Annotated in this window: 53 protein-coding genes and 1 riboswitch (1 of these 54 running past the window's edge); of the genes, 7 read left to right on the top strand and 46 right to left on the bottom strand. The window is 45.0% G+C overall.

The annotated features are described in order from the left end of the window. From KQI39_RS12235 to KQI39_RS12190, 10 genes are all read right to left on the bottom strand, one after another. Positions 1–614: the 5' end (the start) of a hypothetical protein gene (locus tag KQI39_RS12235; protein ID WP_216418686.1), read on the bottom strand. Its footprint begins 808 nt before the window's first position; only the first 614 of its 1,422 coding nucleotides appear in the window; the start codon lies at positions 612–614; the stop codon falls past the left edge of the window. Between the two features lie 4 nt (positions 615–618). Further along, positions 619–1,470 carry a sensor histidine kinase gene (locus KQI39_RS12230; protein ID WP_216418684.1) on the bottom strand — a complete coding sequence of 284 codons (852 nt, stop codon included), beginning with the start codon at positions 1,468–1,470 and terminating at the stop codon, positions 619–621. 21 nt (positions 1,471–1,491) lie between these two features. Then, entirely contained in the window at positions 1,492–3,099 is a 1,608-nt protein-coding gene (locus tag KQI39_RS12225; protein ID WP_216418683.1) for a response regulator, read from the bottom strand. Positions 3,100–3,268: 169 nt separating this feature from the next. Continuing rightward, positions 3,269–4,225: a transcriptional regulator gene (locus tag KQI39_RS12220; RefSeq protein ID WP_253293167.1), complete on the bottom strand. Its 957-nt coding sequence runs from the start codon at positions 4,223–4,225 to the stop codon at positions 3,269–3,271. 75 nt (positions 4,226–4,300) lie between these two features. After that, positions 4,301–5,086, bottom strand: coding sequence for a Spy0128 family protein (locus KQI39_RS12215; RefSeq protein WP_216418681.1), 786 nt, complete (start codon positions 5,084–5,086; stop codon positions 4,301–4,303). A gap of 7 nt (positions 5,087–5,093) precedes the next feature. Beyond that, a complete protein-coding gene (gene srtB, locus KQI39_RS12210) occupies positions 5,094–5,867 on the bottom strand; it encodes a class B sortase (RefSeq protein WP_059086595.1) in 774 nt (257 codons plus the stop codon). Positions 5,868–5,897: 30 nt separating this feature from the next. Continuing rightward, entirely contained in the window at positions 5,898–6,911 is a 1,014-nt protein-coding gene (locus tag KQI39_RS12205; protein WP_216418679.1) for a DUF7601 domain-containing protein, read from the bottom strand. Between the two features lie 106 nt (positions 6,912–7,017). Further along, a complete protein-coding gene (lepB, locus tag KQI39_RS12200) occupies positions 7,018–7,563 on the bottom strand; it encodes a signal peptidase I (RefSeq protein ID WP_216418677.1) in 546 nt (181 codons plus the stop codon). Beyond that, a complete protein-coding gene (locus tag KQI39_RS12195; RefSeq protein ID WP_216418675.1) occupies positions 7,563–7,934 on the bottom strand; it encodes a hypothetical protein in 372 nt (123 codons plus the stop codon). The genes lepB and KQI39_RS12195 overlap by 1 nt, the downstream gene beginning before the upstream one ends. Before the next feature lie 13 nt (positions 7,935–7,947). Further along, the gene (locus KQI39_RS12190) at positions 7,948–9,663 is read right to left on the bottom strand and encodes a DUF7601 domain-containing protein (protein ID WP_216418673.1); all 1,716 of its coding nucleotides are present in this window, start codon (positions 9,661–9,663) and stop codon (positions 7,948–7,950) included. Positions 9,664–10,009: 346 nt separating this feature from the next. Between KQI39_RS12190 and KQI39_RS12185 the strand changes: the two genes are divergently transcribed. Further along, complete coding sequence (locus KQI39_RS12185) at positions 10,010–11,152, top strand: tyrosine-type recombinase/integrase (protein ID WP_216418671.1); 1,143 nt, start codon at positions 10,010–10,012, stop codon at positions 11,150–11,152. Between the two features lie 219 nt (positions 11,153–11,371). Here KQI39_RS12185 and KQI39_RS12180 read toward each other — a convergent pair whose 3' ends face one another. From KQI39_RS12180 to KQI39_RS12135, 10 genes are all read right to left on the bottom strand, one after another. Then, entirely contained in the window at positions 11,372–11,893 is a 522-nt protein-coding gene (locus tag KQI39_RS12180) for a cysteine hydrolase family protein (RefSeq protein ID WP_148445555.1), read from the bottom strand. Between the two features lie 156 nt (positions 11,894–12,049). Next, complete coding sequence (locus KQI39_RS12175) at positions 12,050–12,928, bottom strand: HipA domain-containing protein (RefSeq protein WP_330596894.1); 879 nt, start codon at positions 12,926–12,928, stop codon at positions 12,050–12,052. Positions 12,929–13,005: 77 nt separating this feature from the next. Beyond that, positions 13,006–13,338: a HipA N-terminal domain-containing protein gene (locus tag KQI39_RS12170; protein WP_118608985.1), complete on the bottom strand. Its 333-nt coding sequence runs from the start codon at positions 13,336–13,338 to the stop codon at positions 13,006–13,008. 3 nt (positions 13,339–13,341) lie between these two features. Further along, on the bottom strand, positions 13,342–13,542 hold the full coding sequence (locus KQI39_RS12165) for a helix-turn-helix transcriptional regulator (RefSeq protein ID WP_118609019.1): 201 nt from the start codon (positions 13,540–13,542) through the stop codon (positions 13,342–13,344). 169 nt (positions 13,543–13,711) lie between these two features. After that, positions 13,712–15,706, bottom strand: a complete 1,995-nt coding sequence (locus KQI39_RS12160) for a beta-galactosidase (protein ID WP_148445557.1) — start codon at positions 15,704–15,706, stop codon at positions 13,712–13,714. Between the two features lie 191 nt (positions 15,707–15,897). Next, positions 15,898–17,193 carry an aminotransferase class V-fold PLP-dependent enzyme gene (locus KQI39_RS12155; RefSeq protein WP_216418669.1) on the bottom strand — a complete coding sequence of 432 codons (1,296 nt, stop codon included), beginning with the start codon at positions 17,191–17,193 and terminating at the stop codon, positions 15,898–15,900. Between the two features lie 622 nt (positions 17,194–17,815). Further along, positions 17,816–18,457, bottom strand: coding sequence for a YczE/YyaS/YitT family protein (locus KQI39_RS12150; protein WP_216418667.1), 642 nt, complete (start codon positions 18,455–18,457; stop codon positions 17,816–17,818). A gap of 278 nt (positions 18,458–18,735) precedes the next feature. Continuing rightward, positions 18,736–19,368, bottom strand: coding sequence for a L(+)-tartrate dehydratase subunit beta (ttdB, locus tag KQI39_RS12145; protein ID WP_021977663.1), 633 nt, complete (start codon positions 19,366–19,368; stop codon positions 18,736–18,738). A 20-nt stretch (positions 19,369–19,388) separates the two neighbouring features. Continuing rightward, positions 19,389–20,294, bottom strand: a complete 906-nt coding sequence (gene ttdA, locus KQI39_RS12140) for a L(+)-tartrate dehydratase subunit alpha (RefSeq protein ID WP_021977662.1) — start codon at positions 20,292–20,294, stop codon at positions 19,389–19,391. Positions 20,295–20,426: 132 nt separating this feature from the next. Next, positions 20,427–21,692 carry an SLC13 family permease gene (locus KQI39_RS12135; RefSeq protein ID WP_216418665.1) on the bottom strand — a complete coding sequence of 422 codons (1,266 nt, stop codon included), beginning with the start codon at positions 21,690–21,692 and terminating at the stop codon, positions 20,427–20,429. A 359-nt stretch (positions 21,693–22,051) separates the two neighbouring features. Here KQI39_RS12135 and KQI39_RS12130 point away from each other — a divergent pair, with 359 nt between their 5' ends. Both KQI39_RS12130 and KQI39_RS12125 read left to right on the top strand, forming a co-directional pair. After that, positions 22,052–22,951, top strand: coding sequence for a LysR family transcriptional regulator (locus KQI39_RS12130; RefSeq protein ID WP_118071498.1), 900 nt, complete (start codon positions 22,052–22,054; stop codon positions 22,949–22,951). A 177-nt stretch (positions 22,952–23,128) separates the two neighbouring features. Continuing rightward, positions 23,129–23,236, top strand: a riboswitch (glycine riboswitch). 1 nt (position 23,237) lies between these two features. Beyond that, positions 23,238–24,647 (top strand): alanine/glycine:cation symporter family protein, encoded by a 1,410-nt coding sequence (locus KQI39_RS12125; protein ID WP_182431227.1) that lies wholly within the window; start codon positions 23,238–23,240, stop codon positions 24,645–24,647. A gap of 112 nt (positions 24,648–24,759) precedes the next feature. Here the strand turns inward: KQI39_RS12125 and KQI39_RS12120 are convergent, their stop codons facing one another. The 8 genes from KQI39_RS12120 to KQI39_RS12085 all read right to left on the bottom strand — a co-directional run bounded on the left by KQI39_RS12120 (position 24,760) and on the right by KQI39_RS12085 (position 33,951). Next, complete coding sequence (locus tag KQI39_RS12120) at positions 24,760–27,273, bottom strand: beta-mannosidase (protein ID WP_216418663.1); 2,514 nt, start codon at positions 27,271–27,273, stop codon at positions 24,760–24,762. Positions 27,274–27,376: 103 nt separating this feature from the next. After that, positions 27,377–27,934 carry a TIGR00730 family Rossman fold protein gene (locus tag KQI39_RS12115; protein WP_216418660.1) on the bottom strand — a complete coding sequence of 186 codons (558 nt, stop codon included), beginning with the start codon at positions 27,932–27,934 and terminating at the stop codon, positions 27,377–27,379. Beyond that, on the bottom strand, positions 27,931–28,695 hold the full coding sequence (locus KQI39_RS12110; protein WP_216418659.1) for a gamma-glutamyl-gamma-aminobutyrate hydrolase family protein: 765 nt from the start codon (positions 28,693–28,695) through the stop codon (positions 27,931–27,933). Before KQI39_RS12110 ends, KQI39_RS12115 begins: the two co-directional genes overlap by 4 nt. 140 nt (positions 28,696–28,835) lie before the next feature. Continuing rightward, a complete protein-coding gene (locus KQI39_RS17595; RefSeq protein ID WP_256443748.1) occupies positions 28,836–28,967 on the bottom strand; it encodes a hypothetical protein in 132 nt (43 codons plus the stop codon). 189 nt (positions 28,968–29,156) lie between these two features. Beyond that, positions 29,157–30,677: an FGGY-family carbohydrate kinase gene (locus tag KQI39_RS12100; RefSeq protein ID WP_216418656.1), complete on the bottom strand. Its 1,521-nt coding sequence runs from the start codon at positions 30,675–30,677 to the stop codon at positions 29,157–29,159. A gap of 10 nt (positions 30,678–30,687) precedes the next feature. Further along, positions 30,688–31,620 (bottom strand): transketolase family protein, encoded by a 933-nt coding sequence (locus KQI39_RS12095; protein WP_195567506.1) that lies wholly within the window; start codon positions 31,618–31,620, stop codon positions 30,688–30,690. 2 nt (positions 31,621–31,622) lie between these two features. Then, positions 31,623–32,453 (bottom strand): transketolase, encoded by an 831-nt coding sequence (locus tag KQI39_RS12090; RefSeq protein ID WP_148448956.1) that lies wholly within the window; start codon positions 32,451–32,453, stop codon positions 31,623–31,625. 97 nt (positions 32,454–32,550) lie between these two features. Further along, entirely contained in the window at positions 32,551–33,951 is a 1,401-nt protein-coding gene (locus KQI39_RS12085) for an L-fucose/L-arabinose isomerase family protein (protein WP_148448958.1), read from the bottom strand. Positions 33,952–34,212: 261 nt separating this feature from the next. Between KQI39_RS12085 and KQI39_RS12080 the strand changes: the two genes are divergently transcribed. Further along, positions 34,213–35,220 carry a LacI family DNA-binding transcriptional regulator gene (locus KQI39_RS12080; RefSeq protein WP_216418654.1) on the top strand — a complete coding sequence of 336 codons (1,008 nt, stop codon included), beginning with the start codon at positions 34,213–34,215 and terminating at the stop codon, positions 35,218–35,220. Between the two features lie 714 nt (positions 35,221–35,934). On the opposite strand, the gene KQI39_RS12075 is transcribed toward KQI39_RS12080, so the two are convergent. From KQI39_RS12075 to KQI39_RS12050, 6 genes are all read right to left on the bottom strand, one after another. After that, positions 35,935–37,047 (bottom strand): 4-hydroxybutyrate dehydrogenase, encoded by a 1,113-nt coding sequence (locus KQI39_RS12075; protein ID WP_216418652.1) that lies wholly within the window; start codon positions 37,045–37,047, stop codon positions 35,935–35,937. Between the two features lie 230 nt (positions 37,048–37,277). Then, complete coding sequence (gene aguB, locus KQI39_RS12070) at positions 37,278–38,138, bottom strand: N-carbamoylputrescine amidase (protein ID WP_216418649.1); 861 nt, start codon at positions 38,136–38,138, stop codon at positions 37,278–37,280. Between the two features lie 29 nt (positions 38,139–38,167). Next, positions 38,168–38,782 carry a cytidylate kinase-like family protein gene (locus tag KQI39_RS12065; protein ID WP_216418647.1) on the bottom strand — a complete coding sequence of 205 codons (615 nt, stop codon included), beginning with the start codon at positions 38,780–38,782 and terminating at the stop codon, positions 38,168–38,170. A 44-nt stretch (positions 38,783–38,826) separates the two neighbouring features. Continuing rightward, complete coding sequence (locus KQI39_RS12060) at positions 38,827–40,308, bottom strand: aldehyde dehydrogenase family protein (RefSeq protein WP_216418645.1); 1,482 nt, start codon at positions 40,306–40,308, stop codon at positions 38,827–38,829. A 156-nt stretch (positions 40,309–40,464) separates the two neighbouring features. Next, positions 40,465–42,081, bottom strand: coding sequence for an amidohydrolase (locus tag KQI39_RS12055; protein WP_216418643.1), 1,617 nt, complete (start codon positions 42,079–42,081; stop codon positions 40,465–40,467). A 12-nt stretch (positions 42,082–42,093) separates the two neighbouring features. Continuing rightward, positions 42,094–43,449: a Na+/H+ antiporter NhaC family protein gene (locus KQI39_RS12050; protein WP_216418640.1), complete on the bottom strand. Its 1,356-nt coding sequence runs from the start codon at positions 43,447–43,449 to the stop codon at positions 42,094–42,096. A 311-nt stretch (positions 43,450–43,760) separates the two neighbouring features. On the opposite strand from KQI39_RS12050, the gene KQI39_RS12045 reads away from it, so the two are divergent. Continuing rightward, a complete protein-coding gene (locus tag KQI39_RS12045) occupies positions 43,761–44,519 on the top strand; it encodes a LuxR C-terminal-related transcriptional regulator (protein WP_216418638.1) in 759 nt (252 codons plus the stop codon). Between the two features lie 510 nt (positions 44,520–45,029). Here the strand turns inward: KQI39_RS12045 and KQI39_RS12040 are convergent. From KQI39_RS12040 to KQI39_RS12020, 5 genes are all read right to left on the bottom strand, one after another. Beyond that, a complete protein-coding gene (locus KQI39_RS12040; protein WP_216418637.1) occupies positions 45,030–46,490 on the bottom strand; it encodes a S1C family serine protease in 1,461 nt (486 codons plus the stop codon). Positions 46,491–46,586: 96 nt separating this feature from the next. Beyond that, positions 46,587–47,384 carry a metal ABC transporter permease gene (locus KQI39_RS12035; protein ID WP_148445579.1) on the bottom strand — a complete coding sequence of 266 codons (798 nt, stop codon included), beginning with the start codon at positions 47,382–47,384 and terminating at the stop codon, positions 46,587–46,589. Continuing rightward, on the bottom strand, positions 47,381–48,043 hold the full coding sequence (locus KQI39_RS12030; protein WP_173762483.1) for a metal ABC transporter ATP-binding protein: 663 nt from the start codon (positions 48,041–48,043) through the stop codon (positions 47,381–47,383). Before KQI39_RS12030 ends, KQI39_RS12035 begins: the two co-directional genes overlap by 4 nt. An 87-nt stretch (positions 48,044–48,130) precedes the next feature. Next, on the bottom strand, positions 48,131–49,081 hold the full coding sequence (locus KQI39_RS12025; RefSeq protein WP_216418635.1) for a metal ABC transporter substrate-binding protein: 951 nt from the start codon (positions 49,079–49,081) through the stop codon (positions 48,131–48,133). Next, the gene (locus tag KQI39_RS12020; protein WP_148445585.1) at positions 49,078–49,494 is read right to left on the bottom strand and encodes a Fur family transcriptional regulator; all 417 of its coding nucleotides are present in this window, start codon (positions 49,492–49,494) and stop codon (positions 49,078–49,080) included. Before KQI39_RS12020 ends, KQI39_RS12025 begins: the two co-directional genes overlap by 4 nt. A 252-nt stretch (positions 49,495–49,746) precedes the next feature. Here KQI39_RS12020 and hcp point away from each other — a divergent pair, with 252 nt between their 5' ends. Both hcp and KQI39_RS12010 read left to right on the top strand, forming a co-directional pair. After that, on the top strand, positions 49,747–51,387 hold the full coding sequence (gene hcp / locus KQI39_RS12015; RefSeq protein WP_216418633.1) for a hydroxylamine reductase: 1,641 nt from the start codon (positions 49,747–49,749) through the stop codon (positions 51,385–51,387). A gap of 94 nt (positions 51,388–51,481) precedes the next feature. Next, positions 51,482–52,246, top strand: coding sequence for a DeoR/GlpR family DNA-binding transcription regulator (locus KQI39_RS12010; RefSeq protein ID WP_144092680.1), 765 nt, complete (start codon positions 51,482–51,484; stop codon positions 52,244–52,246). A 223-nt stretch (positions 52,247–52,469) separates the two neighbouring features. Here the strand turns inward: KQI39_RS12010 and KQI39_RS12005 are convergent, their stop codons facing one another. From KQI39_RS12005 to KQI39_RS11975, 7 genes are all read right to left on the bottom strand, one after another. Beyond that, complete coding sequence (locus KQI39_RS12005; RefSeq protein WP_216418631.1) at positions 52,470–53,987, bottom strand: CoA-acylating methylmalonate-semialdehyde dehydrogenase; 1,518 nt, start codon at positions 53,985–53,987, stop codon at positions 52,470–52,472. Positions 53,988–54,635: 648 nt separating this feature from the next. Then, on the bottom strand, positions 54,636–54,962 hold the full coding sequence (locus KQI39_RS12000; RefSeq protein ID WP_305840099.1) for a branched-chain amino acid transporter permease: 327 nt from the start codon (positions 54,960–54,962) through the stop codon (positions 54,636–54,638). A 9-nt stretch (positions 54,963–54,971) separates the two neighbouring features. Then, a complete protein-coding gene (locus KQI39_RS11995) occupies positions 54,972–55,679 on the bottom strand; it encodes an AzlC family ABC transporter permease (RefSeq protein ID WP_216418627.1) in 708 nt (235 codons plus the stop codon). A gap of 98 nt (positions 55,680–55,777) precedes the next feature. Next, positions 55,778–55,996, bottom strand: a complete 219-nt coding sequence (locus KQI39_RS11990; protein WP_216418625.1) for a hypothetical protein — start codon at positions 55,994–55,996, stop codon at positions 55,778–55,780. Positions 55,997–56,013: 17 nt separating this feature from the next. Continuing rightward, positions 56,014–56,235, bottom strand: coding sequence for a hypothetical protein (locus KQI39_RS11985; protein ID WP_148445595.1), 222 nt, complete (start codon positions 56,233–56,235; stop codon positions 56,014–56,016). Positions 56,236–56,392: 157 nt separating this feature from the next. Further along, the gene (locus tag KQI39_RS11980; protein WP_216418623.1) at positions 56,393–56,971 is read right to left on the bottom strand and encodes an ATP-binding protein; all 579 of its coding nucleotides are present in this window, start codon (positions 56,969–56,971) and stop codon (positions 56,393–56,395) included. Positions 56,972–57,033: 62 nt separating this feature from the next. After that, positions 57,034–57,258 (bottom strand): hypothetical protein, encoded by a 225-nt coding sequence (locus KQI39_RS11975; protein ID WP_216418620.1) that lies wholly within the window; start codon positions 57,256–57,258, stop codon positions 57,034–57,036. Positions 57,259–57,671 lie beyond the last annotated feature (413 nt).

Genomic DNA, 57,671 nt, shown 5'->3' with positions numbered 1-57,671 from the left:
AGAAATTCATAACTCTGATCCTGAATATAAACAGCCTTTCCTCTCTGGAGAAGAAGTTCGCTGTATTCCATAAAACGTTCAATATCATCAGGCCGGAGATACTCTGTCAGGAAACTGAAAACCAGGATATCCACATCATACAGCCAGGACTGGAACAAAAATACCCTTCCATAATCAATGGGGCTTAGATCCCGGATACGGTCCTTCCAGTCAATTTCCCCACACAGCAGCTCCTTCATTTCCAAAGCCTCCTGGCTTTTGAACCTTTTCTTCATTTCCCTGCGGTCCCTGATCCCAAGATTTCCTTTCAGGGAAAAAAGATAATCTCCTACTGTCAGTTCCGACGAATAATTGGTTTTTCTCTCCAGAACCGCAACCCGGTTGGAAATCTCCCTGTGTATGGACATACTGTCCGCCTGTTCCTCACAGATAAATGTTTTTCCCGTTTTCAGATCCATAGTCCCGCGAAAAAAATTCAGAATCATATCCGAATCTGAAATACTGTCCGGAAAAATTCCCACGCATTCTCCTCTGGAAATTTCCAGATCCAGAATGATCTTTTTATTTTTTACAGGCAGAAGGCCATTTTCAATTCTAAGCAATTCCTCTTTCATCCGCTTACCTCAGATTGATTTCTCCGTCGTCATAGAGCAGTGGAAGGACCATACGGATCTCCGTTCCCATTCCTTCAGAACTGAACACATGCAGTCCGTAATCTTCTCCAAACAGCAGCTTGATCCTGCTGTTTACATTGGGAAGCGCTATGCCACCCTTCCGATTTTTTCCATCTCCAAACCGTTTCCTGGTACGGTTCTGGGCGGAAAAAATCTCGTTGAGTTTCTCCATCTGTTCCGTATCCATGCCTACACCATCGTCCTTTACATAAACATACAGAACATTCCGGCTACTTTCCACCACGACTTTTACGATTCCTTCCCCGGTCTTTTCCTCCAGGCCGTGAACAACCGCATTTTCCACAAGGGGCTGCAGCACAAGTCTTGGCATTCTGGCGCTTAAGAGTTCCTCATCGTTCAGTTCCAGCTCCAGATCCATCCGATCACCGAAACGGAATTTCTGAATGGTAAAATAATCCTCCACATTTTCCAGCTCATCAGACAAAGTCACAAGCCGTTCCACATCCGTGATAGTATAACGGAAAAAGGTAGCCAGAGCTTCTGTGGTATCTGCAATCTGATCCACACCTGCGATCAGGGCATCTGCACGTATGGCTTCCAGGGTATTATAAAGAAAATGAGGATTGATCTGGTTCTGCAGTGCCAGATACTCCGCCTGCTTCTGTTGAAAACGCATTTCCGGTCCTGCCTCCGTGATACTTGTGATATCCCTGCAGAATTCTTCCAGCTCTCTGCATGACGACCAGTCCTCCCGAAGCACATTTTCCAGATTTCGGTCTTTATGAAACTGCTTCAGTTTTTTAATAAAACGAATGTATGTCATAAAACGGCTCATTGCACTCTCACAGGCCTCCTCCTATTGATACATTTTCTTATAATCGGACGGGCTGATCCCGGCATTCTTTTTGAACAATCTGGAAAAATATTTCAGGTCCTGATAGCCTACAGCCTCTGCCACATCATTCACAGACATCTCACCACTGCAGAGGAGCTGTTTTGCCTTGTTCATGCGAAGCTCTGTCACATAATCCAGAAAGTTCTTCCCTGTTTCCTTCTTGAAAACCGAAGAAAAATATGTAGCGTTAAATCCGATGTGTTTACTTACATCTTCCAGCTTCAGAGGCTCCAGGTAATGCTCCTGGATATATTTTCTGGCTTCTGTGATGGGTTTCTGCTCTTTTGTTTCTTTTTTCTTCTCAAAGTTTTCGATCAGATCGGAAATATATTCTCTCAGGAAACCAAACGCCTCGGAGGTTGTGGTACACCTGTAAAATCCATAGATCAGATCTTTTCGGATTTTGTCGATATCCAGTTTTTCATTCTGACGGATTCCTGTGAGGACTGCATCGGAAATTTCCATATAGCAGTCATAGATCTGACTTCCGGATGCCCTGCGAGCTGTCATGATCCCTTCTGTTCTGGCAACCTCCATGGAGATTTTTTTGCTGTCCAGATATTCTCCGATCTCCTGGAAATATTTCCGTTCCTCCGGAAGCATCTCATAATCTTCCCTTGTCTCATTGTCGCCGGCATCCCAGGAAAGCCAGCCGCCTTTTCCGCCGGTGATGCGATTTTTGCAGAGCTGTACTGCTTCTTTCATGGACTGAGGAAGTTCCTGCATCCGATGTTTCTCTCCACCCATAGCCATGGTAACAATAATCCCCCAGAAAAGATCTCTCTGGTTTTCGATCTCCCTACGAACTCTTGTAAGAAACTGGCGCAGCTGTACCGGATCGTATTCTTTCTTATAAATTACTACCATAATTCCTTCCGCATGGACTGCCGCCGCAGATTCATCTGCAAACTGTTCCAGTGCTTTCTGAACCATGGACAGGGATCGCTTCATCATGATCCTGTATGCATCTGCATGTTCCTGTGCTGAAGGAATATCCGGTTTTATGACGATCACCTGATATGTACCTTCGTGAAAATCGCAGCCGTATTCCTGGTTCAACCGCTCCGGATCATTGAGCTCTCTGTTTTCCTGCGCGTATTCCTTCAAATTATCTACCAGCTGTTCCCGTTTCTTCCATTCATTTTCGCGAAGCTGCCGGTCCACAGAAGCTGTCCAGTTATCCAGACGTCTCTTCTTCTCCTCTTCCTCACGGATTCGGATGAGAAGCTGCGTCAGTTCCTCCGCATTGACCGGTTTCAGAAGATAATCGGTCACTCCGTATTTCAGCGCAGTCTGTGCGTACTCAAACTGCCGGTACCCGCTTACTACAATAAAAACCAGATCCGGCCGCAGTTCCTTTGCCCGCCGGATGAGCTCCATTCCATCCACTCCCGGCATCCGGATATCTGTCATCAGAACATCCGGCTTCTCCTCCTCAATAAGCTGAAGTGCTCTTTCCCCGTCATTGGCAGTTCCCGCGATCTGGTACCCCAGTTTTTCCCAGTCCACAATCTTCTGCAACAAAAGATTTACCTTCGGCTCATCATCTGCAATGATTACTTTCAGCATAATTTCCCCCGTTGTTTCTGTTACGATTTTTGTCGGCATTTTTTACCTGTATTTTACAGATTATACCACGCATGTAGATTTTTTTCATTCTGTTTATGTCCGACAACACTACATTACATAAAAAATCCCGCATATCAGTTTCATCTGATATACAGGATTCTCTGCTGAATCATTTTCTGATTTCTTTTTTCATATTCGTTGTCACCTGAAACTCTCCGTTGATCCGTTGGATCTCGTATACCAGGGGATTATTTCTGGCCCAGCCGGGATCTTTTTCTGCCTGCCGGTTCCAGCTGTACCAGGCGCGGACAAAGCCCTCATGGATGGTATTTTCCGCTTCCCGGCGGGCCTGGACCGCATCCTGATAATCCACAAAAGTCCCAATATAAAATCGTTTTCCCTTGAATCCGATGGTAGCACGGTATTTTCCATTTCGCAGCTGATAGACGCCTCGGAATCCGCTGGTATTATCACTGCGGTGTTTTCTTTTTTCCAGCATCTCCACACAGGTTCCATCTACCATATGCAGCTGCCCGGGAAGCTCCTTCCATATTTCCTGTCTCAGACAGCCACAGCTTCTGTAATTACCATGAAGGAGGCCATCTTCTGTCACATCCACCTCATTTCCGCAGTCACACCGACAATGCCAGAACACAGAGCCCTTTTTGCTCCTTTTATCTGTATGATAGAGCGCAGTCAACCGCCCGAAACGCTGTCCGCTGATGTCGGTGATCCCGCGTCCCCTGACATAATGGCCACAGCCGCAGCTGGTACATTTTCCGGCTTTCAGGCTGTGTGCAGTGGAAATATGCATATTCCCGCAGTCACAGCGGCATTCCCACCTGGTCCTGCCGTTTTTACTTTCCAGTTTTTTTACTGCCACAAGTTTCCCGAAACGCCGGCCTGTAAGGTCTTCTGCCACCGGTCCTCTCCTGGAACTTTTTTCCGGAATACATCCACAGTCCTTTACAGTTCCACGCATCAGATGTCTGGTATTTACTTTTATCTCATTTCCACAATCACATCTGCACAGCCATACAACATACCTGTTTTCCCGCTCATCCAGTTTTTTCAGTACCGTCAGATGACCAAATCTCTGACCTTCCAGTTTAAGTCCGTTTGCCATCCTCTGTCCCTCACATTTCGTCAAAAAAAGCGATGCGGTAGAAATTTTTCCTGCCGCACCGCTGTCCGGATTCTGTTATTTATCCGTTTTCTTTTTTCTTCTGACAAATACTGCTGCCAGTAATACCACGCATCCTGAAACGCAGATCACTGCGATCCATTTTGCAATGTTTGTGTTATCTCCTGTTTTTGGCATAGCTTTTACATGACTGGAACCTGTATTTCCTGTATAGGAAGAAGTTCCCGTATAGGAAGAAGTTCCGGAAGCAGGCGGATTGCTGTCAGGTTTTACCGGCGTGTTCGTTATGGTCGCTGCCGGAGTTCTGGTCGGCACTGCAGTCGGAGTTTTTTCCGGAAGTGGTGTCGGTGTATTTTCCGGTACAGGTGTCGGCGTATCCACAGGATCGTAGGAATTCACAAAGCCGATATCCTGTTTCTCGCTGTTCATCTGTGCATCGGTATGTGCAGCCACAACTGCTTCCAGATCACCGGACTCTCCGTTCGTTACTGTTACTTTCACATAATAAACGGTATTGTCATAATGTCCGTTTTCCAGCTTTCCAGGCTGCTGGGAAACGCTGTAAGTGTATACGCCAGGAACAGCATATTCCACTGCAGGAAATTCTGCTTTCCCCGCACCTGTAATCGTGATCGTATTTTCTTCCGGCATGGGGGCTTCGTCCTCACTCTGAAGAATGATCGTATAAGTTTCGTCCGGAGATGGCTTCTCACCTGACAATTCCACGCTGACAGGAATCTTTACTTCCGCAACTCCAGCTGCCATAGCTGAAATCGGAAAAACTGTCAGGCACAGAACCGCAAGCAGGAGCACTGCCGGAAATTTTCGTATATTCGTCTTCATCCCCTCCTTACGTCTCCGGCGAATAAGGTTTCATTACCGCCAGAAGAACTGTTCTTGCATCTGTAAATTCCGAAGAGCAGGTTGACATTGCCAGTATCTGAGAAAAATCTTCGGACTTTCCAATGTTATCCATTGTCTGCTGATGGACATGTTCCGCGTTTTTTCTGACAAAATCCACAAGTCCGCTGGTGTCCGCCTGCCATTTTCCCGTTGCAAAAATAGAATCCTCAGATGCGGAAACCTGCATACATGCAAAAATTTCCAGCTTGTAGGAACGGTCAGGCAGGATCAGCGTACCTGTGGTGTTTTTGTCAAAAAATTTCTTTTTTCTGTAAAGATCCAGATCTCCGAACATCTTATGCTCTGCCATGTGATGACCATACAGGAGAGAATACTTCCCCTGAAAATTCCTGTCACAGCCGGAATCCAGAAAGATGCTTCCTGACAAAGCAAAATCACCGTATACATCGGTATTGATGTAAGTCAGGTTATCTTCTCCCTGAAGGATCGGATAATCGATCTTTGTGTGGTCCAGTGTGATCCATCCACAGACGTCCGGATTGATCTTGCGGAGCTCTTCAAAAGAAGCGCCTCCGTCTTTCTGTTCCGGGTCCGGTTTCAGTTTTAAGAGCTGGGACTGAATGTCGTCCACAGCGCCATAGACCTGTGCGTTATCCCAAAGTGCATACCCGGAATACGCCGCCGCCAGGATCAGAAACAATGCTACAATGGCAGTGACCAGAGAGTTGGCTGCTTTCAGAAAAAACTTAGATGCGTTCATACTGCCTCCTCTCTGCTGCCTGGATGATCATTAGTCTTCGTATTTACGTCTTCTGGTGATGAATGCTGCACCTGCGATTACGATCACGCCTGCGAATACGAGGATGTATGGGAGGGTTGTAAGGTTGACGCCGGTGTCGATTTTGTCATTGTTTTTATAGTTAATAAATTCTGCTTTCTCTGTTCCATTTTTAACAGTCTGATTCTCAAGTGTTCTTCCATCTTTCTTATTAACAGTAGTCGTATAACCTTCTTTTGTTGTGTAATCATGCTCTTCTACTGTGTAAGTTAATCCATATGGCAGATTCTTAATATCAAGAGTTTCACCATGTTTAAGATAAAATGTTGTTTTTACACCAGTTGTAATAGTTTCAGGATTTTTTCCATAGGAAGTTTTACCTACTGAAAAACTTTTAGCAGTATCTTTATCAATCTGACCATTTAAAGTTACATCAAATGCAAAGTATTTATTCTTGTCACCAAGGTTACCATCAACATTTTTGGAAATATCTAATGTTCCTGCACGATAAATATTAGTAAATGCATTAACATCGTCACTAAGTTTTGTACCATCTTTTTTCAGTGATACTATTCTTTTCAGATCTCCATTATCATCAACAACTGTAACTTTTAATTCAACTGGACTAGAATCATAAGTAACACCTGCTGTCTTTCCTGGTTTTTCTGTAATTGTATACGTATACACACCTACAGAATTATACTGCGGTAAAGTAATATCGGTGCTTGCACTAACTGTGCTTTCACTATTTTCGTCAAAATGAATATCTCCTACAGAAATCTCTGGCATATCTTCAAGATTTGTAATAGCAGAATCACTTACTCCAGTCTTAGCAACTGTAAATTTGAAATTCTCAGCCGGTGAAGTTCCCTGACCTTCAAGATTATACTGTTTCTTAATTGTAACCTTAGACTGATCTGTGTACGTTGTAGGTTTTTCTGCCTCTTCCGCAAACGCCGTACTTCCCATGGTAAACATGGTGGCTGCTGCGATCAAACATGCTAACAGTTTCTTTGTCTTTTTCATAAGAAAATCCTCCTAGAAATATAAATTTTATTTATAAGCTCATAATAAGCAGCTTATACATTTTGACTGTGATGTTCTCCCGTAAATGGAAGAACCGTTCCGTTTTTTACAGTTCCCTTCTTCGGAGTATGGTGATTACTTTTGCTCTCACATCCTCTGTGGAAATGGGGCCGAATTCACGGCTGTCTTTTGCATGAGTCCGGTAATCTCCCAGAATAAACACACTGCCTTCCGGAACTGTGTAGGGATAGGTAATCCCTTTCTTTGCATATGTAGGAAATGCAATTTCCCCTGTCTGGGCCGTTCCGTTTACGAGAAGTGTTCCTGTATCATCCATTGTGATCACATCCGTCTCACACCCCAGGATACGTCCCACATGAGTTTTGCCGCCGGCTTCATAGACGACGACATCATTTTTTGCAAAATTCTGTTCCATCCGAAAACCGATAAGAAGATCTCCGGCGTCCACTGCCGGAAACATTTCGTTGTCCGGTGCCTGGCTTATAAGAAAAACCTGTGTAAACAGCAGCCAGCCAACGACTGCAATCAACACGATCCGCCAGAAAAGACGGATGTAGCCTTCTTTTATTTCTGCAGAATATCTTCTTTTCCGGATTGTCTGAGAACAGGTCTGATTTTTTTCAGCACGCATCACCCCCGCACCTCTTCCCCGGAGCTGTCTGCCTTTTCTTTTCCGGCATCCTGCCCGGTATTCCTGCTTTCAGCAAGTTTCTTATATTTGCGAATCACGGCATTGCAGCTTCTCTGGTGGTCGGCAAGCAGTGCATCGTAGCGTGCACGTTCTGCGCTTAAGGATGTCTCGTAGATCTGGTTCAGCTCTTCCAGCTTTTTCCAGAGCTGGATCTCATCCACTCCACCAAACAGTACCTTCCGAAACTTTACTTCCTGAAACCACTGTCTCAGCTTTTCCTGCTCATGATTTAACGCCTTTGTTTTTGTTTCCGGAAGCCGCTCCGGCTGTGCGTTGCGGCTTCCTTTCTTTTCTGTCTTTTTTTCCTTCATCACACGTCCGCCCTTAACTCTGACGTTTTCTGCGTCCGAAGATCAGAAGCCCAGCACCCAAAGCTACAATTCCCAGCGCCAGAATATATGGTGCTGTTCCAAGTTTTAAACCAGTATCCGGGATAGCGTCTTTGTTGTTAGTAAAGTCAACTTCATGTGCTGTATTTTTATCATTATTCAATTGCTGAATATTGGATATTGTCGCTGTTCTGTCAGTAACAGAAGCAGAACTGTCTATTGTATAAGAAGTTGTATATCCCTTACCATTGTAGTCATCTTCGGTGATTGTCACAGTTGCTCCAACCGGAACTTCTGTCAGTGTTCTCCTCTCGTTATCAGACAGTGAAAATTCTGCTGAACCTGGATACGATGTATCACCGATCTTAAATGAAAGATCCGTATCTCCATTTTTTACAGAAACTGTAAAATGGAAAGATTTACTCTTATCTCCCATATTTCCGGTTACGATTTTTTTGATATTTACCGATGTATAAAGCGGTTTATAGTGAGCGTAGAAGTTTACGGTACCGTCTGCCAGCTCTGTGGCATTCGGGGTATAATTCCAGTTTGTAATTTTCTGGTCATTATAAGCTCCTCCGGAAGCATTTTCCGGATACCAGCCTTCCAGAACGTAGGTTATTCCTTTAACAACTTTTTTATTGCCTATTGTAGCTTTTGTTGTTTTTTCAACAGATCTGCCTTTTAAATAATCTTTCGCATCAACTTGCGTATATTCTGATTCTCCAGGATTTTTAACCCAGAACTTTGCAGTAAAAGTTTTCTCACATACGATGTCGATCGTGCAGTCAATGTGATAGTTCTGATTTGCCGTTGTACTGTTATCTCTTGAAATTTTGAATGGTTTCAATGTAATTTCTGTTACATCTTCTTTTTTTAAATCTTCTATTCCCAATTTATTTTTTAGATTCTCTTGATAAGCAGTCCAAATAGAATCCAAAATATAATTAAAATATGTGGTTCCATCTGTCCTTTTGACAGTCCAGGAAGATTTAGAATTATCGGTTCCATCCGGCCAACTTTTAACAAAAGAATTTACATTAGTCACAATATTTTTATCTCTACCATCTACCTTTTGCCATGTTGCATTAGTAGTATTGATGGTTCCAAATAATGTACTCTGATCCGATGTTGGTGCCCAATACTTTGTATCATTACTTCCCGGAACACCATCCGGTGTAGCCAGGTAATAGATAGCCGCAACTCCGCTATAATTTTTATAATCATCCCACGCCTGCACCGTCGCCTGGTTTTTCTCCTGCTCCAGAGCCTGCACATCTTTTGTTTCATCCTGCGCCGGTGTTACAGATGGAACTTCCTCTGCCGGTGTAACAGTTGGCTGTTCCGTCACCGTTGGCTCCTCCGGCTGCTCAGTCACAGTCGGGTCCGCTGGCTGCTCATTATCTTCTGACGGAGTCGGCTCCGCATTATCTGCATCCGGATTCTCCACATTCTCTTCCGGTGGAGTGACTTCCGGTTCTTCCGTCTGTTCTTCCCCGGGCGTCTGTTCGCTGTCCGTCTCTGCCTCTGCTGCCTCCGGATCTCCCTCTTCCTCTGTCATGACAGACTGTACTGTTTCATCTGTATTTTCGCTGCTGGCCTCTACGGAAAATGCTGAAATGGAAACACTGCAGATCATTGCAAACGCAATACAGACTGCCAGCATTTTTCTCAGCAGGCCATGTTTTCCAGATGAATGATTATGTATCATACCTCATACCTCCTTCTTGTATGATATGGCAATCAAAAAAACAGGCACCTCTCATACATATTGTTTGTCCGTGCCGGTATTTCTGCTCTTTCGCAGAGCACAATACTCTGTTTATATAAAGTTACCACTTTTTTTCTTAAAATTCAAGCTTTTAGTTCTGGAAAAACAGCTTTTTTGTCGTGGTTTTTCGTCAGATTTTACGGATAATATAGGGCTGCAAATGGGAAAGCAGCTGTAAAAGGAGGTAATACGCCGTCAGGATTATCGTCAGAAGGTACCTGGTGGTGGATAAAATATCTCATTTGTGATCAGACTATAAGAATTCTGTTTAACAGGAGGAAAAACAATGAGCAGAAAAGGAGAAAACATTTACAGGAGAAAAGACGGTCGCTGGGAAGCCAGGTATATCAAGGGTCACAGGCTGAATGGAAGGATCCATTATGGCTACTGTTATGGAAAAACGTATCATGAAGCCAGAGACAAAGTAAATCAGGCCCGTTTTGCGCTTATGAATAATCAGCCTCAGCCCGTGCGCGGAAGGAGAAAACGTCTTTCCGATTATTGTGACGAATGGCTTTACCTGAAACGAAGCAGTGTAAAGCCGGCTACTTTTGTAAAATATACAGCGATTCTGGAAAAATACATCAAACCTGATCTGGGTGAATATTTTTCGGAGGCTGTTTCAGCAATGCTTGTGGAACAGTTCAGTTATCATCTGCTTCATGAGAAAAACCTTTCACCAAAAACAGTACGGGATATTCTTTCCGTGCTGAATTCCATTTTAGATTATGCAGTAAAACAAAATCCTCTTGCCAGGCCTGTGGAAATCGTATATCCACGTACAGAACAAAAAGAAATGCGTGTTCTGACTGTTGAAGAGCAGAAACGATTTACGGAGTATCTTCTGCAGGATATGGATGCATGCAAATTTGGTGTTTTACTGGCACTTATGACCGGACTTCGAATCGGAGAACTCTGTGCCCTGAAGTGGGAAGATATTTCTCTGGAAGAAAAATTCATTTATGTTCGCCACACCATGCAGCGCCTGAAAGATCTGAATCCTGTCAGCGAGGAAAAAACAAGAATTGTAACCGGCGGGCCCAAGAGCGGAAAATCTGCGAGAGTAATTCCTATGAATGAAGATATCTGGAACCTCTGTGCCAGATGGAAAACAGATGATCCGGGGGCGTATATTCTGACCGGAAAAAAAGAGCGGTTTCTGGAGCCAAGAACTTTGCAGTACAGGATGAAAGTGTATACAGATGCCTGCAATCTGGAGGGTGTGCATTTTCATACGCTGCGCCACAGTTTTGCCACAAGATGTGTGGAGGCCGGTTTTGAAATCCGAAGCCTCTCGGAGATTCTGGGGCATTCCAGCACCAGAATTACGCTGGAATGTTATGTACACTCGTCCATGAAACTGAAGCGTGCAAATATGGAAAAACTTAAGATGGAAACCGGGAAAACGGAAGAAAATTCCAGGTTATAAATTTTTAAAAACCGTCGAAAATCGCCGTCAGGAGATAAAAAAATACGGATTTTCAGAGGGCTACAAAAAATTTTACGCAGAGTATTGTGCTCTGTGAAATTTTACCAATTAATTACTTTAAAATAACTCTACTTTTTAAGTAAAAAAATCCCGCATATATCTTTTCTGATATACGCGGGATTTTCTGATTTTTCTCTTTATTTTTATTATCCTGTCTTTTTACCGGAGAATTTTGATCTGGCACATCTCCATGGCTTTCAGTGCATTCTCATGACTCTCCGGTGTAACGCCTGCACAGCATGCGGCATCTACACAAATCGGAACTTCAGGAAGAGAAGCCTTGATCAGAAGTGCATTGGAAATCACACAGATATCTGTACAAAGTCCTACCAGGGTAATGCTTCCAATTTCTTCATCCTCATTAATCGTAACCAGCTCCCCTGCAAGATCTGTAGAACCGAAAGTTTCTTTATCAATTGGCTCTGTTTTTCTCAGAACATCCAGTTCTTTCCGAATCTGCCAGCCATCTGTCCCCCGGATACAATGAGGAACCGGAAGATTTTTCCCCTCCTGTGTTTCCAGATAATATGTCTCATGGGTATCTCTCGTGAAGAATACTTTTCCGTCAAAATTTCGGATCTTCTCCTCCACCTTCGGAACAATGGCCACAGCCTCCTTCGTGCCAAGTGTGCCGTCAATAAAATCATTTTGCATGTCTACTACGATGAGAATGTTCTGCATGTTTGTCACCCCATTATTTTTATAACTTATTTCTGCCCGACAAATCTGTAATATCTTTATTGTGCATACTCTACCGGAAGATGTCAAGCGAAAGAACTTCATAAAAAATCTCTGTCACATCAGCTTTCTGCCAACATGCCAGACAGTTTCCTCCACTTACTGCAAAATTTCAATCCTTTCTGAAATAAGTTCCTTTACGTTTTCCTTCTGCTCCTCAGACAGATATGCTTCCTCTATTTGCTTCAGAAATTTATCTTTCTTAGAACATATTTTTTTCAGCATATGTTCTGCTGCATTCGATGGTATCCCACAGGCTTCTGCCAACAACCGGAATTCTTTTTTATGAATATTTCGTTTTTTTCCATTAATCGTAAGTGCAAGCTGTTCTTTATCTTCCGGCATGATTATATTTACAGGCAACATATCATATGCTTTTGACAGCTGAAACTTCCTGTTTCCAGGTTCCGTCTCTTTCAATGAAAAATTTTTCAAATGCATATCTGAATTTCCCATGACAAAAGAGCCCAATACACGTAAAAACAATTCTGACATATCCAGTCCCGGTGTCGTCGAATATTTCTTAATAATCCTGCCACATTGTTCATAAGAACCTTTGTACTTATCTTGCGTTAATCTACAGGATAACTGACAAAAATCTTCCATTGCATATAACTTGATTTCTTTTTCCGTTATCTCCCGATCAATCCGTTTTGTAATATATGCATACTCTCCATTCATTTTTATAAGTGCATGTGGCACTGTCTGTATCCCCATGATCTCAGCAAGTCGCATGGCAAGATCTTCAAATTCCGGCATATTTTCAAATTCTTCTGTCTGCGGCTTTAATATATAACCCGTCGGATAATCTACAATTGTAAGTCTTGCATCTATATCACTTGATAAATGAAGTGATAATTTCTTTTGAACACCTGGCACAGTTAATCCTTCATTAACCGTTTCATTTACAAGAAATTCCAGTTGTTCTTTTGTTATATCCAAAACAGGCATTTCTTTTGTATGAAAAAAATTTACCACACATTTTTTATGCCACTGCCACTTTTTTTCTGATTCTGCTGCATTTTGATTGATCGTTTTTCCACAACATAAACATTTCATGTTATTTCTCCTCTGATACAAACGTCTCCGATACAGTCTCTGCATGCCGCCAGTAAAAGACCAAATCTGTCCTTCTGATTAATTTTCCAGTTTCGACTGACTACGCCAAGAAGCCAGCCCTCAGGAATCAGTCCATCAAAAAATGGAAACAAAATGGTTGTTTCATATGGGGCTTCACGTAAAGGTAGAGTAAGGCTTACCGCCACCGCATCCTCTCTTTTTAAATATTTTTTATCATACGAAAAAATATATCCTTCTTCTGTTTCAGCAATTATTCCGGCAAAACAATTTTGAATATATACATAACCTTTTCTATATTCCGACTCCACCTGCTATTCCTCCCTTTCACCCGGTACAGCTTCTTTTCCGAACATTGCCAATGCCTGATTTACTTTATCCAGACGCACAGTTTCTTTTCCCTGCTCCAGCTCTCTTACAAATCTGAGCCCCAGGCCAGCACGCATTGCAAACTCTTCCTGTGTAAGTCCAGCTTTTTTTCTTTCTTCTTTTATATAATTACCAATCCTGTTCATAATAAACATATTAATCCCTATCGGGTATAATTTCAAGTTAAAATTTACAAATCAATCCCGATCGGGTATATTTATACTGATCACAGTTTACTTCATGAAAAAATCTCTGTCACATCAGCTTTCTGCCAACATGCCAGAGATTTTCTCTCATTTATATTTCTTCTGTATCTTAAGCCTCAATAATCCGCACATTCCAGGCAGGAATCTTCAGCTCTGTACCAGCCTTAATTTCCTTGCCGGTAATTACATCTTCTGCATCACCATATTTGTATGTAACAGCCTGTTCTGATCCTGAGTAATTCAGGAAATACCTGATCGTTTTTCCAAGATCATTCGTTCCTTTACGTACAATCACCGGATAGCTGTAACCGGATAACTCAACGCCTGCACTTCCAAGAGCATCTTTTATTACATTCTGAAGGGTGGCATCATCTGTCATACATCCCAGATAATATGCCGTACCTTTCCCATATTTATTTCTGGTTATGGCTGCATATCCCTTCCAGTTATAATGCTCATATCCGGCAAGTACCTCTGCGCCTTCCGGTTTCAGAAGTTCCATAAATACCCTTGCTTCGCCATACAGCTTTCCGGCCAGCTTGACCTCCCGCGGAAATGTAAACTGATTATAACTGATCCCCAGCGCACTTTTCAGAATATGCGGCTGTGCATCCACATGAACCTTCACATTCTCATTGGCAAAACCGCTCTTAAATGTCACAACCAGCGTACCGCCTTCTTCCACATAACGATTCAGCCTCTGAAGTGTACTGTCCGGAACCGCATAAAGCGCCGGTACAAAAATCGCCTTATACCGGGAAAGATTCTCCGATTCCGGCCATACAAAATCACACTCCACATTCATCTGATACAGCGCATCATAAATCCAGCGAACCACATCATTGTAGCGGATTTCACCATTATCCCCGGAAGTCGCCTGAATGCCAAACCAGTTCAATGCAGTCAGAGCCTCATTGCTCACCATCACAGCCACATCATTTTTCTTCTTAAGATTCACCAGACGGCTGCCTTTTTCCCGAAATTCTTTTCCAATAATACAAGCCTCACGGTAAGTATCATTCTCCGCAAAATCATGGCTCAGAAGTCCCTTCCAGTAAGTTTCAAAAGAATTATGGATAGAATGCCAGTGCCAGTACATCACACTGTTGGCCCCGGATGCCAGATGACTGTAGGCACAGAGACGAAGCTGACCTTTATACGGCGTCCAGCACGGAAATCCCTGAGCTTCCGTCTCTAGTACCAGATAGTTATCATGCTTCAGACTGCGGATCATATCCCCTCCAAAAGCAATCTCCGTACCGGTCAGATCATCCTGAGACGGATGATAAATATCCGTTCCCGCAATGGTCAGAGCCTGTGATGCATGAAGATGATTCACATCCGGCTGTACACCGTAAGAATATCCTCTCCACTCAAAATCCAGGTTGTGGGTAATAAACTGATCTTCCCTCTTATACTCGCTGACGATCCCGGCCTGCCAGCTTAAGAATTGATCCACCAGGGTCCGCTGGAACTTCTCAAACTCCGCACCCAGACTGCCATTAATCGTTCCCCTCACATCCGGAAAGTCTTCCCAGGCATCAATCCGGTTACTCCAGTAATCCAGCCCAAATTCATGGTTCATGGCATCCAGATCATCCTGAAATTTTTTTCTTAAATATTTTACAAAAGCCAGCTGCACATTTTTGCCCGCTGTGCCGTAATACTTGGTCTCATTATCCACCTGAAAACCAATGACACACTTCCTTCCTGCACTGACTTCCATCAGTTTCCGGATCACACGCTCCGCATAAAAAAGATACACCGGATTGGTAATATCCATAATCTGTCTGGCACCATAGATCCCCGCCCCATTTTTCGTCGTGGCAATCACATCCGGATGGGCCTTCACCATCCAGGCAGGAACCGCATACGTAGGCGTACCGATGATCACATGGATCCCGGCCTCCTCCATAGCATCCATCACACGCTCCACATGAGAAAAATCAAACACCCCATCCTGCGGCTCACAGGTACTCCACGTAGACTCCGCAATACGCACCGTATTGATCCCCGCTTTTTTCATCATTTCTATATCTTTATCAAGTCTGTCATACGGCATGTATTCATCGTAGTATGCCGCGCCAAAAAGAAGTTTTTTCATATCTTCCTCCCATGGTATATTTTGATAAATTTATCTTAACAGAAGTTTCCGATACAGGATATCATTTATTTGAATATTTTTTACAGATTATACCAACGTCCTCATTAACAGAAAAACCGCTCTTTTCTTTCATATTAAAATACGAGAAAAGAGCGGTCTTCCATTTATTTTTTACAGTTATTTATTTTATCTTATTTACCCTCAGCGATCTCCTTGGTGATCTTCAGGAACTTATCAATATCGTCTGTTCCATGGCAGTGAAGCGGAGAAACACGAAGCGCACCCTCAAGACCAAGAGTTTCTACGATACGTTTGGAATACGGGCTGCTCTTTACACGCTCGAACAGAGTAACACCATGCTCCAGATATCTTCTTGCACACTCTGCAAATTCAATACCCTCAATACCCATGGCAACAATAAGATCTTTGTATGTAAGATCTTCCATATCCACATAAACCTGAACACCCGGGATATGACGAAGACCCGGAACCTTATCGGTACCTTCCAGCATACGGTACAGAAGCGCTCTCTCCTGAAGATGAATGTGATTCATACCCTCAACAAAAAGCTCACGCTTATTATATTTATGTGCGGAATCGCCCAGGAAATGTTTACCGATACTGCAAACATAATCAATAACAGCCATCATAGCCGCAAAGTTAGCCGGAGCCGGAGTACCAAGAGCCCAGACATTATCATCCTTGCAGGTCAGTTTGATATGCGGCATCACAGCAACACGGTCAGAAACATAAGCATAACCACAACCACGAACACCAAAGAACTTATACGGAGCAAAGTTGCAGACATCCACACCCCAGTCCTCAACATCGATCACTGCATGAGGAGCATGCTGAACCGCATCACTGACAATATAAATATCCGGATTGATCTCTTTTGCACGGCGTGCAATTTCCTTGATATCCATGATATTACCGGAAATATTGGAAGCAGCCATAATGCTGAGAAGAACTGTATCCTTATCCACATACTTCATAATCTCATCCGGATCAAGACCACCCGTCACCTTATTAGCCGGAACCTCACGGAACTCCCTGCCAGTCTTCTTGCAATAATACTCAACCGCATCATGAGCAGACGGATGCTCCAGAGCAGAAGTAACTGCGTTCTTACCCCAGTCAACACCTTCCATGATCGTACCAACCGCATGGAACATGGTCTGGGAAGCAGTCAGCTCAGTGATAAGCGCACCACTCTTCGCACCAAAAATAACCTCCAGGATCTCCTGCGTACCATTTTTAACATAATCCGCCAGATCAAAGCCCCTGCCACGAGCACGCTCCGGACAATCCGGAAATTCCTCGATAGCAGCCTTGGCCTCAACCGCCTTCTTAAGCCTCAGAGAACCACCGGAGTTCTCAAAGAAAAGTCTCGCGCCATACTGTGGATCCTTATCTGCATAATAAAACTGAGACTTCAGCTTCTTCTGATATGTATCTGAAAACAAAACGCCATGATTAAATTCCATAATAATATCCTCTCCTTCATCACATAAGCCCCGGCAACCCGGACAGCCAACTATTCATGAACACGCTCATTTCATACAGCCGTGTTCATTATATATCTCTCATCAGAAGATAGCATAACACATTTACAAATAGTTATAAAATGAATAATATAACTGTATTATATTAACATTGTTTATATTTTAACACAGCATAGCAACTCTGTAATACCGTCAAAAAGCAACATACACTTTTCTCATCGCATAAAAAACCAACCTATCATCCCAGCTATCCAGCGAAGCGCTGATAGCCCATCCAACTACCGAGCAGCCACCCTACCCTACCACCCTGAAAAGCCAGCCCGTGAGGCGTGTGCTGCCTGTCGCCGGACTCTGCAGGAGGGGAGCTGATTCTTGGCTGGCGGAAATCTGCGTTGTTTTCCAAAAGTCCGCTGTCTGAGCGGCTGCAAGACGCGAGTTCGGACTTTTGGAAAACGCTTTTAGCAGATTCCCGGCAGCCTAGAAGCCAGCCCCCGACGAAGCCCCGGCGACAGGCAGCACACGCCTCACGGGCGTCCCTTTCACAAAAAAAGCCGAACCAGCCACATCCCGCAGCCAGTTCAGCTCAACCCATACAACTACAAACTCACTCACCATCAACCCAGGCAAGCAACTTCCCAGTAAAAACCCTATTAAAGAAATGAATCACCGGCCCCAAACCAAAAGCCGTCACCAGCGTACCAATTCCCACAACACCACCAGTCAGATAACAGATCAGTGCACAAAGCACATCATTAGACATCCTGTGCCAGAAATAAGGAATCCTCGGCCACTTCTCCGTCATGATCAAAGAAAGACTATCATAAGGCGCAACCCCCTCATCCGGCATCTGATACATCGACAACCCCAGACAGCAGATCACAACCCCAATACACAGCGCAACCAATCTCACCGGCAGCGCCACAAGCTCCAATCCCATAACTCCATGAAAAATATTATAAAAAAACGTAATAATATAAGCCAGGCACACCGCATTTACAACTGTACCAATCCCCAGAAACTTCCTTCCAAAAGCAATCTCAATAATCAACAGCACAATATTCACAATCAGCTGAAAATTACCATAAGCCATACCAAACATATCCGCAACCGCCATATTCATTCCACTAAACGGATCCGTACCAAGCCCGGCCAGCTTAAAAATTCCAATCCCCATACCTGCAAAAACATTTCCGATGCACATGATCAGAACATGCTTCCAGTTAATATCCCTCAAATACTCCCCCATAGCATCAATTCCTCTCTCTTTCAAAACAATCATAATCAATATACACAACTTTTTTCATTTTACCACACCCCACCACCCCTGTAAAACACAAAAAGACACAAAAAGCCAAAAAAATCAACAAAAAAAGACATCCTGCAGACCGTTTAACCGAATCCACAGGATATCCTCTTTTTCATATCACGCCATTATTTTACGATCACCATTCAATCCCGAACCCCTCATGGCAGAGCTCCGGCACCTCAGATATCACGAAAACTTTTTTCAATATTATCCAAATATTATTTAATAAACTTAACCTCTGGATAAATCGCCTGCTTAGCAGCCTCTTTACGCTCATTAAATACAACCTTGTTCTCCTCAAACAGGTTACGACCCTGAGCATCAATAGACACGATCAGCGGACCAAACTCCTTAACCTTATTGCACCATAAAGTCTCAGGCATACCAAGCTCGTCCCAGTGATGCTCAACGATCTTCTCAACCTCTGTAGCAGCCACAACTGCACATCCAGCCGGGAAAACACAGTGGATCGCACCGAACTCTTTGCAGGCACGCTCAGTATTCGGGCCCATACCACCTTTACCAACGATCACTCTGACACCAGTCAGTTTTGTAAATTCATACTCGAACTTCTCCATACGCATGGAAGTTGTCGGGCCTACAGAAACCATCTCATAATCATCCTCTGTACCCTCGATCTTACGAACGATCGGGCCGGCATGGAAAATCGCTTTGTTGCGGATATCATACGGAAGCTCTCTTCCATACTCAACCAGACGACGGTGAGCAACGTCACGGCAGGTCATCAGATCTCCGTCCAGCCATACAATATCGCCGATTTTGATATCAGCCAGGTCTTCTGCGCTTATAGGTGTAATAAGAACTTTTTTATCTCCTCTGATTTCGATCATGATTTTTCCCTCCGTTTATATTAAGCATTAAATTTCCATGTGGAATGAGTATCACAGGTTACTGTAAGATCCGGATTTACAACCAGATGTCCACGACGGTGAGACCAGCATCCAACGTTTACTGCAACACCGATGGTAGATGGATGACGCGCGGTATTCTCAATGTTAACACCCATTACAGAATACTTTCCGCCCATACCCTGCGGTCCAAGGCCGATCGCATTGATACCGTCCTCAAGAAGCTTCTCCATTTTTGCTGCGTTTGCGTTGTCATTGTGGGAACCGATCGGACGCATCAGCGCTTTCTTGGAGTTCAGGGCAGCTGTCTCTACAGATGTACCTACACCTACACCAACAAGAAGCGGAGGACACGCATTCAGTCCATAAGTTGTCATCTGATCCAGAACAAAATCTGTAACACCCTCATATCCTGCGCCTGGCATCAGAACCATTGCTTTTCCAGGAAGAGTACATCCGCCGCCTGCCATGTATGCGTAGATCTCACATTTATCGCTGTTCGGAACAATATCCCACCATACAGTCGGAGTTCCTTTACCAACGTTTTTCTTTGTATTGTACTCATCAAAAGTCTCAACGGAATTATGTCTTAACGGTGCTGCAAAAGTAGCCTGAACAACAGCATCTTTCAGAAGTGCTTCCAGCTCATTGATATACGGGAAATTTGTTCCGCATTTCAGCCAGAACTGAAGAACACCTGTATCCTGACAGCTTGGGCGGTTCAGCTCTACAGCAAGACCCTGGTTCTTTGTCATTGTCTCATAGAGAACTTTTGGAAGTGCAGCTGTTTCCTGAGAACCAAGCTCTTCCAGTTTCTTAACTACGTCATCCGGTAATTTTTTTCCAATATGGGCAACAAAATCTGCTACCATGTCTGTTAATACTTTAACTCCATTTTCCTTAGTCATGATTTACCTCCTGATATGGTTCGATGGTTTAATTTTTTTTAGTTACATAGGTTTACATAAATTTGGTTGGTTGTTTCATCATTAATTTGGCTGATTAATGGTTAAGATGGCTTTTTAGGTTATTTCTGCTCCTTACGGATAAAACGGGAACAGGATCGGTAACAGGATCATACAGATCACAAAGGATACCAGGATCAGTGGCAGACCGGATTTCACATAATCCTTAAATTTGTATCCTCCAAGACCAACTACCATGGTGTTTGCCGGCATACCGATCGGTGTTGCATATGCACAGGAACCTGCGATAACAGTTGCGATAACAACGGCTCTGGGGTCTGCTCCAAGATTGTTTGCCAGAGATACCGCAATCGGTATCATCAGTGCTGTGGTTGCTGTATTTGACATAAAATTTGTCAGTACACAGGTTACAACAAAGATCACCAGAAGAAGAAGGATCGGACTTGGATCAGATCCAAGAAGTCCTACGATCTTATCTGCGATCAGCTCTCCGGCTCCGGTTGTATCCAGCGCTTTTGCAAGTGTCAGAGAACCGCCGAAAAGGAATACAACTTTCAGGTCAATAGATTTCAGTGCTTCTTTTTCGGAAATAACTCCTGTCAAAACCAGGACGATGGCTCCGATACATGCAGAAACCTCAATGCTGATACCGATCTCTTTCTCAAAGATCATTGCAAGGATCACAAGGATCAGAACTACCAGGGAAACGGTCTGTTTCCACTTCGGTACATGGCTGAAATCCTGCTGATCTTCAAGAGCTGCACCGGATGCATTCTTTCCATCCGGAAGGAATTTATATCCGATAAGGACAAAGTAGAGGATTCCGATCAGAAGCATCGGAACTCCAACCGGCGCATACATAAAGAAGCTTGTGGAAAGCCCCATCTCCTGCAGAGCATTCACACCCATCAGGTTTCCCGGCGCACCGATAATGGAAAGGTTTCCGCCAAGAGCTGCCGCAAATACCAATGGCATCAGAAGACGGCTTCTGGAATACCCGGACTCATCGGCGATTCCACAGACGACCGGGATCAGCACTGCTGCGGTACCTGTGTTGGATAAGAACCCGGACATTGCACCTACGATTACCATGATCGCAATGATCAGTGTTTTTTCTGTTCTGGCAAATTTTGTGACTAGGCCTCCGATCTTGTTTGCCATTCCTGTTTCAAACAATGCCTGGCCTACTACAAACATGCCAACGCAAAGGATCACGTTACTGTTTACATACTGTGAAAATGTTGTTGTCGCATCCACAACTCCTGTAAGGGTCAGACCGATGGCACAGATTGAAGCCGTCAGTCCAAGAGGAATTTTTTCAAGGATGAAACTGATAATGGTGAACACAAGAAACAGCAATGTTATAGTTGTCTGAGACATTTCTGTACTCTCCTTTCACTATGTTGTGATTTCATATTGTTTTCTTCTGAAAAGTATAGGCCGTACACGTTTCTTTTGATGGCTTTATTATAACTCGTGTACATATAAAAAAACAAATTAGCGAAACACATATCCGCATAAAAAAAATTTATAGTCTCAATTTTTAATGATAATTTTTATGCACTATTGCTATAAACTCCTCTCATTTTTAAATGAATATAGAATTTTTCACATGTCCATGGTATCTTTATAATGACAGTCAGCTCCAAAGAGTATGTTCTGTCCCCCATTTATTTTGATAAAAAGCAGCAAAATCTGTTAAGAATTTCATCTGATAATACACTGAGAGAAGGCATATCATGACACTGAACCAACTACGTTACTTCTGCACCGCCAGCCGCTGCCACAGCATCACAAAAGCGGCCGAAGAATTATATGTAACCCAGCCTACTATTTCCATGGCTATCCGTGATCTGGAGATTGAATTCGGGATCAGCCTTTTTTCCAGGAAGGGAAATCAGCTGATCCTGACTCAGGAGGGAGAATCCTTCTATGAAAAAGCTACCTATATCCTTCAGTACTGTAATGAACTCCAGGCTGACTACTCCAGCATGTCCAGAGTTAAACCCCCTCTTCGCATCGGCATCCCGCCAATGTTAAGTACCGTATTTTTTCCGGAGCTTCTTACTGCTTTTCACGAAAAGCACCCGGAGATTGCTGTTGTCCTGGAGGAATACGGCTCTGTCCGCGCCTGCAATCTGATCCAGGATGATACCCTGGACGTCGCTCTGGTCAACATGGAACAATATAATATTGATAAATTCCACAACACAGTCCTGGCTGACGACCAGATTGTTTTCTGTGTAAGCAATGACCACAAACTGGCAGAAAAAGAAACGGTTACCATAAAAGAAATGTCAAAAGAACAGCTGATATTTTTTAACCCGGACTCTGTCCAGAATCAGCTTTTGAAGATGCGTTTTGAGATGGACGGCTACAAACCAAATGTTGTTATGCGGAGCAGCCAGATCTACACCACCCTGCAGTTTGTAAAAACCGGGAAATACGGATGCTTTCTTTATACCAGCATGACAGATAAATTTTCCGGTTCCGGTATTACCGGTATTCCCCTTGAACCACCCATCCGGGTAAAGATCGGCATGGTATGGAAAAAAGGCAAATACATCAGTGGTGATATGTTGACATTCCTTCATTTCACCCGCATGTACTATAAAGAGCATCCACTGATAGAAAAGTAAAGTCCTGTCAAAAAAACAGATTATATGTCGATTAATTTTACTAATAAATGCATTTTTTTTAAAAAACCCATTGAAATCCATCAATTCATGTGATACTCTGTGTTACAGTGTTTTTCTACACAGAACGAATGACCGTCACCACCGTACACAAAAAAAGGTCCTGGCATCATTCAAAAATAAAAAAACTCAGGAGAGTCTCTTCAAATCAAAAGAGAAGAGCGCCGAAGGTGTACGCAGCACACAAAATGCTGTAAATCTCTCAGGCAAAAGGATGGAGGAAAGAGTAATGTTTACACAAATCAACAACTTTATCACATGGTTTGACGGAGTCGTTTGGGGACTTCCGCTGATCATTCTGATCCTGTTCACAGGAATTCTGTTAACCTCTCGGTTAGGTCTTTTACAGGTAAGGCATCTCGGAAAAGCACTGAAATTCATGGTTAAAAATGAAGAAGGCGGTGATGGTGAGGTCACAAGCTTTGGAGCTTTGTGTACTGCGCTTTCAGCAACCATCGGAACTGGAAATATCGTAGGTGTTGCAACTGCTATCGCAGCCGGCGGACCTGGAGCACTTTTCTGGATGATCGTAGCCGCATTTTTCGGAATGGCAACCAAATACGCAGAAGGACTTCTGGCAATCAAGTACCGTACCATTGACAAAGAAGGCCACGTTCTCGGTGGACCATTCTACTACATCGAAAACGGTATGGGAAAACAGTGGAGATGGCTTGCAAAGATCTTCGCATTTTTCGGAGCAGGCGTTGGACTTTTCGGTATCGGAACATTTACACAGGTAAACGGTATCGCATCTGCAGTCACCAACTTCTTTGATCCGGATAAAGCACACACAGTAGCACTTTTCGGAAATACATATTCCTGGGCAACTGTAGTTGCATGTCTGGTACTTACCGTATGCGTAGGACTTGTCGTTCTCGGCGGAATCCGGAGAATCGCAAAGGTATCCCAGGTCGTTGTACCGTTTATGGCAGTTCTCTATGTTGCACTGGCACTGATCATCGTGATCACAAACATCACAGCAGTTCCTGCAGCGATCGTAACTATCGTAAAATCTGCTTTCACAGGAAGTGCACTTGCAGGTGGCGCAATGGGAACCATGGTCGTAGCTATGCAGAAAGGTATCGCCCGCGGTATCTTCTCCAATGAGTCCGGTCTTGGTAGTGCCCCGATCGCAGCTGCTGCAGCTCAGACAAAAGAGCCGGTACGTCAGGGTCTTGTATCCATGACAGGTACTTTCATTGATACCATCGTCATCTGTACCATGACAGGTCTTTCCATCGTCATTACAGAAACATGGAACACAGGTCTTGAGGGTGTTGCCATCACAACAGCCGCATTCCAGAAAGGACTTCCTTTCCCGCCGGTTGTAGCATCCTTCTCACTGATGCTGTGCCTGGTATTCTTCGCATTCACAACGATTCTTGGATGGGATTACTACGGTGAAAGATGTCTGGAATACCTGTTCAACAGAAACAAAGCCGCAGTTACAACATACCGCTGGCTGTACATCATCTGCGTATTCATCGGACCATATATGACTGTAGCAGCTGTATGGAACATCGCAGATATCTTCAATGCCCTGATGGCGTTCCCGAACCTGATCGCTCTTCTTGCCCTGAGCGGTGTGGTTGTAAAAGAAACAAAAGATTTCTTTAAAAGACATAAAAATTACGAATAAGAAACTGCAAACACGCACAAACCCATAAAAATCCCCCCCTAATATCATACAAAAAAGACGCGTACCTCTTTATCATCCGATAAAAGGCCGCGTCTTTTTCATTATAAAACTCCTACGCCAACGTCAGGATTTCCATCTGATGTGTAAGCTCTGCCGCATCCAGAGACACATCACTTCGTATATCTTTTTTCTCAATCCGGATACACATTTCCTCTCCACCTGTCATATGGAAAAAATTATCCTCAAGAATTACATCCGCATCAGTAAATCCAATAGCTGTAAACGGGCTGAAGCAGCTGCTCTTCAAATGGATCACAAACGCATCCTCCTGCTCCTCCACCTCAGCGGCGATCTCCGGTTTATCCAGTTCCAGATATTTATATGGAACAAGAGTCTCCACATCACGGAGCACTTTTCCATCAGCAAGTGTCACTTCTGCCTCAAGGAAAATCTTATACTTCCTGTCTTCCCATCTGGAAACATCCACCGTCAGGATCTGCCCGGACTCCTGCACACCCACAGTGCCCTTTCCGGTAATCTTCTCAAGAATCTCGCATTCCATATTTTTCACATAAAAGACAACCTGATATGACTGTGCTTCCATACTTTCATTTGCCAGATACACCTGCATGGTATCCCCATCCATGCACATACTCACCGCCTGTGGCCCATAGAATTTTTTTGCCATATAATGAAGTGCCTTCCAGCGACCAAAATAGTCGATACTTGCCCAGGACGCCACCGGCCAGTTATCATTGATCTGCCAGTAAAGAGTTCCCATACAGCGGCCTCTGTGACGTCTCCAGTGATCTACGCCATACTTCATGGCCATTCCCTGAAGGATCTGGCTCACATAGAGAAGCTTACGGAAATTCTCCGGATAACGGAAATTCTCCGAAAGGTAATACAGGATCTTTCCGTTGGCTGCCGGATTCTTCTGGTGTTTCTCCATCACCCTGGAAAAAATATTCCGGTCTTTTTCTTCCGTAAAGCTCTCTACTGTTTTCAGACACGGGAAGGACTGGAAACCAAATTCCGAACAGAACCGGAAATAATGCTTCTGATAATCCGTAAAAGGCTTCTGGCCATGCCATACATCCCAGTAGTGACAGTCCCCCCGGTTCTCATCATCCGGCTCATCAAAACAACCCCCGGAACTCGGAGAAGACTGCCAGAAAAAGGTCTCGCTGTCTGCCGCTTTCACTGCTTTTGGCACCACATGCTCAAACATTTTTATGTAGTCCGCACGAAGATATTTCGACTCACTCTGCACCTCCGGCCAGTGATCCCAGGCAGATTCCATCTCGTTATTTCCGCACCACAGTCCCAGAGATGCATGATGACGGAGACGTTTTACATTTTCTGTAATTTCCTTCGTGATATTCTCTTCAAATTCTTCTGTAAGATCATAAACATTACAAGCAAACATCAGATCCTGCCATACGATCAACCCCATCTCGTCACAGAGATCATAGAAATGATCCGAAGGATAATAACCGCCACCCCACACACGGACGCAGTTAAAATTGGCACGTTTACAGGATTCCAGAAGGTACTCCTGAAGCTCCGGCGTGATCCTGGAATAAATACAGTCCTCCGGAATATAATTTCCGCCCATGGCAAAAATCTTCACGCCATTGACACAGAACGCGAACTCTTTTCCCCAGAGATCTTTTTCCTGGCTGATGGTAAGAGTACGGAGACCAATGCGCTTCGTTATAGTTTCCAGAACTTCGCCATCCTCATCCAGAAGTTCCACCTTAACTTTATATAACGGCTGATCGCCGTAGCCGTTTGGCCACCAGAGTTTCGGGTTGTGGATTCTTCCCGTCAGAGTTACAGAATTACTGTTCAACAGTACAGCTCCATCTGCATATATCTCTAAGTCTCCAGTCTCCTGAACCGCATGTCCATTTCCACGGACACTCGTCATATCCTTCCGGATACTCACTCTCACCTGACACTTATCCACAGCATCGCCGCTCACAGCTACAGTTGTACACACATCCACAGCATTATCCCCATGCCTTTGTGTGATCTTCACATCCTCAATCCTCGGATGACTGTACGCTTCCAGATAAATATCACGGAAGATTCCGGCATCAATCGTCTGGGGGCCCCAGTCCCATCCAAACATGCAGTGTGCCTTACGGATCAGCTGGTTTCCTTTCATTCCGCCGCAGGGAACATAATGGATCTCTTTATTCTCTTCATACTCATAATCTTCGATATACTTAAACACCGACCGAAATACGATCCGGATCTGGTTCTCACCGGAATGAAGAAATCCTTTCACATCCAGTTTCCAGGTACGGTGCATATTATCTGTAGATCCGGCTTTTTTTCCATTGATATAAATATCCGCAAGTGTGTCCAGTCCCTCGCATACCAGGATCACTTTCTTCTCATTAAGGACATCCTCCGTAACCGCAAACGTTCTGCAAAATTCATAATCCTTCCAGAACAGTTCCCTCGTGGCATCTTCATTGGTGCGGTAAAAAGGATCTTCAATCTTTCCGGCCCCGTAAAGTCCGGAAAGTACAGATCCCGGAACCTGCACTGCACATAATGTATCTTTCCCCGCTTCCGCCAGTTCCCACCGGCCATTTAACATGATCTTCCTCATAAAATATACCTTCTCCTGTAAAAATCCCCATCTCTATACAGTCCTATATTACAGACTGTATCATCCCATTTTTAAGTGTCCTATAAACCGTACTTTATTTCCTTTATAACTTTCCCCCATAATTCCGGTAATTCTCAATATAATCCAGAATCTCCTCCGGATCTTTCATAAACCGGCACATATCCACAACATCTCTGGACATAAATTTTTCCCCAGCTGTATACTCCAGAAGCGCCCTCATACTATCATAATATCCGTTGATATTATAAAGAACGATCGGCCTGTCGATCCGTCCCAGACTTTTCAGTGTCAGGATCTCAAAAAACTCCTCATACGTACCAATTCCACCAGGTACCACGATGGTCGCATCGGAACGGCTTTCCAAAAGGTGCTTCCTCTCACGCATATTTTCCGTAAAAATAAACTCTGTACAATGCTCATACAGGACTCCCGGCTTGTCAAAAAATCGCGGTGCGATCCCCAGGATATAACCTTTCTCTCTGTCAACGCCACGGGCCGCCGCACCCATCAGTCCTTCTTTTCCACCGCCAAAAACAAGGCCATGGCCACGTTTTCCTATCAGCCGTCCCAATTCCTCTGTTTTCTCATAATAAATCTTTTTCAGTTCTGTGCTGGATGCTCCATATATACAAATATTCATGCTTCTGTCCCCTTCTCTGCTGCCTTCACAAATGCCTGTAAAAGTTTCATCTGCTCCGAAGAATCATACATCATCTCCGGATGCCACTGCACAGCCACCGCAAATGGATGATCCTCAAGTTCCATAGCTTCCGGCACCCGGTCCTCGGACCAGGCTGTGATCCTCACATTCTCCCCGGCATCTTTTATCGCCTGATGATGAAAAGAATTCACCCGGATATCTCGCTTCTCATAAATCTTTTCCAATATACTGGCTCCGGCAATTCTCACTCCGTGCCACGCTACATTTCTGGGGTACTTATCCCCGAAATGATGTTCAAAACCGCCCTCTTTTTCCAGATCCTGATACAAGGTCCCGCCACAGGCCACATTCATGATCTGAATGCCACGGCAGATCCCGAGGATCGGCTTTTTCTTTTCCAGCATAAAATATCTGGAAATCGCAATATCTTGCTCATCCCGCATGGGCATGATTGTTCCGCAATATCCTTTCGGAAACGCCCCATACCGTTCCGGTCCCACATCATGTCCGCCGGAGATCAGCACTCCGTCCAGTTGGTCCAGAAACGGCTTCGCCGCCTCCAGATCTCCATACTGCGGGAGCAGCACAGGAATCGCCCCGGCTTTTTCCAGAATATACACATAATCACCACTGACAAAATCCCAGTCCTGCCCGGTGATCCCCATACCTGAAACCATTCCAACAGCATCCCTGTAGTCAAAATTACAGGTGACGCCGATCACAGGTTTTCTTTCCCTCATCCTTCTCCTCTTTCCACCAAAAAAATAATTATTTTTTCAGTACTTCCAATATTTTTATCGTCTGTAACACATCCTCTTTTCTGCAACATTCAATCGTCCATGTCCGCTCTTCCGTCTGGGGCAGCAACGCAAGTACTTTTTCATAAGGGATATTCCTTCAGATGATCCAGATTGTCCGCAATGGAAAATTCAATACTTTCGATTCCCACTCCTGTCTGACTGATGATTTCCTTCATCTCATCGTCCGGCAGAAGATGACTGATATATATCATGATTATTTACCTCTGAATATAACTTTTGCCGGCCTCTGCTATCAAAGCAAAGACCGGCTTTCCGTCATTTCCGATACATCTGGAGTGCATCCGGAAATGCCTGTTATTTTATTATAATCTGACATACACATGGGGTCAAGCAATTGCCGCTGCCCGAAACTCCCATTTTAGTTTTTGATCGAGAACTTTTTATACGAGAACTTTTTCTACAGCATTTTTCCAGCCGCTGTATTTCTGCTCTCTTTCTTTGGAGCTCATAGATGGAATAAACTGATTGCGGTTCTTCACCTCAAAAATGCTCTCCATCTTATAAAGTCCGCAGCTTAATCCAGCCATCAGGCCAGCTCCGAATGCGGAAGATTCCTCACATCTCGGAAGGCTTACAGTTGTTCCCAGGATATCACTCTGGAATTTCATCAGATACTGGTTTCTTGTAGGACCACCGTCTACGCAGAGCTCTTTTACAGTCATTCCATCTTCTGCCTTCATCATCTCCACAATATCTGTGATCTGATATGCGATGGATTCCAGAGCTGCTTTTACAACTTCTTTCTTTCCGGTAGTTCTGCTCATTCCATAGATAATGGCTTTTGCATCGGATTTCCAGTAAGGTGCTCCCAGACCGGAAAATGCAGGAACCAGATAAGTAGCATCGTTCTTATTCGCCTGCTCTGACATTTCCTGAGTCTCACCTGGAGAAGTGATCAGTCCCATGTCATCTTTCAGCCATGTGATCACTGCACCTGTGTAGTTGATGTTTCCTTCCAGAACATAGGTAACTTTGCCGTTAAGTCCCCATGCAAGAGAAGTTACAAGACCAAGATCTGACATGATCGGTTCTGTTCCTGCGTTCATCATAACAGAGGAACCAGTCCCGTATGTAGCCTTAACCATTCCTTTTTCGATGCAGCCCTGTCCGAACAGTGCACCCTGAGAGTCTCCGATCACACCACAGATCGGAATCGGTGTCTGGAAATATCCCTCGAAATCTGTCATTCCGTACTCTCTGCTGGAATCACATACTTTCGGAAGCTGCTCTGCGTTGATGCCGAACCAGGTACAGATCTCTTTATCCCATTTCAGGTTATGGATATTGAAAAGCTGGGTTCTGGATGCGTTGGAATAATCTGTTGCATAAACCTCGCCTTTTGTCAGTTTAAACAGAAGCCAGGTGTCGATGGTTCCCAGGCAGAGATCGTTGTCTCTTTTTGCCTGTTTTACTTCCTCCACATTCTCCTGAAGCCATGCAAACTTCGCTGCTGGGAAATACGGGGAAAGATGCATTCCTGTCTTCTGACGGATGATCTCTGCCACACCGCCGTTTTTCTTCTGCTCACGGTCCGGGTCAATCATCACGTTTGTTTTGATCCGCTCACAGATCTCGGAAGCTCTGGAGCACTGCCATACAATGGCAGGTGCCAGAGGCTCGCCTGTGCTGCGGCTCCACGCTGCGGATGTTTCTCTCTGATTACTGATTCCGAGACACGCGATCTCTTCTTTCTGGATTCCGGCTTTTTCCACAAGGTTCTTTACAACCTGGATGGTATTGCTGTAGATCTCGGAAAGATCATGGGAAACCCAGCCTTTTTCGTTGATCAGCTGTCTGTGAGGAAGGTCTGTTCTGCAGACCAGGTCACCGTTCACATCGAACAGGATCGCTTTTGTTCCCTGGGTACTCTGATCAACCGCAAGAACATATTTTTTTTCCATAGTTTTCCCCTTATTTCAGCGCGTCTTTTACAGTTTTTGCAATTCCTTCTGCGTTCATTCCGTAGTAGTCAAATACTTCCTTGGAAGTTCCGCTTACAACCGGTGCGTCCGGAAGTGCGATGTTCAGAACTTTACGTGGGCACTCAGCGCCAACAACCTGGCTTACCATGGAACCAAGTCCGCCAAATGGTGCATGCTCCTCAGCAGTTACAACAACTTTTGCGTTGGATGCTGCTTTTACGATTGCTTCTTTGTCCAGAGGTTTTACACAGTACATATCAAGAACTGTTGCGTGAATGCCATCTTTCTCAAGAAGTTTGGCAGCCTCGTAAGCCGGGCGTACCATCTCGCCACATGCGATGATTGCTGCGTCTGTACCTTCTGTAAGAACCGTTGCCTTGTCCATTTCGAACGGGCAGTTGTCCTCTGTATAAATATCCTCAACCGGATTTCTTCCTACACGGATGTATGCCGGTTTCTCATCTTTCAGAAGTGCCTCGATCAGTTTTGCTGTCTGGAAACGGTCACTTGGAAGATAAACTCTCATGTTCGGGATTGCGGACATAGCAGCGATATCCTGTGCGGAATGATGGCTCATTCCAAGAGCACCGTAGCTGATTCCACCACTGATTCCGATAAGTTTTACATTTGTGTTGGAGTATGCAACATCAATTTTGCACTGCTCATAGCTTCTTGTGGAAAGGAAGCATGCAGGAGAAGCTGCGAAAGCTTTTTTACCACAGTGTGCAAGACCTGCAGATACGCTGACAAGATCCTGCTCAGCGATTCCCATCTCAACGAACTGCTCCGGATATGCGTCTGCAAAAGGTGCCAGAGATGCAGATCCTCTGGAGTCACTGCAGAGAACAACGATATCTTTATCGGTTTCCGCTTCTTTTAAAAGTACGTCACAAATTGCTTTACGGTTTGGAATCTTATTCATAATTACAGCTGCTCCTTTCTCTCTTCAAAATCTTTCATGATCTGCTCATACTCTTCCTGGCTCGGTACGTGATGATGCCAAGCAGCTTTGTTCTCCATAACTGCGGAGCCTTTACCTTTAACAGTATTCGCGATCAGGACTGTCGGCTGGCCTTTTGTCTGTTTTGCTTCCTCAAATGCTGCGTGGAGCTGCTCAATGCTGTTTCCGTCGGCAACATCAATTACATGCCATCCAAAGCTTTTGAATCTCTCATGAAGATCGTCATGTCCCATAACGTCCTCTGTATTTCCGGAGATCTGAAGTCTGTTACGGTCAACGATTGCACAGAGGTTATCCAGTTTGTACTGATGTCCTGCCATAGCAGCTTCCCATACAGAACCCTCTGCAAGCTCACCGTCACCCATTACTGTGTATACACGATAGTTTTTCTTGTTCATTTTTCCGGCAAGTGCCATACCTACGCAAACCGGAAGTCCATGTCCCAGAGAACCGGAGTTCATCTCAATTCCCGGAAGTTTGTTGTTCGGATGTCCGATATACTGTGTTCCAAATTTGCTGAATTTCTCGTTTACTTCTTTGATATCAAGGAAGCCTTTCTTTGCAAGTACTGCATAATAAGCTTCTACAGAATGACCTTTACTCATAACAAAAAGGTCTCTGTCCGGATCATTCATATTCTCCGGGGAAATATTCATCTGGTCAAAATACAGAGTAACCAGAGTCTCCATAACACTCATATCACCACCGATATGTCCGCCTTTACCGGCAACGATCATATCTACTGTGTCTTTTCTGAGATCATACGCAAGTTTGCTTAATTCTCTAAAATCCATGCTGATTCCTGTCCTTTCTTTTTTCAATCTATATTTCATATTCACAGCCCGGCACATTTTTTATCCTGGAAAAACGTGCTGCTGTGTTTCCTGTTTATCATTCTCCGCGAAGATATGCCTTAACATCTTCCTCAATCGGGTCATAAAGATCCGGTGTTACGCCGATATATTTGCATGCCTCGTAAAGTACCGGAACAACGTTCTTGTGGATACCAACACAGTGATGGATGTATGGTCCCTCAACCAGTTTTGCCTCAAGACGTTTGATGTTCTCAACCTCAACCCAGAGGTAAGTTCCCATACCTTTCGGGCCATCAATACCTTTTGCGTTTCCAAGAAGAAGAGAATACTCTCCGTTATCTCCGTCAAAACGAACCAGAGAAACATCGCCGTGTTTTGCCTCAGCTGTGATGCTTCCCGGATGATCGAATGCCAGCGGGTAAGTAAGCTTCGGTGTCTCTTTTGCGATGGAAATCGGCCATGGTCCGCAGTGCTGAAGAAGCTCGCCATTCTCTACGTCAGGATGACGGATTGTCCAGTCAGCGAAGAAGCTTCTTGTCTCGCCCATGCCAGCTGCCTCTACCATAAGAGCTGTGATTGCACCATGGATATCTGTCTCACATACAGTTGGGATTCCCTCGTCATTTAACAGGGAGTTTGCTGCACATGGCATAATTCCAAGCTCGCTCTGAAGCTGGTTCCAGCACTGGATTGCGATTGCTTTGCAGCCGTATTTCTCAGCCAGATGTTTCATGGCAACCTTAAGAGCTGCTACGTTCTCAAGCTCGTCCTCTTTGATGCAGATCTCCATGTTGTCACGGCAGTACTGCATAACCTCCTGAACCTCTGTCTGCTCTGCTTTTGCTTTCTTTACTTCATCGGTAAGCTCCGGCATCGGGATCGGTGCAAGCTGGATGTTGAATTTCTCAAGAAGCTCGCCCTCGTTGCACATGGTTGTCCAGAAATCAAACGGTCTTGTGGAAATCTGAAGAATACGGATATTTTTGAATGTTTTAACTACATTACAGACAGCAAGGAAATCTTTGATTCCTCTCTCGAATACCGGGTCATTCAGTCTGCAGTTTGTCATGTATGTAAACGGAACACGGAATCTTCTTAAAACTTTACCTGTTGCAAAAAGTCCGCACTGTGTATCACGAAGTCTTGTTCCGTCTGGCTCAGGTCTCTCATCCAGAGGTCCCCACAGAAGAACCGGAACATCAAGAGCTTTTGCAAGTCTTGCACACTCATACTCTGTACCGAAGTTGCAGTGTGGAAGGAAAAGTCCGTCAACTTTCTCTTTTTTGAATTTGGCGATGATCTTCTCAAGTCCCTCATCGTTGTAGAGAAGTCCCTCATCGTTAATGTCTGTGATATCTACGAAATCAACGCCAAGCTCCTCAAGTCTCTTAGCAGTAAGTCCACGATATTTTACTGCATCCGGTGCGCTGAAAATACTTCTTCTGGTTGGTGCATAACCAATTTTAATCTTGTCCATGTTTGAACTCCTTTCATAAATCCATGTTTTACCTGTTTCTATGTGATTCATTTTTTTATGTTCATCTTTGTTATCTGTATAATATCTTGATTTCTACTTTATTTCTATAAAAAATAAAGCGATTTCTACTTTATTTTTCACTTTATTGTTGTAGATGCAAGAAAAACATTTTATAATTAAAACAGTTGAAAAAATACAGTCAGGAAAAATTATACCGATATACAGACACAACTCTACATTCAATACAGGAGGACTATCGATATGGGAATTACAGCAAAAGAACTGGCCGCCAGATTAAATCTCTCCGCCACCGCCGTCTCCATGGCTCTGAACGGAAAACCTGGCGTCAGCACAGAAACCCGAGCTCTGGTTATCCGGGAAGCAGAAAAAGCCGGCTATGACTTTAGCCGACTTTCCATGAAAAAAAATGTGACCGGTGATATCTACTGCATTATCTGCCGTGCCCACAACGCAATTTTAAATTATACTCCAATTTTTTCAGAGCTCACCGAAGGTATTGAACAGGAATGCCGTAAAAACGGCTATCATCTGAAAACCTTCCAGCTCTACGAAAAAGCAGACGATCTCCAGAAATACATCGAAGAACTCCGCATTTCCCAGTGTGCAGGTGTCATCCTTCTTGGAACCGAAGTATCCGCTTCTGTATGCCACGAGTTCCTTCAACTCTCCGTCCCGGTTGTCCTTCTGGATTCCTACTTTGATTCTGCAGACTGCAGCTGTGTTCTCAGCAACAACGCCCAGGGCGCCTACCAGGCCACCAGCTACCTTATCGACCGCTGCGGCCGCCAGCCAGGACACCTCTGCTCCTCCTACAAAATCACAAACTTCCGGGAACGTACGCACGGTTTCCACAGAGCTGTCCGGGAACATGGAATGTCCACCGCAAAATCCATTGTCCACGAACTTTCCCCTTCCATCGAAGGTGCATTCTCCGACATGCTGGAAATCATAGACAGCGGAACTCCTCTGGCAGGTGCATATTTTGCAGATAACGATCTCATCGCCATCGGAGCCATCAAAGCCCTGAAACTCCGCGGCTACAAAATTCCCGAGGACATCGCCATCGCAGGATTCGACAATATCTCTGAAGGACGCATCATTGATCCCTCCATCACCACCATCGATGTTCCCCGTAAATTCATGGGAGAAACAGCCGCCGCCCAGCTGATCCGTGAGATCCGGACCTCCGTACCACATTCCGTAAAAATTGAAGTATCCACCACACTGATCAAACGGTTTTCTGTATAACCGAAATCCTTTTCTGTAAGAGAATAGGTTCCGCTTTTTCCGGCAAATTTTTTCGCTTTTCAAAGCTGAGTAAATTGCGAGGAGGGGAAGCATTCACAGTTGCGAAGGCCATTTCTCGCGCTCCTCCCCTCCGGCCACGCAAATTACTGTAGGTTATGGAGATATGTTCAAATACTGGCGGGGCGATGGATGCCACGGTATTGGATATGAAACGCTGTGCCGATTTATTCCTATTCTCCACAACTTTTTTTCAGGCAATCACTTACTCCCATCAAACCACAAGGAAACTCAGCCTTTCCTCCCAGCCGTCCAGCGCAGCGCTGACGGCTCATCCAATTCTCTGAAATCCACTCAACCTCACACTATAAACCAAGCTCCCGAGCAGCCACCCTATCCCTCCCGCCCTGAAAAGCCAGCCCGTGAGGCGTGTGCTGCCTGTCGCCGGACTCTGCAGGAGGGGTGCTGATTCTTGGCTGGCGGAAATCTGCGTTGTTTTTCAAAAGTTCGCTGTTTGAGCGAAGCGAGTTCGGACTTTTGGAAAACGCTTTTAGCAGATTCCCGGCAGCCTAGAAGCCAGCCCCCGACGAAGCCCCGGCGACAGGCAGCACACGCCTCGCGGGCGTCCCTTTCACGTACGCCCCTCTCACAAAAAAAGAACAGGCCGGCACACACACCGACCCGTTCACAAAAACCTGAATCCCAGGACTCAATCAATCAGAAGCACTCTTTATAAATCTTATAAACCCTCTCCCGATCCAATTCCACAAAATTATTCGCCATCAATCTACCCTGATTCTCCAGCACAGAATCCGTAAACTCCTCAAGCTCCTCCTCAGACACCCCATACTCATGCAGCGCCTTCTTAGGAATCATCACATTAAGCAGCTTCTCCAGCTCCTCATAAACAACATCCACTTCACACCCAAGGATTCCCGCCATAAATTTATTCAGGCGTGCGATCTCACCGTCACTCTTGATCTCCATATAGTTGTTGAGCACACCCGTAAACATCGCATAATTCGACTCCCCATGAGCCACATGATACTTAGCCCCCAGCGGATAACTCAAAGCATGCACAGCCGCACACCCCGCATTACCAAACGCAATACCCGCATAATTAGCCGCCATCAGAAAATCCTTCATCAACGGAATCCGGGCCTCCTGACCATGATCCCTGATCTCCATATAACCCTTCAGGATCATCTCGATCGCCTTATACCCAAACATCCTTGTAGTCTCATTTCCCTTAGGAGAAAGACTGGACTCCACAGAATGCACCAGCGCATCAATAGAACTCGTAGCAAAAAACTGGAACGGCAGATCCTCCAGAAGCTCCGGGATCAGCACAGCAGAATCCCCGTAAAGCTGCTCCACAGCAAGCCCCTTCTTCGTCCCCTTCGCAGTCAGGGAAAGAATTGAAATATTCGTCACCTCAGAACCCGTACCACAGGTAGTCGGAACCAGCACCAGCTCCTTATTCTTCACGATCGGAAGCAGCCCGTCATAAAGATCCGTAACCGGAGAAATATTCTCCAGTGCAAACAACTTGGAAAGATCCAGAATGCTGCCGCCACCAACAGAAACCACACGCTTCGCATCCTTCGGCACATCCTTCCAGATCGCCTCAGCCATCACATCCGTAGGCTCGCCCTTACCATAATCCTCACGGAAGATCACATCACAGCCAAGCCCCAGCGGCTCAAAAAACTTCTTAAACAATCTCTTATTGGTAAAAAGCAGATCCCCTTTACCAAGTTTAAATTCCTCCGCAAACTGCCGGCAATTATCAAAACTGTAAATCGTCGGTCTGATCATCAGTTCCTGCATAGTTTTTCCTCCTGTCAGCCCCACATTTCGCAGAAGCTCTTTTTATAAAATTTTATTATAATATAATAACACAGGCAGACAGCCCTCTGCAATCCGCATTACTACCCGCCTCCTGCCAAACAGATCAAACGCCAAGACAGGCTTTTACATTCTACTTTGCCACCGGCATACGATCACAAGTCAGGCAGATATCGCAGCTTCGCAGAGGACTTCCCTGATCCAATCAGTTTTCAATATCCATGCGTCAGGAGCGTACCATACATCTCCGGTCTTCGATCCCGGAAAACACCCCACTCCCGTCTCTTCTGTGCGATGGCATCCAGATCAAACTCCGCAGTGATCACACCCTCCGTCTCTCTGTCAGCCTCAGCCACCAGTCCGCCGGTCTCATCCGCAATAAAGGAAGAACCATAAAACGTCATCTCCGAATCCTTCTGCACCTCATGGCCGATCCGGTTGGAAGCAACTACAGGCATGATATTTGCAGCCGCATGCCCCTGCATACATCTCTGCCAGTGCGGTTTGGAATCCGTCTGAAGAACCGGCTCGCTGCCGATGGCAGTGGGGTAAAGCAGGATCTCCGCCCCCAGAAGCGCCATACATCTGGCAGCTTCCGGAAACCACTGATCCCAGCAGATTCCCACACCAATGGTTCCGTACTTTGTTTTCCAGACCTTAAACCCGGTATCGCCCGGAGTAAAGAAAAACTTCTCCGCATAAGGCATCCCGTCCGGAATATGGGTCTTTCTGTATTTTCCAAGAACCGTACCATCCGCATCAATAACGGCAATAGAATTAAACGCCGCATTTCCTGCCCGCTCAAAAAAGCTCACGGGGATCACCACGTCCAGCTCTTTTGCCACTTTCTGAAAACGCTTCACAGCCGGATTCTCCTCCGGCGTTGTGGCAAGGTCCATATATTCAAAATCGTGTCTCTGACAAAAATACGGCGTCTCAAAAAGCTCCTGCAGAAGAATGATATTCGCGCCCTTTAAAGCTGCCTCCCGCACCAGTTTTTCCGCTTTTGCAAGCGTTGCTTCTCTGTCCCATGTGCAGCTCATCTGTGTAGCCGCCACTACAACTTTTCGCATCGATCCTCAAGTCCCTTCTGTTCTGTAATTTATAACTGAAACTTCCTCTTCACCGCATCCACCAGAAAATCCGCGGTACCTTCCACACCAAGGAAACTGCTGTCCACCAGAATGCTCTTATGATTCTTGTCATCCGGATGATATCCCGCATACTGCATGTGATAGGAATCGCGGGCCTCATCAACAGCCACGATCATTTTTCTGGCCTCTTCAACCTCAATGTTCAGATCCTTCACACAATGCTCCACACGCACTTCATAGGGCGCATAAATGTAAATATGCATGGCATTTTCCATCTCTTCCAGAGTAAAATCCGCACACCTTCCAACTATAATACAGGTCTCTTTTTCCGCCAGGAATTTAATGATATTCTGCTGCGCCTCAAAGATCTTATCCTGTGTATTACTGGTTCCCTTTCCAAGAGGAAACATCATTCTTGCAAAAGGACTGGCCTTGACTTTTTTCGCAGTCTCCTCCACTTCATCCACAACAGACACCGGAAGGTTCAGCTTCTTTGCAGCCTGATCCACAATATCCCTGTCATAATATTCAATCCCCAGCTTCTCCGCCATCTTTTTTGCGATAGGACGGCCCATGCTGCCAAACTGTCTGGTGATCGTAACTACATATTTACTTTTTCCCATATAATTTCCTCCCGAATTAAAGGATACATTCCAGGTTCATGTTTTTAATGTTCATACCATCCGACGATTCCCGGATTCAGATTGATATTGATCTGCTTGATCTCCTGATACTCCTCAAGGCCCTGAACACCCAGGTCACGGCCAATTCCGGACTTCTTGTAACCGCCCCACGGAGCCTCGTTAAATGCCGGATTATAACAGTTGATCCAGGTAATACCTGCGCAGATCTCCTTGATCACCCGAAGGGCTCTGGAACCATCAGCGGTAAATACTGCTCCAGCCAGACCATACTCCGTATCGTTTGCCATGTCAATGGCCTCCTGCTCTGTCTTAAACGTCTGGATGGTCACAACCGGTCCAAAGATCTCCTCCCGGACAATAGTCATATCCGAAGTACAGTTATCAAACACCGTCGGTCTTACATAAAAACCTTTCGCACATTCCCCTTCTGTGTAACGCTCACCACCACACACAAGAGTAGCACCTTCCTCAACACCCTTCTTAATATATCCAAGAACTTTATTCATATGGCTTTCAGAAACCAAAGGCCCCATATCCGGATTCTCCATAGGATCTCCAATGGTGATGGCATTTGCTTTCTTTGCAAGGCGTTTCACAAATTCATCCTTGATACTTTCCTCGATGATAATTCTGGAACCTGCGGAGCACACCTCTCCCTGATTCAGGAAAATACCGATCATGGCCCATTCCACTGCGCCGTCCAGATCCGCATCTGCAAAGATCACATTGGGTGACTTTCCGCCAAGCTCAAGGCCGATCTTTTTTACATTACCTGCTGCCGCACGCATGATACTCTGTCCAACTTCCGTACTTCCGGTAAAAGTAACCATATCCACATCTTTGCTCTCCGCAATGCGGTTTCCTGTGATTCCGCCAGGTCCAAGGATCAGGTTCACGCTGCCCTTCGGCATTCCGATCTTCTCAAAAATCCCAAACAGTTTCACACAGGAAAGCACACAGTTGGAACTTGGTTTAAACACCACACTGTTGCCTGCTGCCAACGCAGGAGCCAGTTTCCACACGCCCATCAGCAGCGGATAGTTCCACGGAGTGATCAGTCCACACACGCCAACCGGCTCATGAACTGTATAGGAATGCATTTTTCCAAAACCTTCATTTACTTCATAAACACCGCCCTGCGGCATTTTTAAAAGGCCTGCATAATAGCGGAAACAATGAACGGCATCATCCACATCCGCCTCTGCCTCTCTTAACGGTTTTCCATGATCCATGCAGTCCAGCTTCGCAAAATCCTCTTTTTCCGCATCAATGGCATCTGCGATCTGAAGAAGGATATCCGCCCTTGTCTGGGAATCCATGTCACGCCATTCCCTTGTCTCATAAAAAGATTTTTTTGCCGCCACAATGGCTTTATCTACATCCTCCACATTTCCTTCCGTTACCATGGCAAGAACCTCACCATTTGAAGGATTTAATGTAGGAACTGATTTTCCTGTACTGCCTTCTACCCATTCACCATCAATAAACATTTTCTGAAGCTCCATAAGCATCCTCCTTTTATTCTCTTAACCAGTTCAAATAAGCTTTCACATTCTATTGCATCTTTAATTTTAACCAAGTCGAGGATGTACCCTGTGGGATTACGAATATCCTCTTGACTCATTTTATAATCTTCTCATTCCATCTTCTGACTCACGTGATCACCGGATCTTTTCACCTTCAAAATAATTCGCTTCCACCTTCATCCCCCGGATCTCTTCCTTATCCACTTCAAAAAGATCTCCGCTGAGAACAATGATATCTGCCATTTTTCCCGGCTCCAGGGTTCCCATGGAATCCTCCACATGATAAACACGGGCCGCGCCGGAAGTGTAAGCTTTCAGCGTATCTGCCATGGAGATTTTTTCCCAGGGGTTGGTGGATGTCAGGTTTCCGTCATCATCTCTTCTTGTAACTGCTGCATAGATTGTTGTAAAAGGATCTATGGTCACAACCGGATAATCGGTTCCAAGTGCCAGCTCACCTTCATGCTCCAGCAAAGTCCGAAACGGCCACTGAAGCCTTGCCCGTTTTTCCCCGATCTGGTTCACCTTTCCATTTGCCGCAAGTGTCACATGATACGGTTGGACCGAAGGGATCACATCAAGCTCCGCAAAACGATCCAGGTCATCGGGATGGATATTTTCGATATGCTCGATGGTATTTCGAAGACCATGCTCCCCGTTGACTTCCGCAGATTTTTCAAAAAGATCCAGCGCCATCCGCACGGAACCATCTGCGATACAGTGAAGCCTTACCTGGATCCCCGCCTTGTTCGCCGCAATGATCTCTTTCTTCATTTTCCGTTCCGGCCATAACGGAAGCCCCTCGCCGCAGGTCTCCGGCTTATCGGTATAAGGCTCCAGAAGAAGACCTGTGTAAGTCTCCGTCACACCATCAATAAATCCCTTCACCCCCGCAATGTGAAAATGCGGGGAATCAAAATGCTTCTGAAATTTAAAATACTTCGAAAATTCCGTATACCCGAAAAGTTTCATGTAGGAAAAGATCTGTGCCTTAAGTCCCTCTTCCTCGTCCAGTTTTTTCAGAATATCGTATTTTTTCATGGTTTCTTCGGTGTAATCATCAGCAAACATTTCGCTTGCCGCAGCAATTCCGTTGTCAGCCAGAACATCCTGGAAATTTCGGTGGATCTCCAGCATCTCTTCCTCCGAAAACTCCATATATTTTTTCTGAGCCGGCTCACATGCTGCCGGTTCCAGCAGAAGGCCACTTAATTCACCATTTTCAAACTTTACATTTACACCATTATCCATTTTCCGGTCCGGGTCGATCCCTGCCTCTTCCAGTGCTCTGGAATTCAGCCACATGCTGTGACAGTCCGCACAGAAAAGATACACCGGCCTGTCGGGAATGGCTTCATCCAGAAGTCTTTTATCCGGAAGCGGCTCATCTCCCCAGTTGGTGATAAACCATCCGGAACCACGAATTCTTTTGTAATCCGGATGGGCCTCTGCAAATTTTTTTATGATCTCTACACATTCCGCCTGGGAACGTCCTTTTCCCAGATCCGAACACACATATCTGCTGCCATCAATTGCTCCGGAAAAAAGATGAGTATGTGCATCCAGAAAAGAGGACATGATCATTTTTTCTCCGTAATCGTAAAGAGGCCAGTCTGCATAATCCTTATCTCTCTGGAAATCCCAGGGAAGAACTGCCTGGATCTTTTTGTCCTCCACCGCAATGGCTGCCGGTCTGGGGAAATCTTCAAGGCCTGTAAAAACAGCTTTACTTCTCAGAATAAATTTTCCCATAAGCCATCCCTCCTACATCACAAAACCACAGATCAGAAATCCCGCAACGGAAAGTACACTCGCAATGATTACATATGGAAGCTGTGACAGCGCATGTTCCATATTGTCAATGCCTGCACTCTGGGAAGAAAGAAGTGTCGCGTCTGTATAGAAACAGGCGTGGCTTCCGAATGCACCACCGGAAATGATCGCTGCCATAATGAGGATCGGGTTTGCGCTGATGGCTGCACCAAGCGGAAATACGATCGGTGCAACGACTGCACTCATGCCCCAGAGAGAACCGGTAGTAAAGGTAAGTGCCGCAACCAGAACAAAAGCGATCGCCGGGAAAACCGGGCCCCAGAGAAGCGGTTTAGCAACAGAAATAATAAAGTCTGTCATTCCCATTCCTTCTGTCACTTTCTGAAGAACAAAAGCAACTACAAGAAGGATCAGGATGGGCAGCATATCTGCAAAGCCACGGACGATCAGGTTAAAGAAATCATCCAGTGCAACTACCTTCTGCGGTACATAAAGCACAAAGCAGACGATCAGGGAAACCACAACCGCCAGAAGAAGATTACTGGTGGCAATGGCGATGGCAACCAGTACACCCATAGGAATCACAAAATTCCATATATTACCATCCTCCTCATAGCCCTTTCTGTCATCGTGGTTATATTTTCTGCTGGCATCGCTGTAAACCTTACCGGTCTCCTCCACACGCTTATAAGCCTTTTTCATGGCACCTAGCTTCGGCATCACACCCAGCGCAAAGAGGAAAACGATGGCAATGGTAAGGATCGGGTAAAAGCAATACGGGATCGCACGGATATAAGCCTGAATACCTGTTTTAAAGCCCAGTGCCTTTACACTTGCCTGATCGATAAAAAGACTTGCGTAAAAAACAGCCCATGTGGAAAACGGAAGCAGTACACATACAGGAGCACCTGTTGCATCAAGCATGTACGCCAGTGCCTCTCTCGGGATCTTACGTTTATCGCAGACACCTTTCATGCAGACACCAATGGAAAGCACATTCAGGTAATCATCTACAAAGATCAGAATACCCATGATAAAAGTTGTAAGAAGGGTTTTTCTCTCGGTATTACAAAATTTTGAAACCAGCTTCTGGAAACCAAATGTGCCCTTCGACTCCTGAAGAAGAGCGATCAGGCTTCCAAACAGGCCACACACCAGAACGATCCACACATTCTCGGCAAGCACATCCTGGATCAGCGTACACCATTGCGGCAGGAAATCCTTCCCATACATAAATATGGCCGCCAGAAGAGAGCCTCCGATCAGAAATTCCACGCATCTCCTGGTTGCGATCGCACCTACGATAATTACCAGAAGGATAAAAATTGCAATCAGTCCAGTATTCATTTTTTTCTCCCCTTTCTTTCTGCCGGACAAAAAGGGACATACCCGTCAAACGGATATGCCCCTTTGCATCAACAGACTTTTTCATGAAACAAAAAATGGCGTATTCATTGCGCTGCCGCAATCAATACACCATCGTACGTTTCGTGCTTTTATTATTTTGATACTGATATACTATTATTTTTCAGTCTCTGATACAATGCTTAATTTCGGGAGTTGAATTAATGTTTTTCAAGTATATATACTTGATTTTAAGTATATGTGATAGTATACTGATTTTAACAAAATCTTGTCTGAAGAAAAGGAGAACCCTCATGGAAAAAAATACCTTCCTGATGATCAACGACATAATCTACGATCTCTATTCCTGCACCAGCCTCAACGAGATCAAGGCTAAATTTCTACATCGCCTGAAAATGGTGATCCCTTACAGCTACGCCAGTATTCTTCTCCATGAAAACACCGAAGACCCTGATACTATCCGTCTCACCAGTCCCATTTGTATCCCAGAAGCTTTCATCGAAGCCGAAAATGAATACATGAAGGTAGCCGATGAAGATCATCTTCTCTGGCTTCTCCATTCCCGTGAGCCTCGTCTTGTCCGCGAGAGCGATCTGCTGGAGGATCAGCAGCGTCTGAATTCTCCTCTCTATGTTCACTGCTACCGCAAATACAACATCTTCGACTCCATGCAATACGCCAGCGTCTACCAGCAGGAACTCCTGGGGATCCTTACCCTCTTCCGCACCGAAAAAGACGGCCCTTTCACCAATGAAGACATGTTTTATCTCCAGGCTATCGGCATGCACTTAAACGCTGTCCTCTACCAGATCACCCACAGTCAGCCTCAGACCAACGACCTCAAACAGACCCTCGCCTACCTGAAAAACACCTGCCACCTCACAAACCGTGAACTCCAGATCGCCGAACAGATCTACAAATACCGCAACAACGACGAAATCGCAGGATCTCTCGGCATCCGCGAAAACACCCTCCAGAAACACCTGCAGAACATCTTCCGAAAAACCAACGTAACCTCCCGCTGGGAACTCCTAAGATTACGCATGCAATAAAAGCCATCCACCAAGCCGTCCAGCGCAGCGCCGACGCCACCCCACAAGGAAACTCAGCCTTTCCTCCAAGCTATCCAGCGCAGCGCTGATAGCTCATCCAACTCCCGGAAAACCACTCAACCATTCCTCCTAAACCACACTTCCGTTTCGCCACTCTCCCCTCCCGCCCGGAAAAACCAGCCCGTGAGGCGTGTGCTGCCTGTCGACGGACTCTGCAGGAGGGGAGCGCTTCTTAGACGGTGGGAATCTGCGTTGTTTTTCAAAAGTTCGCTGTTTGAGCGAAGCGAGTTCGGACTTTTGGAAAACGCTTTTAGCAGATTTCCAGCGTCTTAGAAGCCAGCCCCCGACGAAGCCCCGTCGACAGGCAGCACACGCCTCACGGGCGTCCCTTCTCCACGCAAAAAAAAGACTCCGCAGCCACCCAATCCCGGGTCAGCCACGAAGCCTTCTTTTTTTATACATACATCTATCTCACGTGCTTATCTACATCTATCACAACTGGTTCCAATATCAGTCTTTCAATCCATTCTGCTCAAAATCCCTGAACAAACTGGCCTCACCATCATCTGCAAACGCATTTGCATCTCCCTGATCAGAACCATCCTGTCCACCCTCGATACTCTCATCCTGGGAATCCTGGCTATCCTGAGCCGCGCTCTCCTCAGAGCTATCCTTGCTGGAACTATCATCCTTACCAAGTTTCACAGTAAGTGTCTTCTCCTTATACTCATTACCATCCAGAACCGCAACCGTCACATCGATCTTCTCCTTCGGCTCATAATACTGAAGCAGCTCAACCAGCTGATCAATACTGGTAATAGTTTTACCATCAAACTCCGTAATAACCATATTCTTGGTAATACCCGCATCATCGGCAGGGCCACCCTCGGTCACTTCAGAAACAAACACACCCTGCGGAATGCCATAAATCTGAACAGCCTCAGTACTTACTGTACTACCTGTGATACCAAGGATACCATGGTTATCCACTTTATCTCTTGCCTTGGCATTCATCATGTTCTCAAGAGAATCCGCAACATCTGAAATTGCAATGGCATAACCCATACCTTCAACCTCAGTAGAAGCAAGCTTGGAAGAGTTGATACCAACAACCTCACCATCCATATTCAGAAGTGCACCACCACTGTTACCGGGATTGATAGCCGCATCTGTCTGGATCAGGTTCACGCCCTTGTTGATACTGCTGCTGTTATCTGTAGAATCACCCTCGATCTGTCCTGATGCATCTGTCTTACGGTTCTTAGCACTGACAATACCGGTAGTAACGGACTGGCCATAGCCAAGTGCATTACCAATGGCAACAACCTGCTCACCGATCTTCAGATCATCAGAGCTTCCGATCTTTGCAACAGAAATCGCATCCATTGTATCATCTGAAACATCCTTCGTTGCAACAGAAACAACTGCAAGATCCTCGTTTTCATCAAAGCCCTTTACTGTAGCTTCATAAGCACTTCCATCTGCAAAAGCAACGGACAAAGTATCCGCACCATCTACAACGTGATAGTTTGTAGCGATCAGCAGCTCAGAATCTGTTTTTCCGATAATAATACCGGAACCGCTTCCCTGAACTTCCTGCTCCTGGCTCGGTGCATACTGAGAGCCAAACATACTGTAATAATTCTGAACCTCCTGAACAGACTTGGTTGTGATGGCAACTACAGAAGGCATTGCCTCCTCAGCAACATCGGATACATCCAGACTGCCCTTTGTATCAGAAGATTTTGTATCTGTTGTATCTTCGGTACTCTTATCTGATTTTTTCTCAGATTTCATAAGAGTCAGCTTCTCAGAGCTGTCGGTTGCAGCCTGTACAGACTGTGCTCCTGTGAAATAGTTCACTCCTTCATATGCGCCAACTCCAATGCCACCTGCAAGTACTGCACACAGGCTGATGGTTGCACCTTTCTTCATCATTTTTTTTATTTTTAATTTTCTGTTGTTATTCATGATTAAGTCCCTCCCTGGAAAAATTTCTTCTCTGTTTCCTTTTGATGCTTCAAAGTATAGGGTTTAATTGTGTTTACTTTGTGGGAAAAATGTGTTTTATTTGTTAAAACTTTTCACAGCCATCACGATTACAAACCATGCAACCTCAAGAAGAACAATCATTCCACCGGGTTTCAGTCCCGCATAATAGGAAAGAAAAAGTCCGGCAATGGTCGTACATACCGCCACAACAATGGCACACACCAGAGTCCCCTTATAACTTTTTGCCATCTGCATTCCGCATGCCACCGGAACTACCAGCATGGAAGAAACGATCAGGGTTCCCACAGTACGGGACGCAATGGAAACGGTCAGCGCCGTGAGAATCGTAAAAAGAAAATTAATATTCCGCACGGAAACGCCGGAGATCCTTGCCGCATTTTCATCAAATCCGATATAAAACAGCTCCCTGTAAAAAAACAGCACCGCTGCCAGAACCAGCACGCTGATCACAACTACCAGCGCCAGCTCTCCTTCACTGATGGACACAATACTTCCAAATAAAAAGCTGTTCAGACTTGCACCGTTTTCCACAAAACCAGACAGCACACCGGCAAGTCCGATTCCAGCGGACATGACAATGGAAATCGCCACCTCGGAATAACGCGGGATTTTTTTGCGGATTGCTTCAATTCCAAGTGCTGCCACAATACACATCACTACCGCACCAGCCACCGGGTTCACTCCCAGGATCAGTCCCAGCACAACGCCGGCCAGAGAGGAATGGGAAAGTGCATCTCCGATCATGGACATCCGTTTCAGAACAATGGTGATCCCGATACAGGGTGTGATCACTGCCAGAAGGATTCCAACGAGAAAAGCCCTCTGCATAAATCCATACTGTAAAATACTCATACCTCGTCAATCCTCCCCTCTTCCGCCTTGAAAAACCGGTTGGCTCCTTTAAACTCATTGGAATTTCCGTGAGTGACCATAAGAATAGTCAGCCCCTGTTCCTCATTCCGCTTTTGCAGAACTTTTGCAAGTGCTTTCACAGAAACTGTATCCATACCTGTGGTAGGCTCATCCAGGATCAGGATCTTCGGATTTCCCACCAGTGCGCGTGCCAGCATGACTCTCTGCTGCTGCCCGCCGGAAAGATCTCCGATCCTTCTTTTCCAAAACTCTTCCATTTCCATCTCCGCAAGTGCGGCTTTCAGACGTGGAATCTCTTTTTTCACCTGAAAACGTGCCTTCCATGAAGAAGAATACACGCCTGTCATCATGATCTCTTCCACCGTAGCCGGAAAATTCTGGTTTCTGCTGATACTGTTCTGCGGAACATATCCAAGATCTCCTTTTCCAAATGTGGCAGAAATATCTTTTCCATTTACGGTAATACTTCCCTCCTGGGCTTTCAGCTCACCCAGAAGAAGCTTCAGAAACGTACTTTTTCCACTTCCGTTTTCACCGGTAAGAATGGCATAATCCCCATCCTTTACTTCCAGGTTTACCTGCTCCAGCACAGGCGTCCCCGTATAGTGGAACGAAAGATTCTCTATCAAAATTCCCATAATTTCTCCTTTTATTACAACAGCAGTTCTACATTTCAGAACAGCCACTTCAGAACATCCTGTATTCCCAGCTGCTGCCTCTCTCCTTCAGTTCAATGCCTTCTGCAAAGCCTCCAGATTCTTCCTCATCACAGAAAAATAATCCTCACCGGCTTCTATATCTTCCTCACTCAATCCCTCAATGGGATTCAGCACAGCCGTCACGGCATCCACTTCCTTCGCCACCGTCTTCGCCACCTTGGGGCTTGCCAGTTCCTCAAAAAATATGGTATGGATGTCGTATTTTTTCGCATATTCGATCACTTCCTGCATCTTGGCAGGATCAGGCTCGGAATCCGGTGTCAGGCCTTCAATGGCCAACTGTGTCAGGTCATAGGCATTACACAGATACCCGAAAGCTTCATGGGCCACGATGATATCCCGGCTCTTCGTACCTTTCAGGCCATCCCGGAATTCCTGGTCCAGCTCATCAAATTCACCGGCATATTTCTCATAATTTGCTTCGTAATAATCCCGGTTCTTGGGATCCGCTTTTACAAAAGCATCTTTAATATTCTCCATCTCCTGCTTCGCCCGCATAGGGTCCAGCCAGACATGAGGATCTTTTCCGTCGTCACCATGAGCATGATCATGGCCTCCATCCAGAAGCTCCACACCATCTGATGCTTCCGTCACCACCAGATCCTGATTCTCCAGGGTATCCAGTACATCCTCCGCCCAGTGTTCCAGATCTGCGCCATTGTAGACAAAAACATCCGCATCCTCAAGATTCCGGATATCCGTTGCCGCAAGTTCCCAGTCATGGGGCTCCGTTCCCGCCGGAACCATATCCTTCACCTGGATCTTATCGCCGCCCACCTTCCGGGCAAAATCATACATGGGATAAAAACTGGCCATCACCTTCAGCCGGCCATCATCCGCAAATGGCTGCCCAACCGTTTTTGCCCTGGAAAGTCCATATCCGGTCACACCACCCACCACAAGGAGCGTTGCCGCCAGAACTGCTGCCGCAGCCATCTTCCCTCTGTCAAAATTCATTTTTTAAGCCTCCTGCAGCTGTCACAATATCCATAAAAGATCGTCCGGCTCTGGTCGATCTCAAACCCGTGTTCATCCAGCACATGTCCCACAAAATGATCGATACATCCGCACTGCAGAGGAATGGTATGTCCACATTCCAGGCACACAAGCTTACCATAATTCTTCCGTTCCTCATCCCGGATAAATCGATACTGGGCAGGTGCTCCTTCCACAGACGGAACTTTCAGCACCGCTCCCTCTTTCTGCAGACGCTCCAGACCTCTGTACACCGTTGTCCTTCCGATCTGGATCTCTTTTCCACGAAGAATCTCCATAAACTGATCAATGGTATAAAATGTATCTCCATATTCCTGCAGGCACTCCAGAATCATCTTCTGCTGCCTGGTACTGTATTTCATTTTTTCTTCCATATAATTCTCACTCTCTTTCAACAACTGCCTTCCATGACAGATTTGAATTTGAAAACCGTTTTCATATTACATTTAAAAAAGATTTCCGTCAAGATATTTTTTTGTATCATATGTTACCGATTTTTCCACCGGCACATGCTATCCTTTCTCCATCACCTGAAGACAGGGATAAAAAACACAGAATTACTCACAATAAAAAAAGCAGGTCTTCCTTTTCAAAGACCCACCCACTTACCACAGGAGGTATACATTATGGAACCAAAAATGTTTTGTTATCAGTGTCAGGAAACCGCCGGATGTTCCGGCTGCACCATCTCCGGTGTCTGCGGCAAAAAACCTGACGTAGCCGCCATGCAGGATCTTCTCGTTTACGTAACAAAAGGACTTTCCGCCATCACCACCGCACTTCGAAGTGAAGGCCGGGAAATTCCTTCTGATATTAACCACATGGTGATTCAGAATCTTTTCACCACCATCACAAACGCAAATTTCGACAAGGATTCCATTGTTGCAAAAATCAGCGAAACTCTCTCAGCCAAAGAGCAGCTTCTCACTCAGCTTTCTGACAGAAAAGGACTTCCTGCCGCCGCACTCTGGCACCCGGAAAGCCCTGCTGAATATGAATCCATGAGCTATGTCACCAGCATTCTTGCCACAAAAAACGAGGATATCCGAAGCCTCCGCGAGCTGATCACCTACGGCCTGAAAGGGCTCTGTGCCTACACCAGCCATGCAAACGCCCTTCTCCGCGAAGATCCGGAACTGGACGCTTTTATCCAGAGCACTCTGGCAAAAACCCTGGACGACAGTCTCACCGCTGAAGAATTAACAGCTCTCACTCTGGAAACCGGAAAATTCGGTGTCCGTGGAATGGCTCTTCTCGACCAGGCAAACACTGAAACTTTCGGCAATCCGGAGATTACAAAGGTAAATATCGGCACAGGCAAAAATCCCGGAATCCTGGTTTCCGGCCACGATCTTCACGATCTGGAAATGCTTCTTGAGCAGACAAAAGGAACCGGCGTTGACGTTTACACTCACTCCGAGATGCTTCCGGCCCACTACTATCCGGCGTTCAAAAAATATCCGAACTTTGCAGGCAACTACGGAAATGCTTGGTGGAAACAGAAAGAAGAATTCGAAAGCTTTAACGGTCCCATCCTCATGACCACCAACTGCATCGTTCCTCCAAAGGACAGCTACAAAGACCGGATCTACACCACAGGTGCCACCGGTTATCCAGGCTGCACCCACATCACTCCGGGGCCTGACGGCAAAAAAGATTTCTCCCAGATCATCAGCCACGCAAAACGCTGTGCAGCTCCAACAGAAATCGAACATGGCGAGATCGTCGGCGGTTTTGCCCATAATCAGGTGATCGCCCTTGCCGACCAGATCGTAGAAGCTGTGAAATCCGGCGCCATCCGTAAATTCGTGGTCATGGCCGGCTGTGACGGACGTGCAAAATCTCGAAGCTACTACACCGATTTTGCCCAGGCCCTCCCAAAAGACACCGTGATCCTCACCGCAGGCTGTGCAAAATATCGTTACAATAAACTGAACCTTGGAGACATCAACGGAATTCCACGTGTTCTGGATGCAGGCCAGTGTAACGATTCCTACTCCCTTGCAGTGATCGCCATGAAACTTCAGGAAGTTTTTGGCCTTGCTGATATCAATGAACTTCCGATCATCTACAATATCGCCTGGTATGAGCAGAAAGCCGTGATTGTTCTCCTGGCGCTGCTTTCCCTTGGGGTAAAAAATATCCACCTTGGACCAACGCTTCCGGCATTCCTCTCTCCAAATGTAACCAAAATTCTGATTAATAATTTTGGTATCGCAGGAATTAACCGTGTGGAGGAAGATATGGAACTGTTTTTCGGGAAATAATTTTTGGTATGTTCGTATAAAAGCACTTTATCTCTGCCTTCTTTTATGATAAAATATAACCAAGACTTAACCAACAGAAAGAAGGTAGACCTCTATGAAATCACAGCGACTGGACATGATCGAAGAATATGTGCTGGAGCATAAGAACGCTTCTCTCGATACATTATGTGAGAAATTCAACGTATCCAAAAACACCATCAGAAGAGATGTCGACATCCTTCTGAAACGTGGCAGTATCATGAAAGTATATGGCGGTGTCGCAGCACTTGAGACTCCACAGACACTCCCCCTTCTGTCTTATGAAGAGCGTGGCGGACGTTTTCCGGAAGAAAAGAAAGAAATCTGCCGCCGTGCCGCAGAACTTGTGGCAGAAGACGACACCATCTATATCGATACCGGCACAACCTGCCTGAACCTGGTTGATTTTATTGCAGATAAGCACTGCACAATCCTTACCAACAGCCTGCTTATCTTCAACAAGGCAGCATCCTATCCGAACCTGGACATTATTTCCGTTCCCGGAAAACTGAACCGCAAGACCCTGTCTTTCACAGGGCCGGATATCAATGATTATCTGCAGACTTACAACATTTCCATGGCTTTTATGGCCTGCACAGGTGTAACAATGAAGAGCGGACTCACCAATGCCAGTGCCGAAGAATACATCACAAAGAAAGCCATTGCGGAAAACGCCAACAGCATGATCCTTCTTGCAGATCATTCCAAATTCGGCCGGATCTCGCTTATGACCTATTCTCCGATAGAAAAGCTGGATGCTATCGTCACAGACCAGCCACTGCCTGAAGAATACGACACTTTCTGCCAGGAGCATGGTATTCGTGTTATGACCACTGACTGAACAAAATAACCACTTATTCTGACATCAGAAAACGTGTATCTGTAAATTCCCCAGAAAGGAATTTACAGATACACGTTTTTCTTTACATAAAAACAGTGCACCTGCCGGGAGTTCAGCAGATGCACCGTTTTTGAATATGTTCTTTTCAATAGAGGATTTTATCTAAGAGGCAGAACTTACGTGGTCTGCCTTACAGTGTCATAGATTTATTTACGAAGCGTTTTTATGCCTCAGTACTTCCTTCCCATGTGCCGACTTTTCTCTTTCCGGCAGCTTCATCAAACCAGTGTGTTGTAACTGTTTTTGCTCTTGTGAAGAAACGATATCCGTCTTTTCCAAGAACATGCAGATCACCAAAGAAGGAATCTTTGTTTCCGGAGAATGGGAAGTATGCTGTCGGAACCGGAATACCAACGTTGATTCCAACCATACCGCCGTCTGTCTCCATAGCGAATTTACGGCTGTAGTATCCACTCTGTGTAAAGATACAGGAACCATTTGCAAATGGGTTGGCATTCATAATTGCGATGCCTTCCTCATAATCTTTTACTCGTTTGATGCAGGTTACCGGTCCGAAGATCTCACGGTTTCCAACTGTCATCTCAGGTGTTACATGGTCAAGAATTGTCGGTCCTACGAAAAATCCGTTCTCATATCCAGGAACTACTACATTACGTCCGTCAAGTACAAGCTCTGCACCCTCATCGATACCTTTCTGGATCCAGTTGCAGATCTTCTCCTTGTGGCCTGCATTTACAACAGGGCCGAGATCTGTAGCTTCATCATAAGCACATCCAAGTTTCATAGCTTCTGCTTTTTTCTTAAGAAGTACAACAAATTCGTCTGCAATACTCTCCTGTACGCATACAACCGGAAGAGCCATACATCTCATACCAGCGCATCCATATGTGGAGTTGATGATTGCATTAACAGTAGCCTCAAGGTTGCAATCCTCAAGTACAAGTGCATGGTTCTTCGCCTCACACTGTGCCTGAACACGTTTGCCATGAGCTGCTGCTTTGGAATATACCTGTTTACCAACGCCTGTTGTTCCTACGAATGTAACGGCCTTTACTCTCTCATCTGTAAGAAGGATATCAGCCTCTACACGGCTGCATGTTACAAGGTTTACAACACCTTTCGGGAATCCGCCTTCTGTATAGAAGAGCTCCATGATTCTCATAGCTGTCAGTGGTGTCTGGGAGCTTGCTTTCAGTACTACTGTATTTCCACATGCAATAGAAAGCGGAACCATCCAGCCCCATGGAATCATTGCAGGGAAGTTCATCGGAACAATACCAGCAGTTACTCCAAGTGGTTTACGATATGTAGCTGTGTCATATCCTGTAGTTACCTGCATTGCAGCATCGCCCTGGATCATTGTCGGCAGTGCACATGCCTCTTCTGTAGGCTCGATCGCTTTCTGAACATCTCCTCTTGCCTCTTTGATGTTCTTTCCAAGCTCTTTTGCACAAAGTACGGAAAGTTCTTCTTTATGTGCATAAAGAACGTCTCTCCATCTGAACATATACTGCTGTCTCTTTGCAAGAGAAAGTGAGGACCATTCCGGGAATGCAGCCTGTGCGGAAGCAATTGCCTCTTCTACCTCATCTGGTGTACAACAAGGAACCTGTGCGATTACCTCACCTGTACTGGAATCTGTAACATCCATGTATTTCTCTGCTTTTGACTCTTTCCACTCACCGTTTACACAGTAACCCATTTTCTTAATCTCAGCCATTTTCAAGATACCCCTTTCGTGTTTATCTTTTATTTTTTCATTGCATAAATTTCTGTCGTTCTCATTTCGTTCTGGTCACATATTATCATTTCTTTTTGTCTTTGTCAATATAGTATGGTTATATTTTGAGTATATTTTTAGAAATATGTGTTAATTTATTCACATTTTATGATATTTTAGATATGATATGTAAACTCTTGTAATTAGCGTGTTTATGATGTAAATCCATGTTCCATATTCCTGTTTTCTTATTCAATATTGGTGCAAAAGATACTCATTTTTGTTATTTCCGTAACATGCACCAGGAACGGTGCCCGAAACGGAATCCGAAAAATACACCATTATTGCTTTTTACACACCCAAAAGGGACTTCTTTAATTTAGGTCAAGCGGATATTCGCAATCCGCATTTGGTTAAAAAGTAATAAAAAGAAGCAAAAATCCCGGTATATTTCAGTAAGTTGAAAATACATTTGTACGCGTATCACGTACATCGTCATTCTTTATCCAAACACCGGTATTTCAGCCACCTGAAACCAGCAGATATTATCTCGAATTTGCCATCAAAACAAAAAAAGACATGAAATAACATATTTTTCATACATTATCTCATGTCTTATCATCGTTATAATTTTCTACGGATTCCTGATTATCCAAACATTGTCTGCACCAGCACCATATAAAGCACCGTGCCACCGCCTATACTGAGCAGCGTGCTCTTCTTCCATTTATGTAACACCACAATAAACAGTATGGCAATCAGTTCCGGCAATCCAATGTGAGTACTTCCCGGCACATCTTTCAGGCAGAACACTACCAACAATCCAATCACTGCATAGGGCAGTACTTTTCCCAGATAGGTAATCACAGCCGGTGGTTCTTTTCCTTCCGGAAATATGATAAACGGCAGAAATCGCGTTGTCATAGTTCCCAGAACTACTACAGCAACGGTTATAATCTGCTGCGTTATTGTCATAGTCATTCTTTATCCCTCCTGTATACACTCTTTTTTTCTTTTCTCCTCATACTTCTTCATTCCCAGGAAGCATAAAATAATGGATGCCATTGCCGGAAGGATAAAATTATCACTTCCAAAGAGCATCAGGCAGATTACAGAGCATATAACACCTACCAGTGCCGGTTTGTGATCTTCTGCCTCTTCCCACTGATTGATAAACATAACTACAAACAGCGCAGTCATAACAAAATCAATGCCTTTTGTATTGAAATGGATCACATACCCCAGAAGTGCACCGGAAGTCGCACCAGCCACCCAGTAAAACTGATTCAGTGCATTGACAAAGAACATAAACCATCCTCTGTCCACATCTTCCGGAGGATCTACGGTACAGTTGACCGTAAATGACTCATCACACATTCCAAAAATAAGATAAAACTTCTTCCATCCTGTATTCTTATATTTCTCCAGCATGGAAATTCCATAAAACAGATGTCTTGCATTTACCATCAGTGTCAGAAAGAATGCATACACCGGATTAAACGCTGACAAAAGCAGATTTGCCGTAACAAATTCCATGGACCCCGCATAGATAAAAAAGCTCATGCACAACGGATATACAAAGGAAAAGCCCTTGCTCCGCATCATAAACCCATAAGACATTCCCAGAAAAAGAAAGCCCACACAAATAGGTAAAGTATACGGAAAAGCTGCTTTAAATGCTTTTTTCTTCATGCCTCAGATGTTTCCTTTCATTCATTTCCACGTTATACTTTACTTTTTCCTACCGGAACTGTCAAGAATATCCGACAGCATTTTTTTTGCAAACGTTTTCATGGCTGGACTTTCCATATCTCACGGTTTTCATCCAGCGTAACGATATCCCCTTCGTTGATATCTCTTTCATACAAACGTTCATCATCATGTTTCAGACTGATTTCCCGTCCATCTTCACTTTCCAGTATCACCACCGACATAAGCCTTTCTCCAGGCTGCCGTTCTTCGCATCCAAAATCCATATCCTCTTCGATTCTGATTACTTTATACTGCATAATTCAGGCCGCCCTCTTTATAATTCATCCAACAGCACATCATTCACTGCCTCGTAAGCATCTTCCAGTGCGTCCAGCGCTTCTGTCAGCGTATCCATTTTCCGGCTGTCTGCATGATCTTCCTCATATGCATCAATGACTTCTGCCATAACGTCTTTCAGCTCTTCCAGTGAATTGGCAATATCCTGCAGTTTCTGATCCTTATCTTCTCTTGATGTGATATTTACAATTTTGCTCATAATTTTTCTCCCTTCTGTTCTGTTTTGCTGATGATTTATTTTATTATACCACATTCATAATCCACTCCGCCACCTGACCTCTCTGAGCAAAAAAGAAGCCCGGATTTCTCCGAACTTCTTTTATATGTTTCACGTGAAACATTATGTTTTTTATATCTTACCTGCTTGCAAGCAGCCGCACCATGCATTCTTTTAATTTACTTTCATTGACCGGCTTTGTAATATGTGCATCCATACCCGCTGCGGTAGATTTGATGATATCCATAAGAATCAGTGAATACTCTCCTGGCCGGGATTTCTCAAAGGCTTCTACTGCAAGCTCACCGTTTTCCACAAAATCTGCCTTTATTCCCATATCCGCCAGAATAAACTCCAGAATTTCTGAATTAAGACTGTTATCCTCAGCCGCCAGCACACGGATTCCCTTCAGATTTACCTCTTTAACCGGAACTGTTTTTGTTTCATTGAAATCTTTGTCAATGTCAAACGTCAGCTCCCAGGAGAATTTCGTACCTATATCTTTCTCGCTCTCCACGCGAATTTTTCCACCCATCTGTTCCACAATTCGTTTCACAATGGAAAGTCCCAGTCCGGTTCCCTTAAACTCACTGCGATTTTCTCCATGTTCCTGCGTAAACGGATCAAACATCTGTTTCTGAAACTCTTCGCTCATTCCAATTCCGGTATCCGTAACTGAAAATCTGCATGTCACTGTTTCTTCCGTCTGTTCCAGCACCTTCGCCAGAATAAAAATCTTTCCGCCATATCAGTTATATTTGATAGCATTGCTGACAATATTCATAAAAACCTGCCGCAAATGTACCTCGCTGGCCAGAACGATTCCAAACCTGTAATATCCAGCTCAATTTCCTGCTCAGCAGCTTTTGCTTCCAGAATATCACGGCAGTTCTCTATGATAGCCCGAAGGTTCACCGATTCTTCAAACAGCTTCATATCATTATGGTCAATCTTTCTCATATCCAGAACATCATTAATCAATGATAACAGATATTCTGACGCCATCCGGATCTTCCTGTGATATTTTTTCACTTCCGGTCCTGTTATCTATTCCGGAATCTTCACCTGGCAGAAATCTGGCTGTCCATTTTACGGACTACGGGCTTTCCACCGGGTAGACATCTGTACCCGCTACAGCTCCATGCAGTATCTGATCACACTATTCGAGCCAATTGAAACCCGGATACCCAATATCATGGAACAAATCTTCCTTCAATATTATCGGCAGTGCGGTGACCATGATTTTCATCCAACCTATGAATATCTTTCCATAGGCCGATGAAACTGTCTCAAAATAATAATCATAACCACCGGCTTAGCCGGTGGTTTGCACTGCCCCTATAAGGGGCTCATCCCTGCTTGCGCCCGGAAGGCGCACTGAGAGGGCCCGCCTCTTGCACTGCTTTTCACAGGCTGGC

Source organism: Blautia sp. MSJ-36 (assembly GCF_018917985.1).
GTDB lineage: Bacteria > Bacillota > Clostridia > Lachnospirales > Lachnospiraceae > Blautia_A.
The sequence above is the reverse complement of the archived record's forward strand: the minus strand, read 5'-3'. Positions and strand labels throughout refer to the sequence as shown.

What these genes read in the sequence shown, in the direction of transcription:
- KQI39_RS12230 (WP_216418684.1), bottom strand. Translation starts at nt 1,470, where the DNA reads ATGAGCCGTTTTATGACATACATTCGTTTTATTAAAAAACTGAAGCAG.
- KQI39_RS12225 (WP_216418683.1), bottom strand. Translation starts at nt 3,099, where the DNA reads ATGCTGAAAGTAATCATTGCAGATGATGAGCCGAAGGTAAATCTTTTG.
- KQI39_RS12220 (WP_253293167.1), bottom strand. Translation starts at nt 4,225, where the DNA reads ATGGCAAACGGACTTAAACTGGAAGGTCAGAGATTTGGTCATCTGACG.
- KQI39_RS12215 (WP_216418681.1), bottom strand. Translation starts at nt 5,086, where the DNA reads ATGAAGACGAATATACGAAAATTTCCGGCAGTGCTCCTGCTTGCGGTT.
- srtB (WP_059086595.1), bottom strand. Translation starts at nt 5,867, where the DNA reads ATGAACGCATCTAAGTTTTTTCTGAAAGCAGCCAACTCTCTGGTCACT.
- KQI39_RS12205 (WP_216418679.1), bottom strand. Translation starts at nt 6,911, where the DNA reads ATGAAAAAGACAAAGAAACTGTTAGCATGTTTGATCGCAGCAGCCACC.
- lepB (WP_216418677.1), bottom strand. Translation starts at nt 7,563, where the DNA reads ATGCGTGCTGAAAAAAATCAGACCTGTTCTCAGACAATCCGGAAAAGA.
- KQI39_RS12195 (WP_216418675.1), bottom strand. Translation starts at nt 7,934, where the DNA reads ATGAAGGAAAAAAAGACAGAAAAGAAAGGAAGCCGCAACGCACAGCCG.
- KQI39_RS12190 (WP_216418673.1), bottom strand. Translation starts at nt 9,663, where the DNA reads ATGATACATAATCATTCATCTGGAAAACATGGCCTGCTGAGAAAAATG.
- KQI39_RS12185 (WP_216418671.1), top strand. Translation starts at nt 10,010, where the DNA reads ATGAGCAGAAAAGGAGAAAACATTTACAGGAGAAAAGACGGTCGCTGG.
- KQI39_RS12180 (WP_148445555.1), bottom strand. Translation starts at nt 11,893, where the DNA reads ATGCAGAACATTCTCATCGTAGTAGACATGCAAAATGATTTTATTGAC.
- KQI39_RS12165 (WP_118609019.1), bottom strand. Translation starts at nt 13,542, where the DNA reads ATGAACAGGATTGGTAATTATATAAAAGAAGAAAGAAAAAAAGCTGGA.
- KQI39_RS12160 (WP_148445557.1), bottom strand. Translation starts at nt 15,706, where the DNA reads ATGAAAAAACTTCTTTTTGGCGCGGCATACTACGATGAATACATGCCG.
- KQI39_RS12155 (WP_216418669.1), bottom strand. Translation starts at nt 17,193, where the DNA reads ATGGAATTTAATCATGGCGTTTTGTTTTCAGATACATATCAGAAGAAG.
- KQI39_RS12150 (WP_216418667.1), bottom strand. Translation starts at nt 18,457, where the DNA reads ATGGGGGAGTATTTGAGGGATATTAACTGGAAGCATGTTCTGATCATG.
- ttdB (WP_021977663.1), bottom strand. Translation starts at nt 19,368, where the DNA reads ATGATCGAAATCAGAGGAGATAAAAAAGTTCTTATTACACCTATAAGC.
- ttdA (WP_021977662.1), bottom strand. Translation starts at nt 20,294, where the DNA reads ATGACTAAGGAAAATGGAGTTAAAGTATTAACAGACATGGTAGCAGAT.
- KQI39_RS12135 (WP_216418665.1), bottom strand. Translation starts at nt 21,692, where the DNA reads ATGTCTCAGACAACTATAACATTGCTGTTTCTTGTGTTCACCATTATC.
- KQI39_RS12130 (WP_118071498.1), top strand. Translation starts at nt 22,052, where the DNA reads ATGACACTGAACCAACTACGTTACTTCTGCACCGCCAGCCGCTGCCAC.
- KQI39_RS12125 (WP_182431227.1), top strand. Translation starts at nt 23,238, where the DNA reads ATGTTTACACAAATCAACAACTTTATCACATGGTTTGACGGAGTCGTT.
- KQI39_RS12120 (WP_216418663.1), bottom strand. Translation starts at nt 27,273, where the DNA reads ATGAGGAAGATCATGTTAAATGGCCGGTGGGAACTGGCGGAAGCGGGG.
- KQI39_RS12115 (WP_216418660.1), bottom strand. Translation starts at nt 27,934, where the DNA reads ATGAATATTTGTATATATGGAGCATCCAGCACAGAACTGAAAAAGATT.
- KQI39_RS12110 (WP_216418659.1), bottom strand. Translation starts at nt 28,695, where the DNA reads ATGAGGGAAAGAAAACCTGTGATCGGCGTCACCTGTAATTTTGACTAC.
- KQI39_RS17595 (WP_256443748.1), bottom strand. Translation starts at nt 28,967, where the DNA reads ATGATATATATCAGTCATCTTCTGCCGGACGATGAGATGAAGGAAATC.
- KQI39_RS12100 (WP_216418656.1), bottom strand. Translation starts at nt 30,677, where the DNA reads ATGGAAAAAAAATATGTTCTTGCGGTTGATCAGAGTACCCAGGGAACA.
- KQI39_RS12095 (WP_195567506.1), bottom strand. Translation starts at nt 31,620, where the DNA reads ATGAATAAGATTCCAAACCGTAAAGCAATTTGTGACGTACTTTTAAAA.
- KQI39_RS12090 (WP_148448956.1), bottom strand. Translation starts at nt 32,453, where the DNA reads ATGGATTTTAGAGAATTAAGCAAACTTGCGTATGATCTCAGAAAAGAC.
- KQI39_RS12085 (WP_148448958.1), bottom strand. Translation starts at nt 33,951, where the DNA reads ATGGACAAGATTAAAATTGGTTATGCACCAACCAGAAGAAGTATTTTC.
- KQI39_RS12080 (WP_216418654.1), top strand. Translation starts at nt 34,213, where the DNA reads ATGGGAATTACAGCAAAAGAACTGGCCGCCAGATTAAATCTCTCCGCC.
- KQI39_RS12075 (WP_216418652.1), bottom strand. Translation starts at nt 37,047, where the DNA reads ATGCAGGAACTGATGATCAGACCGACGATTTACAGTTTTGATAATTGC.
- aguB (WP_216418649.1), bottom strand. Translation starts at nt 38,138, where the DNA reads ATGCGAAAAGTTGTAGTGGCGGCTACACAGATGAGCTGCACATGGGAC.
- KQI39_RS12065 (WP_216418647.1), bottom strand. Translation starts at nt 38,782, where the DNA reads ATGGGAAAAAGTAAATATGTAGTTACGATCACCAGACAGTTTGGCAGC.
- KQI39_RS12060 (WP_216418645.1), bottom strand. Translation starts at nt 40,308, where the DNA reads ATGGAGCTTCAGAAAATGTTTATTGATGGTGAATGGGTAGAAGGCAGT.
- KQI39_RS12055 (WP_216418643.1), bottom strand. Translation starts at nt 42,081, where the DNA reads ATGGGAAAATTTATTCTGAGAAGTAAAGCTGTTTTTACAGGCCTTGAA.
- KQI39_RS12050 (WP_216418640.1), bottom strand. Translation starts at nt 43,449, where the DNA reads ATGAATACTGGACTGATTGCAATTTTTATCCTTCTGGTAATTATCGTA.
- KQI39_RS12045 (WP_216418638.1), top strand. Translation starts at nt 43,761, where the DNA reads ATGGAAAAAAATACCTTCCTGATGATCAACGACATAATCTACGATCTC.
- KQI39_RS12040 (WP_216418637.1), bottom strand. Translation starts at nt 46,490, where the DNA reads ATGAATAACAACAGAAAATTAAAAATAAAAAAAATGATGAAGAAAGGT.
- KQI39_RS12035 (WP_148445579.1), bottom strand. Translation starts at nt 47,384, where the DNA reads ATGAGTATTTTACAGTATGGATTTATGCAGAGGGCTTTTCTCGTTGGA.
- KQI39_RS12030 (WP_173762483.1), bottom strand. Translation starts at nt 48,043, where the DNA reads ATGGGAATTTTGATAGAGAATCTTTCGTTCCACTATACGGGGACGCCT.
- KQI39_RS12025 (WP_216418635.1), bottom strand. Translation starts at nt 49,081, where the DNA reads ATGAATTTTGACAGAGGGAAGATGGCTGCGGCAGCAGTTCTGGCGGCA.
- KQI39_RS12020 (WP_148445585.1), bottom strand. Translation starts at nt 49,494, where the DNA reads ATGGAAGAAAAAATGAAATACAGTACCAGGCAGCAGAAGATGATTCTG.
- hcp (WP_216418633.1), top strand. Translation starts at nt 49,747, where the DNA reads ATGGAACCAAAAATGTTTTGTTATCAGTGTCAGGAAACCGCCGGATGT.
- KQI39_RS12010 (WP_144092680.1), top strand. Translation starts at nt 51,482, where the DNA reads ATGAAATCACAGCGACTGGACATGATCGAAGAATATGTGCTGGAGCAT.
- KQI39_RS12005 (WP_216418631.1), bottom strand. Translation starts at nt 53,987, where the DNA reads ATGGCTGAGATTAAGAAAATGGGTTACTGTGTAAACGGTGAGTGGAAA.
- KQI39_RS12000 (WP_305840099.1), bottom strand. Translation starts at nt 54,962, where the DNA reads ATGACAATAACGCAGCAGATTATAACCGTTGCTGTAGTAGTTCTGGGA.
- KQI39_RS11995 (WP_216418627.1), bottom strand. Translation starts at nt 55,679, where the DNA reads ATGAAGAAAAAAGCATTTAAAGCAGCTTTTCCGTATACTTTACCTATT.
- KQI39_RS11990 (WP_216418625.1), bottom strand. Translation starts at nt 55,996, where the DNA reads ATGCAGTATAAAGTAATCAGAATCGAAGAGGATATGGATTTTGGATGC.
- KQI39_RS11985 (WP_148445595.1), bottom strand. Translation starts at nt 56,235, where the DNA reads ATGAGCAAAATTGTAAATATCACATCAAGAGAAGATAAGGATCAGAAA.
- KQI39_RS11975 (WP_216418620.1), bottom strand. Translation starts at nt 57,258, where the DNA reads ATGGCGTCAGAATATCTGTTATCATTGATTAATGATGTTCTGGATATG.